Raw genomic sequence first — 56,079 nt, 5'->3', positions numbered from 1 at the left:
AGATTGCCGAGGCCATCCACCGCTACGGCCCGGACTATGGCTTCGATACCACCGTGGAGCGTTTCGATTGGGAGCGCCTGCTGGCCAACCGCAGCGCCTACATCGAACGCATCCACGCCTCGTACCACGCCAGCCTGGCGCGTAACAAGGTCGACGTCGTCCACGGCTTTGCCCGCCTGGCCGATGCACGCACCGTCGAAGTCAATGGCGAGCGGCTGACCGCCGACCACATCCTCATCGCCACCGGCACCCGGCCCGCCCGCCCGCGCATTCCGGGCGCGGAGTACGGGCTGGATTCCGACCAGTTCTTCACGCTGCCGGCGCTGCCCAGGCGCACCGCCGTCGTGGGCGCAGGCTACATCGCGGTGGAGCTGGCGGGCGTGCTGCATGCCCTGGGCTCGCAGACGCACCTGTTCATCCGCCATGAGACGCCGCTGCGCCACTTCGACCCGATGCTGTGCGAAACCCTGGTGCAGGTGATGGAAGCCGACGGGCCAACGCTGCACCGGCACGCGGCCCCCAGGGCCATCGTCAAGAACGCGGACGGCAGCCTGACCCTGCAACTCGACAATGGCCAGAGCCACGTCATCGACTGCGTGGTCTGGGCCATCGGCCGCAAACCGGACACCTCCGGCCTGGGGCTGGAAGCGGCGGGCGTGGCGCTCAACGGCACCGGCCACATTCAGGTGGACAAGTACCAGAACACCAGCACGCCCGGCATTTACGCCGTGGGGGACATTACGGGTCGCATTGACCTGACGCCGGTGGCCGTCGCCGCCGGCAGGCGCTTGTCCGAACGCCTGTTCAACGGCAAGCCGGACGCGCATCTGGTCTACGAAGATGTCCCGACCGTGGTGTTCAGCCATCCCCCCATCGGCACCGTGGGCCTGAGCGAGCCGCAGGCACGCCTGCAGCACGGCGATGCACAGGTGAAGGTCTATCACACCGCATTCACCGCCATGTACAGCGCCGTCACCCGGCACCGGCAGCCAGCGCGGATGAAGCTGGTCTGCGTCGGCCCCGAGGAGCGCGTGGTCGGGATTCACGGCATCGGCTACGGCATGGACGAAATTCTCCAGGGCTTCGCCGTCGCCCTGAAAATGGGCGCGACCAAAAAGGACCTGGACGACACCATCGCCATCCATCCCACAGCGGCTGAGGAGTTCGTGACGATGCGTTAGGCGCCAGCAGGCGCGATCTACGCACGGCTGCCGGGCAGAAGTCCCCCCTCCCCAGCCCCCTTACCCAAATCCCCGGGTGCTGGCATGATGCGCGGCTGGTTTACGTCAAGGACATTCAGGATGACAGACAACACCCCCTCCATCGCATTGGAGAAAGCCATCACCCAAGGGCTGAGCGAGGTCACGCGCGAACGCACCCTCTCTATCCACGCGCAGCAAATGGGCTCGGGCAATCCGAAAATCATCAACTTCCGGGGCGATATCGCCGAGAACTATCAGTACGACAAGATCAAGCCCCTGCCGGCCAAGGCCCAGGCCATGGGCAACGTGGTCGTCATTCAGGGCGAAAGCCAGAAAACCGGGCAGACCGGCCACTATCAAATTCTGGCCAACCAGTGGGGCCTGCTGGAAGCCCTGGCCCGCCTGGATTGAGCCTTCCCGGCATTACGGCAGCGCGGTGCTCAGTGATGCGCCCGCCGCCCCACTTCCAGCACGTTGAAGTTGAACAGCTGCATGGCCAGCACGGTTTCCCACAAAAAACCGATCAGCGCGGCGATGAACGACACCACCCCGGCCAGAAAGCACACCACGGCCGCGCCCTGGCCGTGTATGCCCCACTCCCGCCCCAGAAACAGCAACACAATCGTCAGGCCGATCAGGAAACCGCACAGCGTCAGCAGGCCGATGGACCCATTGGCCAGCCGTCCGCGCGAGCGCAGGTAGCGCAATTCCAGCAACGCCCGCTCCACCTCGACGCTGTGGGCGGAGGCCTCGATGACCTGTTCCACCACCCGCGCCCGGTCCACGATCCGGGCCAGCCGCCCGGCCACCACGGCAATCATCCCGGCCACGGCCGTGAGGAAGAACACCGGCGCCAGGGCCAGTTGCACGCTTTCGGAAACGGTGGTGATGTCCATCATGGTCAAGCCTTTGCAAGGCGTATTCGGAAGAGGCCGGGCGCGATCATCTAGGGTTAGTACTGACTATTGATTTTCATCAAATAAAAAGCCACTGGGAACAGGGATATTTGGAACACTATCAACTTTAACCAACCGAGGGCTGTTATGCAGATGCTGATTGATTTGTTCTCTACCGACTATGGCCTGATGAGCTTGGCAGTGATCGTGATCCTGATCGCCATGTGGATCTGGTTCACGATCCTCTTCCTCGGAAAAATCCGCCTGGGCGAAGACCCTGAGCAAGCCAAGCAGGCACTCCCCAAATCCTGACGAGAAGCCTTCCGGGGCACTATTTTAATAAAAAGATAGCTGCCTGCGCTTATTCAAACCTGCTTTCATAAATGAATAATATTGAAAGCGTTGTTGAATAATCGCAAGCAGCTATCTTTTTTTATTTCCCTTTCTTCCGGCTGCCTTCCGTAGTCTTCCCACCCTTGGCTGCCGTTACCGCCTTGCTCTTTTTCACCGCCTTGACCACCTCTGCCTCCCCTTCTTGCGGCTGCAGCAATGCCGCAGTACGCCGTGCCGCGCGACTGCGCCCGGAACCCCGCTGGGGCAAGGGGGCCGCTTCATCCTCGTCGCGCACCAGGCAGAAATCGATGCGCCGGGCATCCAGATCGACGCGGCTGACCTGCACCTGCATCCGCGTGCCGATGGCGTAGCGCACCCCGGTGCGCTCGCCACGCAGCTCCTGGCGCATCTCGTCAAAGCGGAAGTAATCGCCGCCCAGCTCGCTGATGTGTACCAGCCCCTCGACATACATGGCGTCCAGCGTGACGAACAGGCCAAAGCTGGTGACGGCAGACACCGTGCCCTGGAACTCCTCGCCCAGGTAATCACGCATGTATTTGCATTTCAGCCAGGCCTCCACATCGCGGCTGGCCTCGTCGGCCCGGCGCTCGTTGGCGCTGCAATGCAGGCCCGCCGCTTCCCAGCCCTGCATCTGCGCCTGCTTGACCCGGCTGCGTGTCGTGGCGGTGCTTTTCGGCGCGGTCACGCGCTCGGCCAGCCGCTTGGCCAGTTTGGCCTGGGCCTCGCCCGGCGTCGGCAGCGCCGGCAGGATGTAAGGCTTGTCGGTCAGGATGGCCTTGATGACGCGGTGCAGCAGCAAATCCGGGTAGCGGCGAATCGGGCTGGTGAAGTGGGTATAGGCGTCGTATGCCAGCCCGAAGTGGCCGGTGTTCTCCGGCGTATACATGGCCTGCATCATGGAACGCAGCAGCATGGTGTGTACCTGCAGCGCATCGGGCCGCTCGTGCGTGGCCTTGGCGATGGCCTGAAATTCCGCCGCGCTGGGATGGTCGCTGATGCTGGCCGGAATCGCCAGGGCTTTCAGATAGGTGCGCAGGATTTCGATCTTCTCGACCGAAGGCTTGTCGTGTACGCGGAACAGCGCCATGCGCTGGTTGTGCAACACGAAATCGGCAGCGCTGACGTTGGCCGCCAACATGCACTCCTCGATCAGCCGGTGCGCCTGGTTGCGCTGGCGCGGCACGATTTTTTCAATGCGTCCGGCGTCATCGCTGACGATCTGCGTCTCCACCGTATCGAAGTCCACCGCGCCACGGGCCTCGCGGGCTTTCAGCAAGGCGCTGTAGACACCGTGCAAATCCAGCAGATGCGGCAGCAAAGCGGCCCGCTGGGCGGCCTCCGGGCCACGGGTGTTGCCGAGAATGGCGGCCACTTCGGTATACGTCAGCCGCGCATGGCTGTTCATCACGGCCGGGTAGAACTGGTAGGCGTGCAATTGCCCTTCGGCGGTAATCAGCATGTCGCACACCAGGCACAGGCGATCGACCTCGGGGTTGAGCGAACACAGGCCGTTGCTGAGTTTTTCCGGCAGCATGGGAATCACCCGGCGCGGAAAGTAGACGCTGGTCGCCCGGTCATAGGCATCGACGTCAATGGCATTGCCGTTCTGCACATAGTGGCTGACGTCGGCAATCGCCACCAGCAGGCGCCAGCCCTTGGCACGGCCGATCTTGGCGCTTTCGCAATACACGGCATCGTCAAAGTCGCGGGCATCTTCGCCGTCGATCGTCACCAGCGGCACATCGCGCAGATCGACCCGGTCCTTGCAGTCCTTGGCCAGGACTTTTTCCGGCAGCGCCTCGGCCGCAGCCAGGCAGGCCTCCGAGAACACATGCGGCACGCTGTATTTGCGCACCGCAATTTCGATTTCCATGCCGGGGTCATCCACTTCGCCCAGCACCTCGATCACCTTGCCCACGGGCTGACCATACAGCGCCGGCGCTTCGGTCAGGGCGACGACGACAACCTGCCCCGCCTTTCCCTCCCCCGGCCCTTGCGGCAGCAGCACGTCCTGGCCGAAGCGCTTGTCCTCCGGGGCCAGCAGCCACACGCCGCTTTCCTGCAACAGACGGCCAATCAGCTGGCGCACCGGGCGCTCGACGATTTCCAGCACATGTCCCTCGGGACGACCCTTGCGATCCTGCCCCGTGATGCGCACACGCACCTTGTCCTGGTGCAGCACGGCCCGCATTTCATTGGGGGGTAAAAAGATGTCCGACTGCCCATCGCCGCGCAGCACAAACCCGTGTCCGTCGCGGTGGCCTTGCACCTGGCCTTCAATTTCTTTCAAAAACTCGCGGGAATTACTGCGAGAGGTGTTTTTTTTAATATACAATTTACATCTTTCCTGAAATGCCCAGGTGGCGGAATTGGTAGACGCACTAGTTTCAGGTACTAGCGCTGAGAGGCGTGGAGGTTCGAGTCCTCTCCTGGGCACCAAGTTTAACGACATGCGGTGAAAGTCTTCACCAGATTGCCGAAAGAATTCAGGAATCAAAATTTATTCAACGTGCTTTAGCAACTAGCCCAGGTGGCGGAATTGGTAGACGCACTAGTTTCAGGTACTAGCGCTGCGAGGCGTGGAGGTTCGAGTCCTCTCCTGGGCACCAAAGTCGTTGAATGATTTAAAAATTTGCAGACAACCCGCCGGGTGCTACCACACCCCAAAGAAAAGGCAGGTTGCTCGGCCCAGGTGGCGGAATTGGTAGACGCACTAGTTTCAGGTACTAGCGCTGCGAGGCGTGGAGGTTCGAGTCCTCTCCTGGGCACCATTCAAAGCCGCTGTGTTATCGCACAGCGGCTTTTCTCATTTCCCCTTCCTCTGATGTAGCACGGCAGCCCTTCGCCAAGCTTATAAAATGAGTTTAATTCTCATTAACACCTCTCATCGCCGGTTTTGCACTGGCCGTGGGGCACAGGAAAGCATCGTGGGCACGCCAGAGTTCAAACTTCAGCAACGGGTCGAAACCCTCTACACCGATCACCACGGCTGGCTGCAAACCTGGTTGCGCCGCCGCATGGGCAACGCCTGCGATGCCGCCGACCTGGCACACGACACCTTCGTGCGCCTGATGGTTCGCCCCCACAGCCTGGGGGAAAGCCGCTTCGACAACCGCCAGCAAGCCCGCGCCTACCTGCGCACCATCGCCAACGGCCTGTGCATCGACCTGTGGCGCCACCGCGAAATCGAACGGGCCTGGGCCGACACCATTGCCGCCCAGCCCGAAGCCTGCGTCCCCTCCGCCGAAGACCAGACTGCCGTACTCCAGGCACTGCGCGAAATCGACGCCATGCTGGGCCAGTTGCCGCCCAAGGCGGTCCGCGCCTTCGTCCTGGCCTGCATCTGCGGCATGACGCACCAGGAAGTGGCCCGCGAACTGGGCGTGTCCTCGCGCATGGTCGGCCACTACATCGCCCAGGCCATGCTGCACTGCATGCAGCTCGAAGCACGCCACCTGGCCCAAGGCGGCAGCGCCGCACCATGAACACCCCGCCCACGATGCCATCGCATGAAGCCATGGAGCAGGCCGCCGCCTGGTTCTCGCTGCTGCAATCCGAAGCCGCCACGGACACCGACCGCGCCCGCTGGCAGGACTGGCTGGCCAGCGGCGCAGACCAGCGTGCCGCCTGGGCCTTTGTCGAACGCATCAGCCAACGCTTCCAGCCCCTGCAAACCGGCGCCATACCGCGCCTGGCCGCCGACGCGCTGCAAGCCAGCGCCAGCAACCGGCGCAACCGCCGCAGCGTGCTGACCATCGCCGCCATGACCGGCGCAGGCGGCCTCCTGGGCTGGGCCACCTGGCGCCAGCCCGGCGCCATGGAAGCCCTGCTTGCCTGGGGCGCGGACTACCGCACCGCCACCGGCGAACGGCGCGAAGTGCGCCTGACCGACGGCACCCAGGTCTGGCTGGCCAGCGCCAGCGCCTTCAACCAGGACTACGACGCCCGCCTGCGCCGGTTGCGCCTGCGCAGCGGTGAAATCCTCATCCAGACCGCCGCCGATGCCGATGACCGCCCCTTTGTCGTCGATACCCCCCAGGGCCGGATGCAGGCGCTGGGCACCCGCTTCAACGTGCGTCTGGACGAAAACGGCCACACCCAGCTGGCCGTCTACCAGGGCGCCGTGCAGGTCACGCTGGCAAGCAGCGCCGAAAGCGCCACCATCGGCGCGGGCCAGCAGCTCGGCTTCAACGCCCAGCGCCTGGATATGCCCGCCCCCGCCGACCCCGCCCGCCAAGCCTGGGCACGCGGCATTCTGCTGGCGCAAGACATCCCCCTGGGCCAGGTCATCGCCGAACTGACCCGCTACCAGCGCGGCCACATCGCCGTTGCGCCCGAGGTGGCGGGCCTGACCGTCCTGGGCAGCTTCCCGCTGGACGACGTGGACGGCACCCTCTCCATGCTCCAGAAAACCCTGCCCATCCAGGTGCGCCAGCCCCTGCCCTGGTGGACCACCATCGAGGCCCGCAGGCCGTAAGAGCGTGTTCTCAGAACACCGGGAAGACGACACACTGTTACAACTTTCCCGACATTTTTCGCCCCGGCAGTTTCCACATTTGCCCGGCTGATCCGGTTTACCTGGCGAGGAGAGAACGGACAAATTCCCCGCCCCCTGCACAGCACCGCCCTGCCAGATCGTGTACCTGACAGGGCGGTGTTGTGCTGTCTGACGATGGGAATAAGTCTCGGTTCGCCGACGCAAGAGTCCATCCAAACGTGAAAAGGGTCAGAAAAAATGTTTCATCGTCCAACGCATTCGCGTTCCGCCACCGCCGCCTGCCGGCCGCGCTTCACGCCGCGCCCGCTGGTTCTGGCGGCTCACCTGCTGGCAGCCGCCAGCATCGGCTGGGCCACCACGGCATCGGCCCAGGCCACGCCGCCGACCCAGGCCAGCGCAGCCCAACAACGCAGCTACAACATTCCTGCCGGACCGCTGAACACGGTGCTGACACACTTTCTGGCCGAATCGGGCCTGCTGCTTTCCGGCAGCACGACGCTGGCCCAGGGCAAGACCAGCCCCGGCGTACAAGGCAGCCACACCCCGGCTGCCGCGTTGGCCGCCCTGCTGGCGGGCACCGGACTGACGGCAACACCCGACGCCCAGGGGCGCTATGCCCTGCAACCGGCAGCGCCCGCCCCCACGGCCAATACTAGTGGCGCGGCCACGCTGAAAGAAGTGACGGTAACGGCCGGGGCCGAGCGCAGCGGCACTACCGAGGGGACGGGCAGCTATGCCGCATCGTCCACCAATACAGCCACCAAGCTTCATCTGACGCCGCGCGAGACGCCGCAGACAGTGACGGTGGTGACCAGCCAGCAGATGCAGGACTTTGGGATGACCTCGGTGGATGATGCGTTGCAAGCGGTCAACGGAGCCTTCGTGGCTGCTCAAGGCAACAATGGCGCACAGTACTTCAGCCGGGGGTTTGAGATGCAGTCCCAGTACGATGGCGTCCCCAACCCCGGAGGCATCAGCAACAACAACCGTAACCCGCAAATCGACAACGCCTTCCTTGATCGGGTGGAGACGGTTCAGGGGGCAGCGGGCCTGCTGACGGGCGCAGGACAACCGGGTGGCACCATCAATCTGGTACGCAAGCGGCCTACCGAGGCTTTCCAGGCATTGGCTGAAATGCAACTGGCCTCCTGGGACGGGCGGCGCATCGTGGGTGATATTTCCGCCCCGCTCACCGAATCGGGCCGCATCCGGGGCCGTGTGGTGGCCGTGGCGGACAACAGCAAATCCTTTGTGGACTACGTCTACCGCAACCGCCGCGCCATCTATGCCGTGGCCGAGACTGACCTGACAGCCACCACCACGCTGGAAGCCAGCGTGCAATACCAGCGGGACACCGGGCGTAACCATCTGGGCGCACCGTTTGCCGCCGACGGCAGCGAACCAGGCATCCGCCGTTCCTTCTTCTGGGGTGATGCGGGCCAGCGTACCGTCAAGGACTACACGCTGACCACTCTGGGCCTGACGCAGCGCTTGGCGGGCGATTGGCAGGCCAAGGCCACTTTTTCCCATAACAGAACGGATTCCGACATTTCTCGTTACAGCTATGCACGGGGCGAGTTGGACGTAACAACCGGCGACGGACTGGTGTTGGGACGGCAGCGCAGTCTGACACAGGACTTGAGTGCCAATGCGGCGGATGTCTATGTCTCCGGGCCGTTCCAATGGTTCGGGCGCAAGCACGAAGCGGCATTCGGCCTGAACGGATCGACGATGCGGCATACCTACACGGGTGCAGGCTATATCCCCAGGCTGCCCATCAACGTCAATACCTTCGACCCCTCGGCACTGGACGACATCCCCGGAGCCACTCCCTATTTCGGCGACACGAAGACAACCCAACTGGGAGCCTACGGCGTGGCACGCTGGAGCGTGACCGATGCACTCAAGCTCATCACCGGCGTGCGTGTCAGCAACTACAAAGACGAGAATCTGCTTACAAAACGCACCAGCAGCGAGGAAAACGGTGTCATCAGCCCCTATGCCGGACTGATCTACGACCTGAACGCGCAGGTTTCGGTCTATGCCAGCTATTCCGACATCTTCACCCCGCAAACCCGGAAGACGGCGGCTGGCGGCACCGTCAAGCCCGTGGTGGGTGCCAACTACGAGGCGGGCATCAAGGGCGAGCTGCTGGACAAGCGCCTGAACGTGTCGGCCGCCGTGTTCCGCCTGGAGCAGACCAATCTGGCGCGGCGCGATGAATCCATCGTTCCCGACCCGGCCAACGCCTGCGGCGGCACCTGCTACATCGCCGCCGACAAGGTGGTCAGCCAGGGCATCGACCTGGGCGCCAGCGGCGAGATTGCCACCGGCTGGAACGTGGCGGCGGGCTATACCTATATGGACAGCCAATACGCCAGCGGCGCCAGGAATGGCGAACGCTACGGCCCTCAACTGCCGCGCCACAGCCTGCGCCTGTCCACGGCCTACAAACTGCCCAACACGGGCTGGACGCTGGGCGGCAACGTGTCGGCACGCAGCAAGATCTACCGCAATGACACGAGCTGGGACACGGGCAAGCCCTATACCGTGCGCAGCGGCGGACTGGTGCTGGTGGGGCTGATGGCCAGGTACGAGATCGACCCGAAGGCCGAGCTGATGCTGGCGGTGAGCAACCTGTTCGACCGCACCTACCGCGCGAACCTGGAGAACAAGTACTACTCGCCCTTCGGCGAGCCGCGCAAGCTGACGGCGAATCTGCGGTACCGGTTTTGAGCATTTGATAGCGCTCTTATAAAAATAGCTTCTTCCGCTTGATATACGGTGATTTCAATATCAATCAACCTTGAAACAACCATATAACAGGCGGAAGAAGCTCTTTTTTCTATAACCCCATCGACCGATTCCCATGTCCGTTGCCGTGCCTGCTTCCCCCCGCCTGCACCTCGCCCTGCGCATCGCCGCCGCGCTGCTGGGTGGCTACGCCTTTACCTGGGGCTTGATCGCCCTGGGCATGGTCAGCCTGTTTGCCCTGGGCATGGAGTTTCATGATGCCGAGCAGTTGAGCGGCATCGTCGGCATCCTGTTCTATCTGCTCGTGTTCCTGTGGGCCTTTGCCGCCCGCAGCCTGCGCCGGGTGTGGGCCGTGCTGGCGGGCGGCGGGGCGCTGATGGTCGGGGCGGCCTGGCTGGTGCAAGTGGGGGTTGGTGTGATGGCTTGCCGTTCACAGATGCCGGGCTGCATCCATGCGCTGATGCAAGATGCGCACGATCTGGATGTCGCCGTCGTCCAGGGTTCGGAAAAACAGGATGTGCGCACCCGTGAGCTGCTTGCGGTAGCCGTGGCGGATGTGGCTGGCGTCCTGGCCGCGTTGTTGGCCACAGGCCAACGTCTTGCAAGCGTCGCGGATGTTGCCGATGTAGCGCTCGGCCTGCTCGATGCCCCAATGTTCGGCGGTGTAGTCCCAGATGCCGGAAAGGTCGGCGACCGCCTTGCGGGAGAGCTGGTAGCCGTTCACACAGGGGCTTTCTGCCCGGCTTGGGCGCGTTTGGCCTGGATGAATTGGTCGAAGTCAAAGTCCGTTGCCTGGCCGCTGCGTTCGCCTTCCTCCAGGGCATGGCGCAGGGCGTGCAGGCGTGTTTCCTGTTCTTCGAGCAGGCGCAGTCCGGCACGCACGACCTCGCTGGCCGAGCCGTACCGGCCACGGGCAAGCTGCTGTTCGATGAAGCCGCCAAAGTGTTCGCCCAGGGAGATGGAGGTGTTCTTGCTCATGATGGGTTTCCGGAAGGGATGGATGCCAAATTTACCACCAATTGATATTTATTGGTATTTCTGCCTGCATGGCCGGTGCACTATAACAATTTTTTTGCTGGAGACGCCCTGATGTTCCCCACCTTCCGCCATGCCATGACGTGGCTGCATACCTGGTTTGGCCTGACGCTGGGCTTTGTGCTGATGGCTGCGTTCTTCTTCGGCGCCTTGTCGGTGTTCGACCGGGAGATCGACCGCTGGGCGATTCCCCAATCGCGCTTTGCCGCGCAGCCGATGCCGTCGTTCGACGGTCTGCTGCGCCCGGCGTTCGAGGATATGCAGCCGACCCCGCAGAGCATCGAACGGATGCGCGACAAAGTGCATGGCCCGATGCCCGAGCGCTTTGACACGGTGCGCTCCTGGAGCGCCTACACCACGCACCGCGACCCGGTGCTGGTGCTGTCGGCGGGCTATGTGGTGCCCAATGCCAAGGACCCGGAGCAAGGGGTGTGGGGCAGCCGCACGATCGACCCGCGCACGGGGGCGGCGTTGCCGGATGACCGGTTGAAGATCGGCAGCCGGTTTTTCTACCCGCTGCACTACAGCCTGAACCTGCACTGGGCGAACCTGGGTATCTGGCTGGTCGGGCTGGCGGGTTTGGCGATGCTGGCGGCGCTGGTCAGCGGCGTGGTGATGCACCGCAAGGTGTTTCGGGAGTTTTTCACCTTCCGCCCCGGGAAGGCGGTGCAGCGCAGCACTTTGGATTTGCACAATCTGACGGGCGTGCTGGCGCTGCCGTTTCACTTCTTTTTTGCCTTTACCGGGGTGGTGATTTTTGCGGGCTTTTACTTTCCGGTGTCGCACACGCAGTTGGAGCCGCTGCACGAACTGCATGAGCAGCTGGAGGCGCAGGAAAGCGGCCTGCCGCAGGAGCGCTCGGGCATTGCGGCGCCGCTGGCTTCGGTGGATGCGATGGTGCTGGAGGCGCAACGGCGCTGGGCGGACAAGGGCATGGCAGGCGAAGTGGGGCTTCTGGCAGTACGGCATGTCGGCGATGCCAATGGCTATGTGAGCGTTTACCGTGCTGGCACCGACCGTATTGCATTGACCGGCAACGGCATTCACTTTCAGGCCGGCACGGGCAAGGTGCTGCGCGAAGACCCGCCGCGCACGGCGGTGGCAAGCCTCAATACCTTTTTGACGGGGTTGCACTTGCAGCATTTCCGCCACTGGCTGCTGCGCTGGCTGTATGTGCTGGGCGGGCTGATGGGCTGCGTGTGCATTGCGACGGGCTTTGTCTTTTTCGTGGAAAAGCGCAAGAAGCAACACGCCAAGGCCGGCCGCCAGGGCAGCCGCATGGTCGATGCGCTGGCCGTGACGACGGTCACGGGGATGGTGCTGGCTACGCTGGCCATCCTGGTTGCCAATCGGCTATTGCCTGACACATTGCCCGCCGATTGGCCGCAAGGCTTGCAAGACCGGGGCGCGGTAGAGCAGTTCCTGTTCTGGACCGCCTGGGCGCTGGCAATGGCGCACGCCTTCTGGCGCAGTGCGCCGGTGGCGCTGGGCAAGCCCCATCCGGCCTGGCGTGAACAGTGCGGCGCAATAGCCGTGCTGGCGGTGCTGGCCGTGGGTTTGAACTGGGTGACGACGGGCGACCATTTGCTGCGAACCCTGTTGACCGCGCCCTATTGGCCGGTGGCCGGAGTCGATCTGGCCCTGCTGGCAACGGCAGCGTTGGCGATGCTGGCCGCTCGCAAGCTGGGGCGGCGTGCTGCGGCGACGGCTGCACCGACCCGGAAATCCGTGAAGAACCAAACGAAAGCAGAGGCCGCCCATGCGTGAAGCGGCATTGCTGACGGCGGCCCTGCTGGCCTGCACGGCAGGCATGGGCTGGCTGGCGCTGGCGATGGAGAGGCATTGGGCGCAGGTGCGGACAGACCAGGGTACGGGCATGCCCAGCCGTGCCCAAGTCTTGCGCCTGCGGGTGCTGGGGGCACTGGCCCTGAGCGCCGGACTGGCGCTGTGCCTGTGGGCCGACCATGCCTCGATGGCCGTGCTGGTGTGGGTGATGGCGCTGGCCGCTGCGGCGCTGGCAATCGCCCTGGCCTTGACCTGGCGGCCCCGCTGGCTGCGGGGGCTGGCCTGGGTGGCGGGATAGGCGCCCGCCACAGCCGGCCAAGCGGTTGAAAACGCCAACGCCCGGTGCAATGCACCGGGCGTTGTTGCATGAAGGCGGCCTGCACCGCCCTGCCCTGGCCGGATACGGCTATTTGCGCAGCAGGGCTTTGAGTACGTTTTGCAGACGCCGTGCCGTGGCTTCGCCGTGGGCGGTGGCCAGCACGGCGGCCACGTCCTGCGTCCAGGTTTCCTGCGGCATGGCGGCATTGCGCTGGGTCAGCAGTTGCAGTTGCAACATGCGGCGCTGGCTGTGCTGTTCGGCAGGGGTGGGCACGTCGGCAGCGATTTCCAGACGCAGCAGGGACGGCCCGGCGTCGCCCTTGGGGGCGTCGGCCAGTGCCTGGCCCCAGCTGTTGCGGGCAGCGGCGGGAAGTTTGCCCAGTTCCTGGCCGGATGGCAGGGCAGCGGCATCGCGCTGGGCCCAGGCCTGGAGCAATTGGCCAACGGCTTCGCCGTGGGCCTGTGCGGTGAGTTTGCGCAGGGCGTGCTGGGCGGCATCGACGGCATCGCGCTGGGCGCGGAAGGCAGCGTCGGACAGCCGGGGGCCACGCTCGGCCCGATCTGCACGCGGCGGGCGCTGGTCGGGACGGCGCTCCTTGCCGCTGCCCCGGAGGTCACGCCCAGTTTGAGGGGCGGCCTCTTTTTTGGCGCCCGGACGATCGTCCCCGCGCACGGCGACCACCGGGCGTTCGACTGCGACTGCGGCAGCCGCCGCCGGAGCCGCATCCTGCGCGGCGGCAGGGGTAGTCTGGGCCGACGGGTCTTGCGGGACTTGCTGTCTGGCCGCTTCCAGGGCATTCAAGGCAGCGCGGATTTGCTGTGCATCGCCGCCGGCATTGGCGGCCTGCAGAGCCTGTGCGGCATCCAGCACCGCCCGGTCATAGGCGGACAGCGCCTGCGCAGGCGCACGGCTGCGCTCGGCGGACTTGCGCTGGAACAGGGCATCCACGGGCGCACGGAACGCATCCCAGAGCTTTTGCTCCAGCTTGCGCTCCAGGGGAACCGCCTGGGCCAGCGCCTGCCATTGCTGCTGCAAGGTTTTGATAGCATCTACCGCCAGCCCCGGGGCATCGTGCAGTGCTTTGACCTGGGAAATCAATGCCTCTCGCTGGGCAATGCTCTCTTTTTGTGCAGCACGCAAGGGCGCCTCGGCAGCATGAATCGCCTCTTTCCATGCGGCTTGCAGCTCGGCAAAGGCTTTTTCTCCGACGTGCCCGCCATCACGCCAGCGCTGGCCAAACTGGCGCAGGGCGCGTGCTGCTTCCTTCCAGTCGGACACGGGTGTCTGCGCCCAGGCCTTGACTTCGTCGATCAGCGCCTGGCGGTCTGCCTTGTGCTGGGTCGATTCAGCCCGTACCTTGCCCAGCCATTGCTGTACCTGCTGGTGTACCTGGGTGCAGGCTTCGTCGAACTTTTTCCACAGTCCATGATTGGGCGCGGCGCCCTGGTCGATCTGGCGCCACTGGTCACGCAGGTGGCGCAGGGCATCCTGCAATTTACGCCCGCCCTGCGGGTTTTGCGTCAAGGCAACCGCCTGCTCGATCAGCTGCTGGCGCAGGGTATCGGCCTGCTGCGGCTGCCAGCCCAGGGTATCGCCCGCTGCCAGCAACTGCTCATGCACTTGCCCAGCCAAGGCTGCATCCAGCCAGCGGCCGTGCTGCTTCAACGCACTGCGTACCTGGGCAATGGCGGCTGCCTTGTCTTGCGGGGGCGCATCGGCCAGGCTTTGCAGCAAAGGCTGCAGCGCTGCCTGGGCGGCGTGCTGCTTGGCTGCGGGATCCGGTTTGGCGACGGCTGCTGGCACAGCCAGCTCCGACGGCATTCCCCGGGCCACACGGATTTCATCGGCCCACACCGGAACGGCCGGCAGCGCAGCATTGGCGTCTTCTGCGGCCAGTTTGGTGACGGCCAGCGCATCCAGAAACGCCTGCCAGACCAGCAGGAGCTGGGCCTCAGAAGTTTCCAGCGTGCTGGTAAAACGCTCGGGCACACAGGCCCAGCCCGCGTCGCTGCGCAAACTCAGGGCTTGCTGGCGCCACTGGGTAACGTCTGCCTGCAGGCCGTCCAGAGCGGCCTCGGCATCTTTCCAGGGCTTGGTGGAAAGCACCTCGATGCGCTGTGCCAGCAGCACGGCCACTTCGCGCTGCACCTGAACCTTGTGCTGCAGTTCCTCGATGCCCTTGGCGCGTTCAAGCAGTTGGGCCTTCAGGCTGGCCAAGGGTTCGCGCGACAGCGGCGCCCCGGCCTTGGCGGCATCGCGCTGCCACAAAGCGGCCTGCTCGGCAGAAAAATGCGGCGCCTGCAGCAATGCCTGGGCGCTGGCGGCCCATTCCCCGACGATCAAATCCTGGTCCTGGGCACGGCGCATGTCGTCCAGGCGCTCGCGCAGCAAGCGGGTGGCCCCCTTGTCGCGGTTGCCCAGTTCTTTCATGACTTCCTGCAGTTGCTCGGCAGAAGGATCGCTGGCCAGCCAGGCACGCAGACAGGTGGCCCGCTCCCCCGAGGTTTGCGCCGAGAAGGCCCCTCCAGTCAAGGTATCTAGGGGATGGACGTCGGCACCATTGCCGCTGGTGGAAGTGAGTTCGGTGGCGTCAGACATAGCGCTGAATACTAAAAACGGTCATCAATAAAAAAGGAGGCGCCCAGGACAGATGCCCCATCCTGGGCGTGCTTGAAAAGGGTTCCCAGCAGTGCCGCTGGTCGTGAGCTACCCGGTATTTTCGCCTTGAAACGCAAAGCACCCAAGCTTATTTGGGTAAATGTGTGCAGGCAGCGAAAAGACCCACACCCGAGCATAGGCCAGAGTGTGGGTCTTTAGGCAAAGTCCAAGACCTTGCACACAGTGGCGCCCAGAGAGTCAGGGTCTGCACGCCACGGGGTAATGATTACCCCTTTCGGTCCGCAGCCACACCCAGATGCCAAACAGGGGCTGAAAAGCAGGCAGAACGCCCACCCGGTGGTATGTGCTGGCGAACAAGAGTGCCCAGGGCACTCGCTGCCAATATAGACATCTGCGCCCTGCCTGCCAAGGGGCCGTGCGCAACATGGCGGAAAGATGCGGGGAAACCACTAGGGATACGTCGATTTCCCGGCAGTCCAAATAACCTTTTTATCTTAAAAAGCATTTTTTAACGATTGACGGGTAATTTTGACACCCCCTAGAATGCGCCGCGTGCCCTGGTTTATCCAGGGTTTTTTGTTTGACGCTGCTCCATGGCCTTGTTTCCAGAAGATGCCCGAACCCGGCACCTCCTGCGAAGAAGCAGCTCCCTCCACTCCCGGTTCATGCAGATTGTTTTGCTTCAGGCGTCCGATCGCCCCAAGCAGCAAGGGACTGTGTGCACCGAAAGAAAAGGATCCGCTATGACTCCGTCAAGAAACCTGGGCGCCGCCGTGCGCTCCTTCTTTTCCGATACCACGGAAGGCTTTCTTGAAATTATCCGCAACACCCTGGCCCTGCTAGGCATTGCCGTGGCATGCACGATCATGGTCTTCGTTGTCCGCCCGGATTGGCGCTCGGCCAGCGAAGCGCAATTGCGCACCTGGCTGCAAGAGCGCCAGGACGACGCAGCAGTGGCCACACTGACCCCCGAGCCCGGCGCCATTGAGCGCACGACCGCCACCAACCCCAAGGAACTGCCCCGCGAACAGGCCGCCATTGCCTACTGGTTGAGCAAAAAATACAAGGTGGCTGCCGAGCCGATGGCCGCCCTGGTCACCGAAGCCTACGAACAAGGCGCCCGGCACAAGATCGACCCGACTCTGATTCTGGCCGTCGTGGCCATTGAATCGCGCTTCAACCCGTTTGCCCAAAGCAGCGTCGGTGCCCAGGGGCTGATGCAGGTGATGACGCGCGTGCATACGGACAAGTATGAGAACTTCGGCGGCGATCTGGCTGCATTCGACCCGGTCAGCAATATGCGCGTGGGCGTGACGATCCTGAAGGAATACATCCGCCGCTCCGGTTCCATCGAAGGGGGGCTGAAGTACTACGTCGGCGCAGCCAACCTGCCTTCGGATGGCGGTTATGCCGCCAAGGTACTGGCCGAGTACCAGCGCATCCGCCAGGTTGCCGGCCATGCCGCCCCGCCGCCGCCCGCCCCGGCACCTCAAACCACGGCTGCTGCAGCCAGCCCGACCCTGGCACTGGCCGACACGCAACCGGCCGAGGCGGCCAATCCCGGGAACATGTAGGCGCCCCCACGCCTTTCATATAAGCCCCCGCCTTGCGTTCCACCGCTGGCGGTAAGCTAAAATCGCGGAGTACGCAACTGGCGATAGGCAAGGTCGGGCAGGCATGTCCGGCCGCTGCTGATGTGGAACAGTTTTGTGCCTTGGCGCACACCAACCACCGGGGAGCGTACCGCCTGGAACTTTCAGGCGTTTTCAGCCGTTCGCCTGGGCAGCCCTTGGCTTACCAAGGGACTCACACACAGTAACTGCCACATCCAACATGTTCCAACGTTCCAACACCGTTCAAGTTGTCGACCCCGAAGTTTTTGCCGCCATCCAGGCCGAAAACCAACGCCAGCAAGACCACATCGAGCTGATCGCCAGCGAAAACTACTGCTCCCCTGCCGTCATGGAAGCCCAGGGTTCGCAACTCACCAACAAATACGCCGAAGGCTACCCCGGCAAGCGCTACTACGGCGGCTGCGAGAACGTGGACGTGGTCGAGCAACTGGCCATCGACCGTGTGAAGCAACTGTTCGGCGCCGAGGCGGCCAACGTGCAGCCCAACAGCGGCTCGCAGGCCAACCAGGCCGTGCTGCTGGCCTTTGCCAAGCCCGGCGACACCATCATGGGTATGAGCCTGGCCGAAGGCGGCCACCTGACGCACGGGATGCCGCTGAACATGTCGGGCAAGTGGTTCAACGTCGTCTCCTACGGCCTGAACGCCGAAGAAGCCATCGACTACGACAAGATGGAAGCCCTGGCCCGCGAACACAAGCCGCGCATCATCATCGCCGGTGCCTCGGCCTACGCCCTGGAAATCGACTTTGCCCGCTTTGCCAGGATCGCCAAGGAAATCGGCGCCATCCTGTGGGTGGACATGGCCCACTACGCCGGCCTGATCGCCGCAGGCGCCTATCCCAATCCCGTGCCGCACGCCGACGTGGTGACCACCACCACGCACAAGAGCCTGCGCGGCCCGCGCGGCGGCGTGATCCTGATGAAGGCCGAGCATGAGAAGGCCATCAACAGCGCCATCTTCCCCGGCCTGCAAGGCGGCCCGCTGATGCACGTCATCGCCGGCAAGGCCGTGGCGTTCAAGGAAGCCCTGTCACCCGAATTCAAGACGTACCAGGAACAGGTCGTGAAAAACGCCAAGGTCGTGGCCGAAACGCTGATCGCCCGTGGCCTGCGCATCGTCTCCAGCCGTACCGAAAGCCACGTCATGCTGGTCGATCTGCGTGCCAAGGGCATCACCGGCAAGGCCGCCGAGGCTGCCCTGGGTGCCGCCCACATCACCATCAACAAGAATGCCATTCCGAACGACCCGGAAAAGCCTTTCGTGACCAGCGGCATCCGCGTGGGCACCCCGGCCATGACCACGCGCGGCTTCAAGGAAGAAGAAGCCCGCATCACCGCCAACCTGGTGGCCGACGTGCTGGAAGCGCCCAATGACGAAGCCAACCTGGCCCGCGTGCGTGCCGAAGTGGCCAAGCTCACGGCCCGCTTCCCGGTCTACAGCAACTAAGCGGCTCGCAAGCCCTACCACCGCAGCGCCATGAAATGCCCTTTTTGCAACCACCCGGAAACCCAGGTGATGGAAACCCGCGTGGCCGAAGACGGCAGCTTCACCCGCAGGCGACGCCAGTGCGCCGCCTGCGCCAAGCGCTTTACCACCTATGAGCGCCCGGACGTGAACTTCCCCATGGTGGTGAAGAAAGACGGGCGGCGCACCGAATACAACCGCAACAAGCTCAAGGACTCGCTGACGCTGGCGCTGCGCAAGCGCCCGGTGCCCGCCCCGGCCATCGATGCGGCGATCGAGCATGTGGAGGAGCAGCTCCTCAACGCCGGTTCGCGGGAGGTGCCCTCCAGCCGCATCGGCGAAATGGTGATGCAGGAGCTGCACCAGCTCGACAAGGTGGCCTACATCCGCTTTGCCAGCGTGTACCGCAGCTTCGAGGATGTGGACGACTTCAAAAATCTGGTGGACGCGGTGCGCTGACCCTGCCTGCTTTGGCGCTCTCGACAAAAACCCGCTGCACGAACTACGCGCAGCGGGTTTTCTTTTAAAAAAGGAGCTTGTACCGCTGATAAATAAAGGATTTCAGGGCCATTTACCCTTGAAACCCTTTATTCATCATCGGAAATAGCTCCTTTTATGTTCTAACGGTGGCTGATGCGCCGCACCAGCCAGTCGCCCAGGCTTTGAATGATCTGGACGAAGACGATCAGGATCAACACCACCGCCAGCATCACGTCCGGCAGGAAGCGCTGGTAGCCATAGCGGATGCCCAGGTCGCCCAGGCCGCCGCCGCCGACGGCCCCGGCCATGGCGGAGTAGCCGGTCAGGCTCACCAGGCTGATGGTCAGCGCCGCGACGATGCCGGGCATGGCCTCGGGCAGCAGCACCTTGAAGACGATTTGCCCGGTCGTGGCCCCCATGGACTGGGCTGCCTCGACCAGACCGGCATCGACCTCGCGCAACGCGGTTTCCACCAGACGGGCGATGAAGGGCGCGACCGCCACGGTCAGGGGCACCACGGCGGCCCAGGTGCCGATGGAAGTGCCCGTCACCCAGCGGGTGAACGGGATGATGGCAACCAGCAGAATGATGAACGGCGTGGAACGGGCGGCATTCACCAGCCCGCCGACGATGGCGTTCAGCGGCGTGTTCTCCAGCACGCCGCCGCGATCGGTCAGGCGCAAAAACACGCCCAGGGGGATGCCGAAGGCCGCGCCCAGCACGCCGGAGACACCGACCATGATGACCGTCTCCCACAGGGCTTCGACGAACAGCTCCAGCATCATGGCGGAAAAATTCTCAAACATCGCCGCTTCCTTTCTGCTGCTGGCGCACCTGCACGCCGCTGCGCTGCAAATAAGCAATGGCCGCATCGATTTGCACCGCCGCCCCGCTGGCAAACACCGCCAGCGAACCGAAGGTCTGGCCCTGGATTTCGTCGATCTGGCCGTGCAGGATGGACAAGTCCAGCCCCAGTTCCCGGATCAGGTGCGACAGCACCGGCTGGTAGGCCGAATCGCCCGCGTAGGACAGACGCAGCAACTGCCCGCTCTCGCCGGCCGGCAGGCTCTGGGTAAGTGCTTGCACACGCGCCTGCACGCTGGCGGGCAGTTCCTGCGGAACGATTTCGTCGATCAGGCTTTCGGTGATCGGCTGGGTGGGGTTGGTGAACACGTCCAGCACGGAACCCAGCTCCACCACCTGCCCGGCCTCCATCACGGCGACACGGTCGGCAATCTGCTTGATGACCTGCATCTGGTGGGTGATCAGCACCACGGTCACGCCCAGCTCCCGATTGACCTGGCGCAGCAGGTCGAGGATGGAGCGGGTGGTTTCCGGGTCGAGCGCACTGGTGGCCTCGTCCGACAGCAGCACGCGCGGGTTGCTGGCCAGCGCCCGGGCAATGCCCACCCGCTGCTTCTGCCCGCCGGAGATCTGTGCCGGGTAGCGGTCGGCCAGATGCGCCAGGCCGACCAGCTCCAGCAGCGGCGTGATGCGCCGGGCGATTTCCGTGCGGCCCACACCGGCCAGTTCCAGCGGCAACGCCGCGTTGTCGAACACGGTGCGCGAGGACAGCAGGTTGAAGTGCTGGAACACCATGCCGATTTCCTGGCGAGCCTGACGCAGTTGCGCCTCCGACAGTTGCAGCAGATCGCGGCCATTGACCAGCACCTTGCCGGCAGTGGGGCGGTTAAGCAGGTTCATGCAGCGCACCAGCGAGCTTTTGCCCGCGCCGCTGCGCCCGATGATGCCGAAGACTTCCCCCGCCCGGATCTGCAAGTCGATGTCCCTGAGCGCATGCACCGGCCCCTGCGGGCCGGCGTAGGTCAGGGATAAATCCTGAATATCTATCATGGAGTCTGGAGATACAGACCGCCTTGCGGCCAGCCTGAATAAAACTGCGAAAAACCCGCCATCATGCCGAAAAAATGGAGTTCTATTGCGAGGCTACGCAAAAACTTGGCTGAAAAAACGTCTTTAACGCCAGGAGCTTGAACTCAACGCTCGTACGGCTGGTCGGCAAACAGGCCGCGCAAGCCCAGCTCCTGCTCTTTCTCGGTGCCTTTGTAGATTTGCTGCAACCAGCGTTTCAGGGCATTGGCCGCCTGGCTGGAACGCTCACCGGTCGCAAAGCTTTCCTCCAGCACCTGCCCCCCGGAATGCACGCGCACCAGAACGCCGCGCGAAACGGCCAGGCGCTCGAAGGTTTCGATGGGGGCCTGGAACACCACCTGCTCCTTGTCCGGCTGCTCGGCAGCCAGGGAGCGCACCCGCATCGGGCCAAAGGGACGGGCATCGAACTCCACCATTTCCACCGGCGCATGGCCGCTGCGCGTAAAGCCCATGCTCAGGAGGGCCTGCCTGGGCTTGTCCTTGCTCCAGGTCAGGCCCAGCGTTGGGCAATGCAGGGCATTGCCGCAATCCAGCGGCAGCGGGGTAAACTGCGCCCGGATCGCCTCGCCCTGCGCATTGCGCTGCACCTGCACGCCATCGACCGCATTCCCCGGCGCCGGTGTGCCGGCACACCCGGCCAAAGCCAGCCCCAGGGCCAAAGCGGATAAAACCTTGCTTCGCTTCATCGTGTTCTCCCAAATACGGGCGGTAGTGTCGCACCTATTGATACGCCACAAACCTGAGCAATCACTCTACGTTTTTATAATATGAGAATATGCCGAGATAGATTGATAAGAATTTCATCTTTACCGCCATGCGCCTGACTTCCCTGACCGACTTCTCCCTCCGCCTGCTGATGCACGTGGCCCAACACTCCGATCGCCTGTGTACGATTGCCGAAGTCGCGCAAGCCCAGCAGATTTCGCAAACCCACCTGATGAAAGTCACCCACCAGCTGGCCCTGCAAGGGTGGCTGATCACCGTGCGCGGCAAAGGGGGCGGCATCCGTCTGGCCCACCGGCCGGAAGACATCCACATCGGTGCGGTCGTGCGCAGCATCGAGCCGAGCATGGCCCTGGTCGAATGCTTTCTGGACGACTCCAGCAGCTGCCTGCTGGCAGGCAACTGCCGCCTGACCAATATCCTGGACGGGGCGCTCAAAGCCTTTCTGACGCACCTGGACCAATACACCCTGGCCGACCTGCTGCCCGGCCTGCCCAAGCTGCAAGTGCCCACGCCGCTGGAGCCGACCATCATCCACCGGGCCAAGAAAGAAGAAGTCCAGGACTAAGAACCTGTTCACGATCTCTGCGCGGGTGTGCAGTCGCGGCTTCGGGCGCTCTGCGTCGTTGCAAATCCTCGCCATAGCACCGCTATGGCTTGCGGTTTACGCCTAGCAGATCATCCCGATCCGCTTCCCGCCCCCCTTCGCGCCGAGATCGTGAACAGGTTCTAACGCCGGCCATCAAAAAAGAGAGCTTCTACCGCTTGATATACAAAGATTTCAGATGGTTTTTTATCTGAAATCTTTGTATATCAAGCGGTAGAAGCTCTCTTTTTAGCTAAATAGTTCCGATCTCAATCCAGCAAGGAAAGATCGCGCACCGCGCCCTTGTCGGCGCTGGTGACCAGCTTGGCATAGGCCTTGAGCGCAGCCGAGACTTTGCGCGGGCGCGGCTGGGCGGGCTTCCAGCCCTGGGCATCCTGCGCGGCGCGGCGGCGGGCCAGTTCCTCGTCGCTAACCAGCACGTCGATGCTGCGGTTGGGAATGTCGATGCGGATGCGGTCGCCGTTCTGCACCAGGCCGATGGCGCCGCCCGCCGCCGCCTCGGGCGAGCAGTGGCCGATCGACAGGCCCGAGGTGCCGCCGGAAAAACGGCCATCGGTCAGCAACGCACAGGCTTTGCCCAGCCCTTTGCTCTTGATGTAGCTGGTGGGGTAGAGCATTTCCTGCATCCCGGGGCCACCCTTCGGGCCTTCGTAGCGCACCACCACCACGTCGCCGGCCTTGACCTTGTCGCCCAGGATGTTGGCCACGGCCTCGTCCTGGCTTTCAACCACATGGGCAGAGCCTTCGAACACCAGGATGGAATCGTCCACCCCGGCGGTTTTCACCACGCAGCCATCCAGCGCGATGTTGCCGGTCAGGATGGCCAGCCCGCCTTCCTTGCTGAAAGCGTGGTCGTAGGAGCGGATGCAGCCCAGGGCGCGATCCAGGTCCAGGCTGGGCCAGCGGGCGTTCTGGCTGAAGGCCACCTGGGTCGGAATGCCGCCGGGACCGGCCTTGAAGAAGGTATGCACGGCCTCGTCCTGGGTACGCACCACATCCCATTGCGCCAGGGCATCGCCCAGCGTTTTGGCATGGACGGTGGGCACGTCGGTATGCAGCTTGCCGGCGCGTTCCAGCTCGCCCAGGATGGCGAAGATGCCCCCGGCGCGGTGGACGTCCTCGATGTGGTACTTCTCGGTATTCGGGGCCACCTTGCACAGCTGGGGCACGCTGCGCGAGAGGCGGTCGATGTCCTGCATGGTGAAGGCGATCTCGGCCTCCTGGGCAATCGCCAGCAGGTGCAGGATGGTGTTGGTGGAGCCGCCCATGGCGATGTCCAGCGTCATGGCGTTTTCAAAGGCCTTGAAGCCGACCGAACGCGGCAGGATGCTGGCGTCTTCGCCCTCGTAATACTGGCGGGCCATTTCCACGATGCGCTGGCCTGCGCGTTTGAACAGCATTTCACGGTCGGCATGGGTGGCCAGCACGGTGCCGTTGCCCGGCAGGGACAGGCCCATGGCTTCGGTCAGGCAGTTCATGGAGTTGGCGGTGAACATGCCCGAGCAGGAGCCGCAGGTCGGACAGGCGCTGCGCTCCACCTCGGCCACCACGTCGTCGCTGGCCTGGTCGTCCACGGCCATGACCATGGCATCGACCAGATCGAGCTTGCGGGCATGGAAGGTTTTGGTCTGCGGGTTCAGCAACTGCACCTTGCCCGCTTCCATCGGGCCGCCGGAGACAAAAATCGCCGGGATGTTCAGGCGCATGGCGGCCATCAGCATCCCCGGGGTGATCTTGTCGCAGTTGGAGATGCACACCATGGCATCGGCGCAGTGGGCATTGACCATGTATTCGACCGAGTCGGCAATCACGTCGCGGCTGGGCAGCGAATACAGCATCCCGTCGTGGCCCATGGCGATGCCGTCATCGACGGCAATGGTGTTGAACTCCTTGGCGACGCCGCCGGCGGCCTCGATCTCGCGGGCGACCAGCTGGCCCATGTCCTTCAGATGCACGTGCCCGGGCACGAACTGGGTGAACGAGTTCACCACCGCGATGATGGGCTTCTGGAAGTCGGCATCTTTCATGCCCGTGGCACGCCACAGGGCGCGGGCGCCGGCCATATTGCGGCCAGCGGTGGAAGTTTTGGAGCGGTAAGCAGGCATAGCACGTCTCATGTAAAGCGAAAGGCCCGCCTCCGGCAGGCCCGACGCTTCAATTATGTCCCAGCCCCCCTGCCGGGGACGGCCATCCATCGCTGCCAAGCGACGGCTGCCGCCTGCGTCATTAACGACTGCTGCTGTCGCTATTTGCGCCGCTGCTGACCCGTGCTGCCCAAGGCCTCGCGGGCCTTGCGCTGGCGTTCCTGCCTGCGCTCGTCCATGCGTTCCTGCGCCTTGCGCCGGGTCAGCCCGGATGCGTCGGCATACGCCCACCAGGCCGCCGTTGCCCCGAACAGGCCCAGCACCCACCACCACGATAGCTGCGCCACCCAGCCGATGGTGAAAATCTCCTGGTGTGCCAAGCCTTTGAACACGGCCAAAGCCACGGCGATCCACAATAACCACATACCACTTCCCTTTTTCAAAAAACAACGGCACCGGCCACCGCCAACAGCCGTCCGATGCCCCAGCGAATTGCCTGGTTTGTCAGTTTTTCGCAAGGCAGTTTTGCAAAAAATGCAAAAAAGCATACTTTCAGGAGACAAACCCATGCCCCATTCCACGCCCCATTACGCCGATTTTTACCGCCAATCCATCGCGCCGGAAACGCGCGACGCATTTTGGCTGGAACAGGCCCAGGCCATCGACTGGCACCAGCCCCCCCAGCAGGCCTGCGATTACCACAACCCGCCCTTTGCCCGCTGGTTTGCCGATGGGCAACTGAACCTGTGCCACAACGCCGTCGATCGCCATCTGGCCGCACGGGCCGACCAGCCGGCGCTGATCGCGGTTTCGACCGAAACCAACACCGAGCAGGTCTACACCTTCGCCCAGCTGCACGCCGAAGTGCAGCGCATGGCCGCCGTGCTGCAATCCTTTGGCGTGGGCAAGGGCGACCGGGTGCAGATCTACATGCCCATGATCGCCGAGGCCGCCTTTGCCATGCTGGCCTGCGTGCGCCTGGGGGCCATCCACAGCGTGGTGTTCGGCGGCTTTGCCGCGGTGTCGCTGGCTTCGCGTATCGACGACGCCCAGCCCAAGGTGGTCATCAGCGCCGACGCCGGTTCGCGCGGCGGCAAGGCCATTGCCTACAAACCGCTGCTCGATGAGGCGCTGGCGCTGGCCCGGCACAAACCGGCAGCGGTGCTGCTGGTCGATCGGGGCCTGGCCCCCATGGAGCTGCAGGCCGGGCGCGACCACCTGTGGGGCACGCTGCGCCAGCAGCACCTGGATGCCCAGGTGCCCTGTACCTGGGTACAGGCCACCGACCCCAGCTACATCCTCTATACCAGCGGCACCACCGGCAAGCCCAAGGGCGTGCAGCGCGATACCGGCGGCTATGCGGTGGCGCTGGCCTCCAGCATGCAGCACATCTTCCATGCGCAGGCGGGGCAGACCTTTTTCTCGACCAGCGACATCGGCTGGGTGGTGGGGCACAGCTACATCATCTACGGCCCGCTGATTGCCGGGATGGCCACCATCATGTACGAGGGGCTGCCCGTGCGCCCGGATGCCGGCATCTGGTGGAGCCTGGTGGAAAAGTACCGCGTCACCCACATGTTCTCGGCCCCCACCGCCGTGCGGGTGCTGAAAAAACAAGACCCGGCCTACCTGAAGAAGTACGATCTCTCCAGCCTGCAGGCGCTGTGGCTGGCCGGCGAGCCGCTGGACGAGCCGACCGCCCAATGGATCAGCGAGGCGCTGCAAGTGCCCATCGTGGACAACTACTGGCAGACGGAAACCGGCTGGCCCATCCTCACCGTGTGCAACGGCGTGGAAAAGCAGGCCAACCGTTTCGGCAGCCCGGGCAAGGCGGTGTATGGCTACAACGTCAAGCTCATCGACGAGGCCACGGGCCAGCAGTTGCAGGAGCCGAACCAGAAAGGCGTGCTGGCCATCGAAGGGCCGCTGCCCCCGGGCTGCCTGCAAACCGTGTGGGGCGACGACGAGCGCTTCATCACCACCTACTGGAGCAGCATTCCGGGCCGGCAGATTTACAGCACCTTCGACTGGGGCATTCAGGATGCCGACGGCTACTACTTCATCCTGGGCCGCACCGACGACGTGATCAACGTCGCCGGCCACCGCCTGGGCACCCGGGAAATCGAGGAAAGCATCAGCAGCCACCCCGGCATTGCCGAAGTGGCCGTGGTCGGCGTGGCCGACAAGCTCAAGGGCCAGGTGGCCATGGCCTTTGCCGTGGCCCGCAATGCCGACCAGGTGGCCACTGCCGAAGGGCAAGCGGCCCTGGAGGCCGAGGTCATGAAGCAGGTGGACGGCCAACTGGGCGCCGTGGCCCGCCCGGCACGGGTGCTGTTCGTCAATCTGCTGCCCAAAACCCGCAGCGGCAAGCTGCTGCGCCGCGCCCTGCAGGCCGTGGCCGAGCGGCGCGACCCCGGCGACCTGACGACGATGGAAGATCCCACAGCGCTGCAACAGGTCAAGGAACTGCTGACCACAGCCTAAAAGTCCGCCAGCAGGCAGCGCCACTACAATGCGGCGGGGCAGCAATGCCCCGCTTTTTTTATTGATTCCAGACCCCTTCGGCCCCATGCAGATTTCCCCCTCCATCTTCAAAGCCTATGACGTGCGCGGCATCGTGCCCAGTACCTTGAATGCCGACGTGGCCCGCGCCCTGGGCCGGGCCTTCGGCATGGCCGCCCGCCAGGCGCAACAGACCACCGTCGCCGTCGGGCGCGATGGCCGCCTGTCGGGGCCGGAACTGAGCCAGGCACTCATCGCCGGGCTGATGGACGTGGGGGTGTCGGTGATCGACATCGGCCCCTGCACCACCCCCATGCTGTACTTTGCCGCCAGCACGCTGTGCGCCAGCGGCATTCAGGTGACGGGCAGCCACAATCCCAAGGATTACAACGGCTTCAAGATGGTGCTGGCCGGGCGGGCCATCTACGGCGCCGAAATCCAGGCGCTGTACCAGCGCATCCAGGCGCAGGACTGGCAACTGCAAGGCGGCGCCACCTTGCGCCACGAGGACGTGCTGCCCGCCTACCGCGAGCGCATCCTGGGCGATGTGCAATTGAAGCGCCCGATGAAAATCGTCGTCGATAGCGGCAACGGCATTGCCGGGGCCACCGCGCCGGGGATTTTCCGTGCCCTGGGCTGCGAGGTGATCGAGCTGTTCTCCGAAGTCGATGGCAACTTCCCCAACCACCACCCCGACCCCAGCAAGCCGGAAAACCTGCGTGACCTGATCGACGCCTTGCAAGCCTCGGGTGCCGAACTGGGCCTGGCCTTTGACGGCGACGGCGACCGCCTGGGCATCGTCACCAGGGACGGGCAGAACATCTTCCCCGACCGCCAGCTGGTGCTGTTCGCCCAGGACGTGCTGTCGCGCAACCCCGGCGCACCGATCCTGTTCGACGTGAAGTGCAGCCAGCAACTGGCCCCGGCCATCCGCGCCGCAGGTGGCGTGCCGCATATGTACAAGACCGGCCACTCCCTGGTCAAAGCCCGCATGAAGGAGCTGGCCGCCCCCCTGGGCGGCGAGATGAGCGGCCACATCTTCTTCCAGGAGCGCTGGTTCGGTTTTGACGACGGCACCTATGCCGGCTGCCGGCTGCTGGAAATCCTGAGCGCCCACACCGACCCCAGTGCCATCCTGAACGCCCTGCCCCTGTCCCACAGCACGCCGGAACTGAACGTCGCCTGCGCCGAAGGCGAGCCGCACGCCCTGGCTGCGCAGTTGCAGGCCCTGGCCCCGCAGGCCTTTGCCGCCCCGGCGGAAATCTCCACCATCGACGGCCTGCGCGTTGATTGGCCGGATGGCTTCGGCCTGATCCGCGCCAGCAACACCACCCCGGTACTGGTGCTGCGCTTTGAAGGCCAGACCCCCGAGGCCCTGGCCCGCATCGAAACGCAGATGCTCACCCTGCTGCGCCGCGTCAAACCCGATGCGCACATCGGCAGCGCGGCCCACTGACCCCCCATTTCCCACCCATTTGGCCGCCATGCGCATCGCCCGTACCCTCTACAGCCTGCTGGCCTGGGCGGCCCAGCCGCTGCTCAAGCGCAAACTGCGCCGCCGCGCCCAGGCCGAACCGGGTTATGCCGAGGCGGTGCCCGAGCGCTTTGGCTACTACCACCCCGACAACCTGGGGCGCGACGGCGCCGGGCAATGGGTGTGGGTTCACGCCGTTTCCCTGGGCGAAACCCGCGCAGCGGCCCTGCTGCTGGACACCCTGCGCACCCATCTGCCGCAACTGCGCCTGCTGCTGACGCACAGCACTGCCACGGGCCGCGCCGAAGGGCGCAAGCTGCTGCTGCCGGGGGACGTGCAGGTCTGGCTGCCCTGGGACACCCCGGCCGCGGTGCAGCGCTTTTTGCAGCAGTTTCAGCCCCTGGTCGGCGTGCTGATGGAAACCGAAGTCTGGCCCAACCTGGTGGCCGGCTGCCAGCAGGCGGGGGTGCCCCTGGTGCTGGCCAATGCCCGGCTCAACGCCAAATCGTTTACCGGCGCCCAGCGCTGGGCGGCCCTGTCCCGTGCGGCGTACGCCGGCTTGACCGCCGTGCTGGCCCAGACCACGCAGGATGCCGAGCGGCTGCGCCATCTGGGCGCCCCGCAGCCGTCGGTGCTGGGCAATCTGAAATTCGACGTGCAGCCCGACCCGGCCCTGCTGGCCCTGGGCGCCTCCTGGCGCTCGGCCAGCCGCCGCCCGGTGCTGCTGCTGGCCAGCTCGCGCGAGGGCGAGGAAGCCATGTGGCTGGAGGCCTGGCGCAATACGCCCCTGGCCCGGCAAGTGCAATGGCTGATCGTGCCGCGCCACCCGCAGCGCTTCGATGCCGTGGCGCAACTGCTCACCGAAGCCGGTCTGCGCGTGGCCCGGCGCAGCCAGTGGGGTGAACGCCTGCCGCCGCACGATGTCGATGTCTGGCTGGGCGACAGCCTGGGCGAGATGCCCCTGTACTACGCCAGCGCCCACGCCGCCCTGCTGGGCGCCAGCTTTGCCCCGCTGGGCGGGCAGAACCTGATCGAAGCGGCGGCCTGCGCCTGCCCCATCGTGGTGGGGCCGCATACCTTCAACTTCAATCTGGCCGCCGAGCAAGCCTGCGCCTGCGGCGCCGCCCTACGGGCCGGCGACATGCCCGATGCCGTCAATCTGGCACTGGACTGGCTGCACCGCAGCGCCACCCTGGAAGCGGCCCGACATGCCGCATTGGCCTTTGCCCAGGCGCATCGCGGTGCTGCCCAGGCCCAGGCCCAGGCCATCGTGCGGGTGATGCTGGAGAAGAAATACTCCAGCGAATAACAAAATAAATAGCTGATTGCGCTCGTAAAACAAGGATTTCAGCTACTTTTCATCCTAATGTTCAATACCCACGACCCGCAGGTGCTACCGTTAAAGCATGGCGTCAAGCCCAGTTGCGTGGTGCTGCCCAGCCAGGGCCAGGGTTCGACATTGGATTTTCTCTGCCAGCGCCTGCCCGCCGTCGCTCGTGCCGACTGGTTGCGGCGCATGGCCAGCGGCGAAGTGGTCGATGAGCTGGGCCGCCCGGTCACAGCGGCCACGCCCCTGCTCACCGGCCTGCGCATCTACTACTACCGCGAAGTCGTGCAGGAACCGCCCATGCCGTTTCGCGCCGCAGTGCTGTACCAGGACGCGCACCTGGTCGTGGCCGACAAGCCGCACTTCCTGCCCGTCACGCCCGGCGGGCGCTATATCCAGAACACCCTGCTGGTGCAGTTGAAGAACCAACTGGGCCTGCCCGACCTCTCGCCCATCCACCGCATCGACCGCGACACCGCCGGGCTGGTACTGCTCGCGCCCCGACGCTGCGACCGGGGCGCGTACCAGGCGCTGTTCCGGGAGCGCAGCGTGCATAAGGTCTACGAAGCCATCGCCCCCTACCGGCCCGACATCGCCTTCCCGCGCGAACACGCCAGCCGCATGACGGAGAGCGGCCACTTCATCCGTATGCACGAAGTACCCGGCCCCCCCAACAGCCACACCCGCATCGAACTGCTGGAACACAACGCACGCTGGGCCCGCTACCGCCTGCACCCCGTCAGCGGCAAGCGCCACCAGTTGCGCGTCCACATGGCCGCCCTGGGCCTGGGGCTGCTGGGCGATGGACTCTACCCCGTGGTCGATGACGCGCCGGAAGGCGACTTCTCCCGCCCCCTGCGGCTGCTGGCGCAGGAAATTGCCTTTACCGACCCCATCACCGGGCAGGAACGCAGATTCACCAGCAGGCGCACCCTGGGCGCATTGCCGCAGTAGGCATTGACCGCAGCACGGCCCAGATCGTCCCGCTGACAAGGAGGTAATCCGTGAAAACCAGCCGCCAGAACGCACACCCCAACCTGGATACCACGCAGGGACTCAAAAGCATTCTTCATTCCAAACGGGCCAACCTTTACTACCTGGAGCATTGCCGCGTGCTGGTCAATGGTGGCCGGGTGGAATACGTGACCGACGCGGGCAAGAAAAGCCTGTACTGGAACATCCCCATCGCCAACACCACCAGCATCCTGCTGGGCACCGGCACCTCCATCACCCAGGCCGCCATGCGCGAGCTGGCCAGGGCTGGGGTGCTGGTGGGCTTTTGCGGCGGGGGCGGCACGCCGCTGTTCAGCGCCAATGAAGTCGATATCGAAGTGGCCTGGATGTCGCCGCAAAGCGAGTACCGCCCCACGGAATATCTACAGGCCTGGGTGCAGTTCTGGTTTGACGACGCGCTGCGCCTGCACGCTGCCCAACAGCTCCAGACCCGGCGGCTGCAACGCCTGCTGGCCGCGTGGAACACCCGCGCCCTGCGCGAAGCCGGTTTCACCGTCGATCTGACCCGCCTGCAAGCGCTGGTGCAACAGTTCACGCCCCGCATTGCCAACGCCCCGGACGTAACGGCGCTGCTGACCGACGAGGCGCAGCTCACCAAGGCACTGTTCAAGCTGGCTGTCGATGCCGTGGGCTACGGCGAGTTCACCCGCGCCAAGCGCGGCACGGGCACCGATGCGGCAAACCGCTTCCTTGACCACGGCAACTACCTGGCCTACGGTCTGGGCGCCACCGCCACCTGGGTGCTGGGCCTGCCGCACGGCCTGGCGGTGCTGCACGGCAAGACGCGGCGCGGCGGGCTGGTGTTCGACGCAGCCGATCTGGTGAAGGATGCGGCCATCCTGCCGCAGGCCTTTCTCTCGGCCATGCGCGGCGACGACGAGCAGCAGTTCCGCCGCCAGTGCATCGAGGCGCTGACGCACAGCGAGTCGCTGGACTTCATGATCAACACGCTCAAGGACATTGCCCTGCAAACCGCCCGGCTGGCAAAACAATCGCCGCAGGAGGGCCGCGCATGAACGTGCTGTTCGTTGCCCAATGCACCAAGAACGCCCTGACCGAAACGCGCCGCATCCTCGACCAGTTTGCCGAGCGCCGGGGCGAACGCACCTGGCAAACGCCCATCACCCAGGCCGGGCTGGACACGGTGCGCCGCCTGCTGCGCCAGAGCGCCCGCAAGAACACCGCCGTCGCCTGCCACTGGATTCGCGGGCGCGACCACAGCGAGCTGCTGTGGGTGGTGGGCGACGCCCGCCAGTTCAACGACCAGGGCGCCGTGCCCACCAACACCACCGCCCGCAACGTGCTGCGCACCGAGGACGAAAACGCCTGGCACCACCTGCCGCTGATGACGGCCCTGGCCGCGCTGGCCGCCCTGCTGCACGACCTGGGCAAGGCCACGCAGGCCTTCCAGGACCGGCTGCGCAACCCCGGCCTGCGCGAGCGCAACCACTACCGGCACGAGTGGGTGTCGGTGCGGCTGTTTCAGGCGTTCGTAGGTACGGATAGCGATGCCGACTGGCTGCAACGGCTGGCCGCCTGCGCCGAACCGGATACGGATGCGCAAGCCTTTGAAGCCCTGTGGCTGAACCACCGCCTGCTGCGGGATGGGCTGGATGAACCCCGGGCCGCGCAGCATCTGCCCTTCGCCCAACTGCCGCCGCTGGCCCAGGCGGTGGCCTGGCTGGTCTTTACCCACCACCGCCTGCCGTGCCTGCCCGTCAAGCGGCCGGATGGCAGTTGCGACAAAGACATGGACGCATCCCGCGCACAGTGGCGGCGCTTTGGCGCCCATCCCCGCTTCGTCAACGCCAACGAGCTGAACGGCATCCTGGCCCGTATCAGTGCCGACTGGAACGAACCGCGCGAACGTGCAGACCCCGCCACGGTGCAAGCGCACTGGCACTTCCCCCACGGCCTGCCGGTGGCCACGCCCGCATGGCGCAAGCAAGCCGCCCGCTACGCCCGCAAGCTGCTGGAACTCTCTGCAACGCCCTCCAGCGTGCAGGTGCTGCACGACCCCTTCGCCATGCACGTCTCGCGCCTGTGCCTGATGCTGGCCGACCACCACTATTCCAGCATCACGGACACGGCACGCCGCCAGCCTTTTCTCAATGCAGGCTATCCACTGGCCGCCAACACTATCAAAGACGATAGCTATCAGCGCTTTCCTGGTAAGCGCCAAGGCCCGATTTTCAATCAAACCCTGGACGAACACCTGCTGGGCGTCCAAGCCCACGCCACGCTGGTGGCCCGCTCGCTGCCCAGCCTGGTGCAAAGCCTGCCCGCGCTGAAAAACCACAAGCCGCTCAAAAAGCGCAGCGCCGACGCCCGCTTTGCCTGGCAGGACAAGTCCGCCGACCTGGCCGCCAGCCTGCGCACCCAGGCCACCACGCAGGGCGCTTTCATCGTCAACATGGCCTCCACCGGCTGCGGCAAGACGCTGGCCAACGCCCGCGTGATGAACGCCCTGGCCGACCCGGCCACAGGGATACGCTGCGCCTTTGCCATCGGCCTGCGCACGCTGACGCTGCAAACCGGGCGCAGCTTTCAAAACGACCTGGGACTGGGCGACGAGCAACTGGCCATCCAGGTCGGCGGCAGCGCCAGCCGTGCGCTGTTCGAATATTGGGAACAACAGGCCGAAGCCACCGGCTCCGCCTCGCGCCAGGACTTGCTGGACGAAGCGGGCACCGTGCTGTACGAAGGCAACGACCAGCACCCGCTGCTGCAACGCCTGACCGACGATGCCAAGACTCGCGCCCTGATGGCCGCCCCCTTGCTGGTCTGCACCGTGGATCACCTCACCCCCGCCACCGAAAGCCTGCGCGGCGGCCGCCAGATCGCGCCCATGCTGCGCCTCCTGAGCAGCGATCTGGTGCTGGACGAGCCGGACGATTTCGACATGGCCGACCTGCCCGCCCTCACCCGGCTGGTGCATTGGGCGGGCCTGCTGGGCAGCCGCGTGCTGCTGTCGTCGGCCACCCTGCCGCCCGCGCTGGTGGAAGGGCTGTTTCTGGCCTACCGCACCGGACGGGCGGTATTCCAGCAACACCGCAGCGAGCGGCCCCACGAGGCAGTGAACATCTGCTGCCTGTGGATCGACGAGTTTCACCAGACCGCACAAGACTGCGCCGATGGCCCCGCCTTCCGCACCGCCCACACGCAGTACGTACAAAAGCGCATCGCCCGGCTGGCACAGGCCGAAGTGCGCCGCCTGGCCCGGATTGCCACCTTGCCCGACACCTGGCACAGCATGAAAGAGGCCGAGCGGCACCAGGACTTTGCCCGCGTGGTGCTGGAGCAGGCATGGCAACTGCACCAGCAGCCGCAGAATCACGGCACCGACACCGCCAGCGGCAAGCATGTGAGCCTGGGCCTGATCCGCATGGCCAATATCGCGCCGCTGTTCGATGTGGCGCTGGCCATCTACCGGCAAGGGGCACCTGCGCCCGGCGTGCGCATCCACCTGTGCGTGTACCACTCGCAATTCCCGCTGCTGCTGCGCTCGGCCATCGAGCAGCAGCTCGACACCCTGCTCAACCGCCGCAGCCAGGACGGCCATGACCCGGCACTGCACCGCCCGGCCTTGCGTGCGCTGATCGACGCCCACCCCGAACCCCACCACCTGTTCATCGTGCTGGGCAGCCCGGTCACCGAAGTGGGCCGCGACCACGACTACGACTGGGCGGTGGTCGAGCCGTCGTCCATGCGCTCGCTCATCCAGCTCGCCGGACGCGTGCGGCGGCATCGGCCCGGGGCGGTGGACGGGGTCAATATGGTGGTGTTGGACAGCAATTTGCGGCACTACGAACACCCCGGTAAGGCGGCGTTCTGCAAACCGGGGTTCGAGGAAAAACTTCTCGGCGTAAAACCCAAGCCCTCCGATCCTGGCCCCCATGACTACGGATGGCGTTTTGGCCTGGAAACACATCAGGTCTCCCTCCTTTTCCCAGAGTTGGGGCGTGGCTCAACACCGATAGATGCCCGCCCACGTATCGGATCAAAAGCTCCCCTAAAGCCGGAGCACTATCTACTGGACTTGGAGTTGGCACGCATGCAAGACGCCATGCTGGTGAGAACCAAGCAAGGGACTTTCTCCACCACTGTCAAACGTAATGCAACCCTGCATTGGTATGAGCCGGATTCCGATCACCCTCGAACTCTGTGGCTCACCGGCCTGCTGCCGCAGTACCAGCGCTTTCGGCATGACGATGTGGCACGCGAAGATGTGGCGTTGCTACCCGACGAGGATGAAGAAACGCTGCGCTTGCACCGCGTGGAGGATGGAACACGCCGTGGCGACAAGCTGTATGTGTCCGTACACGAAAGCCTGTGCCACGCAATGCCTGAGGCGGGGCTGAAATCCCCGAGTGTTTCGCCCTGGCCATCCGTGAGCCTGATGGATGAATTACTCACCCTGGCGCAAGCACAGGGGCTATCGCTACAGCAATGCGCCCAGCGCTATGCCATCGCCAGCCTGCCCGCCCACCGCGACGGCTGGCTGTTCCACGAATCGTTGGGCTTTACCGTCAAAAAGTGAGTTTGTCAGGCTGGTTGCAGCGCCATGGGATGCACCGCCATCACCGCCGTCTGTAACACCTCGTCCAACTCCGCCACGCGCAGGTCGTAGGCTGTTTGCAGGTTCAGCCACGACTGCGTATCGCCGCCAAAAAAGCGGCTCAGGCGCAAGGCCGTATCGGCCGTCACGCCGCGCCGCTCCAGCACGATGTCGTTGATGCGCGAGGCCGGCACATGCAGCTGCCGCGCCAGGGCGTTGGCACTCATGCCCATGGGCTTGAGGTAGTCCTCGCGCAGCACCTCGCCGGGGTGGACGGGGCGCATACCGTTTTTAAACATCTGTTTCGCCTTCCTTTGCGCTGCCTATACGGCAGTGAACCAGATTCCACTGATAGCCGATGGCCGCCAGTTTTTCTAAGCTGCCTATACGGCAGTGAACGCGCAAACGATGCAGGCGCTCATCATCGACGATTTCTAAGCTGCCTATACGGCAGTGAACGGATCGCTTCAATTTTGACTGGTTTGGTGATTTTTCCAAGCTGCCTATGCGTTAGCCAACAAAATGTGTACGAACAAGTGACGCACATCATTTTCTGAGCTGTCTACTCGATAAAGCTACGCATGCCATGGCATATTGCAATCAAATATGTAAAGGAGGAACGATGGCATCACCACCTCGAATAGAAATGTCCTGGAAAGACGCAATAGCGACCTTCATCAGCGAACGCTTGAAAACTAAACTCGAAAAACTCAAGGATGATGATCCCAAACGTCCTGAACTTCTCGAGCAGCACAATCTGAACACATGGATTGCCGACGCATCCCGTCGAGTGGTCCAAATCCAGGCCGTCACCCACTCCCTCAAACCCATTCACCCCGACGCGCGAGGCACCAACCTTTACGTGGAACCTGCCAACCTGCCGGCGCTGGCCGAACTCGGCAGCCACGCACTGGGCGAACATTTCGTGGGCGACGTGGTGGGTAACGCCGCCGCGCTGGATGTATACAAATTCCTCAAACTGGAAGTGAACGGGCGCAGCCTGCTCGCTGCCCTGTTGGCGCAGGATGCCGATGCCCTGGCTGCGCTGGACACCGACCCTAGACAAGCCCAGGCGTTGCGTGACGCTTTTGTATCGCTGACCCAGCCACGTGCTGGCGGGCCCAGCAGCCACTCCCTTGCCAAGCAGTTGTACTGGCTGACCGGCGACGACGCTTGCGCAGATGCGGACTACACCCTGCTGGCACCGCTGTACGCCACCTCGCTGGCCCATGCGGTACACACCCAGGTGCAGGAAGACCGCTTTGGCGAAGCCAACAAGGCGGCCCGCCAGGCCCGGCGTGAACGTAAGGCACATGACGGCGTGTTCCACGATTACCCTGGCCTAGCCGTACAGAGCATGGGGGGGACGAAACCCCAAAATATCAGCCAGCTCAATAGCGAGCGTCGGGGTATGAACTATCTGTTCTCGTCGCTACCGCCGCAGTGGCAAGCCAGCACGGTACGTCTGCCGGTGCATGTGGAGTCAGTGTTTGACCGCCTGTTTATCGCCCGCCCGGAAGTGCGCCACACGGTGCAGGTGCTGCGGCGGTTTCTGGAGTCCGACCCCGAGCCAAACCTGGCTACGCGCCAACACCGCGAAGCCCTGCTGGATACGCTGTTGGACGAACTGGTATCGCTGGCTGCTGAGTTGCAGCAGTTGCTGCCTCCAGGATGGAGCCGTGATGACGAACGGTTTGAAAAGCTCGACGACAACCAAAAACTCTGGCTAGACCCATTACGCGCGGAACTGCCGGAAGAAGCTGAATTCGCCAGCAAATGGCTATGGATGGACTGGCCCGCAGAAATCGGAAAAGCCTTCGCTCGCTGGGTCAACGAACAACTGCGCGACAGGCTGCCCGTAGGCGATGCCGAGGCCCGCGAGTGGGAAAAAGTGCTGTTGACCGATGAGGATGGCTTCAAGCAACAGTTGCGCGAACTGCGTGACACTCTGGATGCGCCGCACTACCTCTCCATCCGCAAAACACATGCGGAGTTGGTCGCACTGCGAGAGGAGAACCCATGAGCCAACAACATCCTCAAGCCATCCTTGTGCTGCCTCGCCTGCGCATCCAGAACGCTAATGCCATTGCCAGCCCGCTCACCCACGGTTTCCCATCCATCACCGCCTTTACCGGCCTGATGTGGGCGCTGGAGCGCAAACTGACCCCAGCAGGTGTCCCGCTGCGGCTGCAGGCCATCGGCGTCGTGTGCCACCACCACCAGGAGCAGGTCACGCAAGGTTATGTGCGCAGTTTCAACCTGACGCGCAATCCGGTAGACAAGAACGGCAGCACTGCCGCCATCGTCGAAGAAGGCCGTATGCACCTGGAAATCACCCTGGTACTGGCCGTGTCGGAAAAACGCCTGCCCGATACACCGGCGGCCCTGGTGCAGGGCAACGATGCCCAACTGGCCTGCTGGGCACGGATCGCGGGCGACATGCTGGCCGGTATGCGCATAGCCGGCGGCAGCGTACTGCCCTCGCGCCCCGTGCCGGGCAAGCGGGTGCGGCCGTGGATGGCCATCGTGCCCGACGACGCCGAGGCCGCTGCCGCAGAGTTCCGCCAATGGCGCAGGCAATGGCTGCCCGGCTTTGCGCTGGTGGGACGCGACGACCTGCTGGCCGAGCGTCTGCAACACCTGCGCACCACCCAGCCCGAAGCCACGCTGCTCGATGCCTGGCTGGATGCGTCCCGGTTCAACCACCAGCCCTTGCCCAGCGCAGATGGCTCCCCCACGCCCGACGGCAAAGTCGCATGGGGTGATCCGCTGCGCCCCAAGGGCAGCGGCTGGGTCGTGCCCATTCCTGTGGGTTACGCCGCTTTGACCCCAGAGACGCACCCCGCAGGCACGGTGCGCAACGCCCGCGATGCCACTGTGCCGTTGCGCTTCGTGGAATCGGTTTATTCGCTGGGCGAATGGGTCAGTCCGCATCGGCTGAACAGCCTGGCCGAACTGCTGTGGCAGTCTGAAACCGACGAAGCCCAAGGCCTGTACCGCTGCCGCAATGGCTACCGGCCCAACCCACAGCCAGGCAGTCAGAGTGACGCATCCGAAGGCTGGGATGACGCCGACGCCTATGACTACACCTGACACCTCCTGCCCCTTTCGTACCCCATTTCTCAAGGATTGACACCATGACCGACAAACTCACCACCGCCTCCGTCCTGGCCTTCGAGCGCAAGCTCGATCCCTCTGACGCCGTCTTCCACGCGGGCCGCTGGGAAGACCGCGCCCAGTCGCACGCCTGGCCGCCCGTGACCATTCGGCCCAAGTCCGTGCGCGGCACCATCAGCAACCGGCTCAAGGCCAAAGAGCAAGACCCGGCCAAGCTCGACGCTGCCATCGAGAACCCCAACCTGCAAACCGTGGACGTGGCCGCGCTGCCGCCACAGGCCGACACGCTCAAGGTGCAGTTCACGCTGCGCGTACTCGGCGGCGCGGGCACGCCGTCGGCTTGCAACAGCGCGGCCTATCAGGCCAAGCTGCTGGCCACCGTGCAGGGTTATGTGCAGCAGCACGGCTTTGCCGAACTGGCCCGGCGCTACGCCGTCAACCTGGCCAATGGCCGCTTCCTCTGGCGCAACCGCGTAGGGGCCGAAAGCGTGGAAGTCACCGTGGAGCAGATGCAAGCTGGCAAAGCTGCCAATTCATGGTCTTTTAATGCTCTAGCCCTGAATACACGGGCGGTAGCAGCTATCAATCATGAAACAAAAGAATTGAACGAACTCGGTCAGGCCATTGCTGCAGGACTGGCCGGTACGGCACACGTGCTGCTGCGGGTCACGGCCTTTGTGCGCCAGGGTGCCGGGCAGGAGGTGTTTCCATCGCAAGAGCTGATCCTGGACAAAGGCAGCACGAGGAAAAGCAAGACGCTTTACCACGTGAACGGCGTGGCCGCCATCCACTCGCAAAAGATCGGCAACGCCATCCGCACCATCGACACCTGGTACGACGGCGCAGATGAACTGGGCCCGATTGCCATCGAGCCCTATGGCTCCGTCACCACCCAGGGCAAGGCCTACCGCCAGCCCAAACAGAAGTTGGACTTCTACACCTTGCTAGACAACTGGCTGCTCAAAGATCAAGTACCACCCGTCGAGCAGCAGCATTTCGTGATGGCCGTGCTCATTCGCGGCGGCGTATTCGGCGACGCGAGCTGATCACCATGACCACGCACTACATCGACATCACCCTGCTGCCCGACCCGGAGTTCAGCCACGCACACTTGCTGAGTGCGCTGGTGGCGAAACTGCATCGGGCACTGGTGCAGGGGCAAACCACCGACATTGGCGTGAGCTACCCGCAGCATGTGAATGCGCCACAGGCACGCCGTACCCTGGGCACCGTGCTTCGCCTGCACGGCTCTCCCGAGGCGCTGCACCGCTTGATGGCGCAGGACTGGCTCAAAGGCATGCGCGACCACACCCAGGTGGCTGCGCTGCGTCCGGTGCCCACCGATGCTCTGCATCGCACCGTGCGCCGCCGCCAATTCAAAACCAACGCTGACCGCCTGCGTCGCCGCCGGATGCTGCGCAAAAACGAAACCGCCGAACAGGCCGCAGCCGCGATTCCCGACAGCGTAGAACGTCGCCCGGATCTACCATTTGTGCAACTGCGCAGCAGCAGCACCGGACAGCCGTTTTGCTTGTACGTGGAGCACGGGCCGCTGTTGCCCCAGCCCATCTCCGGAACCTTCAACGCCTACGGTCTGGCGTGCGGGACGACGGTGCCGTGGTTTTGACCCTTTTTTTGGAAGACCTATCGTAGCGTCTTATAAATCAAATACTTACAGAACACCCCCGGAAATTGGGGCGTTCTACGTTTTATGGCACTTTTTCTTTATTAATCAAAGTATTGCAAAAAGGTATGATCAGTTCACTGCCGTATAGGCAGCTTAGAAAAAAAATTGAGGAGTTAAAAAATGGAACTTACCGTTCACTGCCGTATAGGCAGCTTAGAAAAGAAACAAGCCGCTTTGCCGTGGAAGCATGAAGTTCACTGCCGTATAGGCAGCTTAGAAATTCACCTGGTCAAAACGACCAAAGCGCCAGCCGTTCACTGCCGTATAGGCAGCTTAGAAAAGAATCATCGGCAAATGCGGAAGGGCTTGCAAGTTCACTGCCGTATAGGCAGCTTAGAAAGCGAACGCTGTATGGCCGGTCAGCTCGAAGCGGTTCACTGCCGTATAGGCAGCTTAGAAAACCCCTGAAATCCCGAAGGGATTTTGTGAACCGTTCACTGCCGTATAGGCAGCTTAGAAAACGCATCAATCCAGCGGTCGGCCTGTTCCAGTGTTCGCTGCCGTATAGGCAGCTTAGAAAAAGCAGGATGCCCAGGCCTTCGGCGCCGCCGCGTTCACTGCCGTATAGGCAGCTTAGAAATGAAATTTGGACGTTGCTTGCCGTTGGCAAGCGTTCACTGCCGTATAGGCAGCTTAGAAACAGGTGTTCAAACGTGTAGCCGTAATCGACGAGTTCACTGCCGTATAGGCAGCTTAGAAAGCTGTTGCCGGTGCCGGTGGCCGGGACGTGCAGTTCACTGCCGTATAGGCAGCTCGGAAATCATGGAACATTCGATCGGCATGAATAATGGATTCATTGTCGCATAAAATGTCAAAAATAATAGCAAGCATCGCTTGCCAATAATAAATTTCAAATATTTAAGAATATGAAATTCATTATTGGCAAGCGCTAACAGCTATTTTTATAGGTGCAACGCCAAGCAGGCAGTGGCGCCGTTACAGCGAGTAGTACATGTCGTACTCGATCGGATGCACGGCCTGGCGGAAGCGCGTGACCTCGTCCATCTTCAGCGTGATGTAGGCATCCAGCATGTCGTTGGAGAACACGCCGCCCTTGGTCAGGAAGGCGCGGTCCTGGTCGAGGGCCTCCAGCGCCTGATCGAGGCTGTGGCACACGGTGGGCACCAGGCGGTCTTCTTCCGGCGGCAGGTGGTACAGGTCCTTGGTGGCGGCTTCGCCGGGGTGGATCTTGTTTTCCACGCCGTCCAGCCCGGCCATCAGCAGCGCGGCAAAGCCCAGGTAGGGGTTCATCAGCGGATCGGGGAAGCGTGCTTCCACGCGACGGCCCTTGGGGTTGCTGGTGTAGGGGATGCGGATGGAGGCCGAACGGTTTTTGGCCGAGTAGGCCAGTTTGACCGGCGCTTCAAAGCCGGGCACCAGACGCTTGTAGCTGTTCGTGCCGGGATTGGTGATGGCGTTGAGCGCCCGCGCGTGCTTGATCAGGCCGCCGATGTAGTACAGCGCAAAGTCCGACAGGCCCGCGTAGCCGTCGCCGGCGAACAGGTTCTTGCCGTCCTTCCAGATCGACTGGTGGACGTGCATCCCCGAGCCGTTGTCGCCCGCGTAGGGCTTGGGCATGAAGGTGGCGGTCTTGCCGTAATTGTTGGCCACGTTCCAGATCACGTACTTCTGCACCTGCGTCCAGTCGGCGCGTTGCACCAGGGTGGAAAAGCGCGTGCCCAGTTCGTTCTGGCCGGCACCGCCCACCTCGCGGTGCAGCACTTCGACGGGGATGCCCAGGGATTCGAGCAGCAGCGCCATTTCCGCGCGGATGTTCTGCGTGCTGTCGATGGGCGGCACGGGGAAGTAGCCGCCCTTGGTGCGCGGACGGTGCCCCTTGTTGTTGCCGTCGAGCTGGGCGCCGCTGTTCCAGGGGGCTTCGTATTCTTCGATGCTGTAGAAGGTGTTGCCCGGCTGGTTGTCCCAGCGCACGTTGTCGAACAGGAAAAATTCCGGCTCCGGCCCGAAGAAAGCGGTGTCGCCCAGGCCCGAGGCTTTCAGGTACGCCTCGGCCCGCTTGGCGATGGAGCGCGGATCGCGGTCGTAGGCCTTGCCGTCGCCCGGCTCGACCACGTCGCACTGCAAAAACAGCGTGGTTTCTTCAAAGAAGGGGTCGATGTTGGCGGTGCCGGGATCGGGCATGAGCTGCATGTCCGAAGCCTCGATGCCCTTCCAGCCGGGCATGGACGAGCCATCGAATGCGTGGCCTTCGGTGAATTTGTCTTCGTCGAAATGGGAGACGGGAACGGTCACATGTTGTTCTTTACCACGGGTGTCGGTAAAGCGCAGATCCACGAATTTGACTTCGTAGTCTTCCACCATTTGCATCACGTCGGCGATGGTTTTGCTCATCAATTGCTCCAGCTTAGGCCTGGTTGAAAAATCTTCGGGAGGAAATAAAAAGCCAGCGCACCACGGTTAAATGCTGCGCTGTAGTTCTGGGCCAAATTGTGCCCCAAGCAGGTGCAAACCCTCGATCAGCTGCTGCCAAGCCGGGGCGATGGCATCGGTTTTGCCCTTCACGCCCAGTTCGATGTGCATCCCGTATTCCGGGTGATCGACGCTGGGCAGGCTGAACACCTTGATATCGGGGTGGGCGGTTTCCACCGCCTCCATCAGCGGCGTCAGCGCCGACTCCTGCGCCTTGAACAGGATGATCGAGCGTTCGGTGTGCCCGTGTCGCTGGTACAAATCGCGGTGGTGGTGATCCAGTGCCCACTCGACCATCGGCCAGGCCATCACCGGAAAGCCCGGCACGCAATGCAGCCACGCACCCTGTGCGCCCCGGCAACTGAAGCCGGGAATGCGGTTGAACGGGTTGGGAATGATCTGCGCACCCGCAGGCAGCACACCCATTTGCAGGCGCTGCACGTTGTCGGCCCGTTCGGGTTGGAAGACTTCGCCCTTTTCCGTCGCCATCTCCTGCATCCGCTGGGTGATCAGGGCCTGGGCCTGGGCATGGGGTTGCAGCGCCACGTCCAGGGCCGCCGCTGCGCATTGGCGCGTGTGATCGTCCGGCGTGGCGCCAATGCCGCCAAAGCTGAACACTATGTCGCCGCCAGCCGTGGCACGGCGCAGCACATCGGTCAACCGCCCCCGCTCGTCGCCCACGTACTCGGCCCATGCCAAGCTGCATCCCCGGGCAGCCAGTAGTGCGATCAACTGGGGGAGATGCTTGTCCTGGCGTTTGCCAGAGAGGATTTCGTCGCCAATGATGATGGCGCCAAACCGGGCAAGAGGAAGGGTATTGGGCATCGCAAGATACAAAAAAACCCGTAGAGCCGCCAGTGCCTACGGGTTCAAGAAAGCGGTTGGAGCGGGTGAAGGGAATCGAACCCTCGTATGAAGCTTGGGAAGCTGCCGTTCTGCCATTGAACTACACCCGCATCGATCTAAGCCACGCATTCTAGCACGCGAGAATAAGCCGGATTCAGAGCCATCGGGCACCCGTCAGTCACGTAAAGGCTCGTTATTGAGGGGCTGACCAAGATCAGAGGGGATCTATTCCACGATCTGCTGGGCCAGCGGCGCGTAACCATGGTTCAGCGGGCCATGGCCCTGTCCGGTATGCACCCGGGCGCCGGCTGCGATGGCGCCCAGAATGTAGTTGCGCCCCTGTGCCACTGCTTCGGACAGCGGCAGGCCCCGCGCTAAATAAGCGGCAATCGCCGAAGACAGGGTGCAGCCCGTGCCGTGGCCGTTGTGGGTGGTGATCCGTGCGGAGGCCAGCTCCTGCGTCCGGCCCTCGGCGGTGCGCAGCACATCCACCACATCATCCCCAGGCAAATGTCCGCCTTTGACCAATACATTGGCCGCGCCCAGCCCTTGCAATTGCGCTGCGGCAGCGTGCATGGCGGCTTGCGTGCGGATGTCCTGCCCGGTCAGCCAGGCAGCTTCGTCCAGATTGGGGGTGATGATGGTTGCCAGAGGGAACAGCGCTTGCACCAAGGCCTGGGCCGTTTCCTCGGCGATCAGCCGATCGCCGCTGGTGGCCACCATGACCGGGTCGAGTACCACCCGGGTCAGGCCATAGCGGCGGATGGCATCGGCCACCACCTGCACGGACTCGGGAGTGGACAACATGCCGATTTTTACGGCATCTGCACCGATATCCTGCAAAACTGCGTCGATCTGCGCTGCCAGCATGGGGGCGGGAATGCCGTGAATGCCGCGCACGCCCTGGGTGTTCTGCGCGGTGATGGCGGTGATGGCCGTCATGCCGTAGCAGCCCAGGGCGGCAAACGTCTTCAAATCGGCCTGGATACCTGCGCCGCCACCGCTGTCGGAGCCGGCAATGGACAACACCCGCACATAGTGCGGGTGGCGAGTGGGGGCCAGCGCGGCGCTGGCAGGAGGGATGTCAGGGGTCGTCATGCCCGAAATTATGGCCCCGACCTGCCTTGCTGCGGCCCGCAGGCCTGGGCTGGGTGTCAGGCCGGTACGGTTGCTTCGGCTTCCACCAATTGTTCGATGGCCTGGTCAGCCAGGGCCAGGGCCTTGTCCTTGGCTTCCGCCCCCAGCGCCACGCCTTCGGCGCGGACGAACTGGACATCGGTCACACCGAAAAAGCCCAGCACGGTTTGCAGATAGCTTTCCTGATGCTCCATGGCCTGGCCCTGGGCGCTGGTGGAATAAAACCCACCACGCGAGGAAGCGACGATGACCTTCTTGCCGCCAGCCAGCCCCTCGGGGCCATTGGCGGTGTAGCGGAAGGTGCGCCCAGGCTGGGCGATGCGGTCGATCCAGGCCTTGAGCTGGCTGGGAATGCCGAAGTTGTAAAACGGTGCGCCGATGACCACCACGTCGGCCGCCAGGAATTGCTGCACCAGTTTTTCCGATACGGCGTTTTCAGCGATTTGCGCGGGGCTCAGGTTCTCGGTCTGGCCGGTGCGCGGGCACATGGCGTCCATAGTGAAGTGGGCCGGAGCCTGAACCGCCAGGTCGAGATAGTCCACTTCGGCGCCAGGACTGGCCTTTTTCAAGGCGGCGACGATATTGGCGCTCAGGGCACGGGAAACGGAATTCTGGCCGGTGATGGACGAGTCGATATGCAGCAGTTTCAAGATCAATCTCCAAAAGGAAAGTGGAAAATACCTAGGGTTAGTACGATGGTTTGAATTATCCCGGCCCATCATCCCTCTGATAAGCCACCGTTTGCGGATTTCATTGTTGCAATGATAGAAACAATGATGGTACTTGAAGAAAAAATAAAAGAGCTGCTTCCACTGATAAACAAAGGATTTCAGATGCTTTTTACTCTGAAATCCTTTGTTTTCAAGCGGTAGCAGCTCTCTTTTTAGTCCTGCGGCCTGAAGCCAATCAGCAGCTCGGTCGGCACCCGCCCGCCCACATCCGGGGGCAGGGTCTGGGTTTTGTACAGGGCACGCACCACTGCCTCATCCCAGGCCGGGTTGCCACTGGACTGCACCAGCTGCACGCTGGTGATGGCCCCGCTGGGCGCAGCCCGCACGCGCACTTCGGCACGGGGATTGCCGCTGACCAGATCGGGATAGACGATGTTGGGTTTGACCTTGGCCGCCACCTTGGCACCATAGCCTGCCGATGGCCCGGCCGTACCGCCGCCCGTGCCTTTGCCGCCATTGGGGCCGCTGCTTTGTGCAGCGCTGCCGGTGCCGCCAGAACCAGCGCTCGCCTGCATCCTGGCTATTTGTGCTTGGCGCCGTGCTTCGGATTCTTTAGCTTCCTTGGCGGCCTGCTCTTTCTTGCGCTTGTCCTCGGCCGCCTTCTGGGCGGCTTCGGCCTTGGCGGCTTTTTCTTTTTCCGCCTTCTCTTTCTCGGCCTTCTCTTTGGCCGCTTTTTCCTTGGCCGCTTTTTCCTTCGCTGCCTGTTCCTCTTTTTCCTTTTCCGCTTTTTCCCTGGCGGCCTGCTCGGCTTTTTGCTTTTCGCGCTTTTCTTTCTCCAGCGCTTGCTGACGCTCTTGCTCTTTGCGCTCGCGCTCCAACTGCCGGGCTTTTTCCTCGGTCTGGCGTTTTTCTTCCTGCTTTTTCTGCTGTTCCAGGGCCAGCTCGGCATCGCGCTGGGCTTGCAGCTCGGCCGGGCTGGGCTGGGGGGGCTTCGGTGGCGGCACCGGTTCCGGCTTCGGCTCGGGCGGCGGGGGCGCTACCTTGGGCAGGGCCGGGGCGACAAAGGCCGGGGCGGCCTGCTCGAACTGGTCGGCCCACAGCTCGGCCTCGACGGCCTCTTCGCTGGCCGCTGGCGGCGGGGTGATTTTCCAGACGAAGGCGCCCACCAGCAGCGCATGGGCCAGCAACGCCAGAATCCAGCTCAGCCACTGCGGCCGCGAGCGGGGAGGCGCAAAGGGGTCATGTTCCAAATGGGCAGACATGCGAGGGGCTTTTCCTCTGTTTTCTCTATTTCGCGGCAGATTTCACGCCCAGGGCAATGCGCTTGACCCCGGCGCGTTGCAATTCGCCCATGGCGGCAACCACGTGTTCGTAGGCCAGGGTCTTGTCGGCCTGGATCAGTACGGCGCTTTCCTCGCTTTCCTCGGCCTGCCAGCTGGCGGTGGCAATGCCCAGTTCCTGCAGGCTCAGGGTCTGCTCGTTCTTGCCTGCTTTCAGGCGGATGCTGCCGTCTTCGGCCAGCAACACGTGCGCAACGTGCTTGGTCGGTGGCTTGGTGGACTTGCCCGCGCTGGGCACGTTGATGGCACCGGGGGTAAGCATGGGCGCCGTCACCATGAAGATGATGAGCAGCACCAGCATCACGTCGATGAACGGCACCATGTTGATTTCATTGACGGTGCGCCGGCGCCGGGGGCTGCGGAAGCTGTCGGTACTCATGGGGATTGCGCCTTAGTGGCCCGAGGCGCTGGCCTGTGCCGGGCTGCTGATGTTGCGCTGCAGGATGTTGGAAAACTCTTCGACGAAGGTTTCCTGCGCGTTGGCAATGCGGTCGATATGGTTGGCGTAGCGGTTGTAGGCCGTCACTGCCGGAATGGCGGCAAACAGCCCCATGGCCGTGGCCACCAGGGCCTCGGCAATGCCGGGGGCGACGGTGGCCAGGGTGAGCTGCTCCATCGAGGCAAAGCCGGTAAAAGCGTGCATCACCCCCCAAACCGTGCCGAACAGCCCGATATAGGGCGAAACGGAGCCGACCGTGCCCAGAAACGACAGGCCCATCTCGACCTGATCCATCTCGCGTTGGAAGCTGGCCCGCATGGCGCGGCGGGTGCCGTCCATCAGCGTGGTGGCGCTTTGCACCTGGCGCTCGCGCAGCTTGCGGTATTCGCGCATCCCGCTGGCAAAGATACGTTCCATCGGGCCGCCGCTCTTGGCGTTTTGCGTGGCACGGGTATACAGGTCGTTCAGGCTGTTGCCGGACCAGAAGTCCTCTTCAAACTCCTCATTGAGCCGGCGCACGCGCTTGATGGCCATCGCTTTGCGAAAAATCGTGGCCCAGCTGGCCACCGAGCCAGCGACCAGAATCAGCATGACGAGTTGCACCACCCAGCTTGCTTGCAGCACCAGGGACAGGATGGACATGTCTTGAGAAGGGTTCATGACAGTTGTTCAAGAAGTGAAGAAGGAATCCGGGCCGGTCGCATGCTGGCGGCATCCACCCAGCCGACGCGCACCACGCCCTGGCATAACAGTTGGGGGGTGCCGTCGGCTGACACGGGCTGCAAAAAAACCTGCTGGGCAATGGTCAGCGAGGCGCGGCCTGCCGTTTGCAGCACGGCGGTAACGTGCAGCACGTCGTCCAGCCGCGCCGGGCGCAGGTATTCCGCCTGCGCGTGCGTGACAACGAACATGCCGCCCACGGTATCGCGCAGGTGCTGCTGGTTCAGCCCCAGGCTGCGCAGCCATTCGGTACGGGCGCGTTCAAAGAATTTCAGGTAGTTGGCGTAAAAGACGATGCCGCCGGCATCGGTGTCTTCCCAATACACCCGCACGGGAATGTGAAAGGCTGGCTGGTTCACGGCAAGCATCCGTCAGGCCAGCAGGCGGCGCAGCCGCGCCACTGCCTCGTGCAACTGAGTCATGGAATTGGCCGTGGAAAAGCGCACGTAGCGGGCGGTGTCGCTGCTGCCGAAGTCCCGCCCCGGAGTGATCGCCAGATGCGCCTTGTCCATCAGCGCGTAGGCAAAGTCCCAACTGTTGTCCACCCCCAGCTTGGGAAACAGGGCGCTGCCATCGGCCCAGGCGTAAAACGCGCCATCGGGCATCACCGGTACGCCAAAGCCCAGTTCGCGCAGGGCGGGAATGAAAAAGTCGCGCCGCGCCTTGAACTCGGCCCGGCGCTGCTCGTACAGCGCCAGGCTTTCCGGCGCAAAGCAGGCCAAAGCCGCGTGCTGGGCAATGGTGGAAGGGCAGATGAACAGGTTCTGCGCCAGGCGCTCGACCACCGGCACCATCGCCGGAGGCAGCACCATCCAGCCCAGGCGCCAGCCGGTCATGTTGAAGTATTTGCTGAAGCTGTTGATGCTGACGATGTCCTCGCCCAGCGCCAAGGCGCTGCGGCCAAAGGCCTCGTCGTAGGACAGGCCCAGGTAAATCTCGTCGACGATGGTGAAACCGCCCTTGCTCCGCACCACATCATGAATACGCGCCAGCTCGTCCGGTGCAATCGAGGTGCCGGTCGGGTTGGAGGGCGAGGCCAGCAACACCCCGCGCGTTTGCGCCCCCCAGTGGGCAAGCACCTGCTCGCTGCTGAGTTGGTAGCGTTGCGCGGCCGTGGTGGGAATCAGGCGGGCCACGCCATCGGCACTGCTGACGAAGTGGCGGTTGCACGGGTAGCTGGGATCGGGCATCAGCACTTCGTCGCCCGGATTGACCAGCGCCTGGCAAGCCAGTTGCAGGGCCGCGCTGGCCCCGGCAGTGACGACGATACGCTCTGCCGCCACCTGCACGCCAAAGCGGCTGGCATACCACTGGCTGATGGCCGTGCGCAGCGCGGGCAGTCCCAGGGCGTTGGTGTACTGGGTCTGGCCCTGTGCAATGGCCGCGCTGGCGGCTTGCTGCACGGCCGGGGCCGCCGTGAAGTCCGGCTCACCAATGTTCAGAAAAATCATGGGGCTGGCGCTATCGGCCACCCGGGCCGCCAGTATTTGCGCGGCCTTGGCCACTTCCATGACGTAAAACGGTTCGATTTTTTCTGTACGTGCAGCAAATTGCATTCATTCACCCCATCCATGAAGCAGGCCGGTATCAGCCCGCCTTGTTTTTTGCCGCCAGGTCGGCCTGCACTTCCGCCGCACGCAGCACCGGCGCCAGGGCATCCAGCACGCCGTTGACGTATTTATGCCCGTCGGTGCCGCCAAACTCCTTGGTCAGCTCGATGGCCTCGTTCATCACCACGCGCCAGGGCACATCCAGGGCGTGCAGCAGCTCATACGCGCCAATCCACATACAGATGTGTTCAATGGGCGACAGTTCCCCCAGCGGGCGGTCGAGCTTGGGGGCGATCAGGGCGTTCAGGTCGGCTTCCTGCTCGATGCAGCCATGCACCAGGGCGTCGTAATGGGCAGCGTCGCACTTGTGAAAGCCGATCAGCTCGCGCGTGAACTGGTCGATGCTGGCAGCATCGTTGCCTGCGACAACGTGCTGGTACAGCGCCTGCAGGGCAAATTCGCGTGAACGGCTGCGGGCCGACTTGGACGCCGCTTTGCGCACGCCGGTGCTGGTCAGGCCCGTGCGCTTCTGGCGCGGCGGGCGTTTGGAGGGGGTTGTGTCTTCTTGCATACAGTTACTGCTTATTCGCTCGGGGCCAGATCGGTGAGCAGTTGCGCCATCTCCACGGCGACGTAGGCGGCATCGCGCCCTTTTTCGGTCTGGCGGGCAACGGCCTGTTCCAGGTCTTCGGTGGTCAGGATGGCATTGGCGATCGGAATGCCATAGTCCAGCCCGACACGGGTGACACCGGCGCCCGACTCGTTGGCAACCAGCTCGAAGTGGTAGGTTTCCCCCCGGATGATGCAGCCCAGGGCGACCAGGGCGTCGAACTCGTCGCGCTCGGCCAGGGCCATCAGGCCCAGGGGCACTTCCAGGGCGCCGGGCACCTGCACCAGGGTGATGTGTTCAGGCGCTACCCCCAGGTCGATCAGGGCGTCCTGGCACGCCTGGGCCAGGGCATCGGTAATGTCGGTATTGAAACGCGCCTGTACGATGCCGATGTGCAGGCCCACGCCGCTCAATTCCCGGGGTTGGCCTTTGTCTGCGTTTTGCATGGTGGTTGTCCTCTTTTATTCCTTGGTGATGTAACCGGTGATTTCCAGGCCGTACCCGGCCATGCTGGGCATCCGCCGGGGCTGGCCCAGCAGCTGCATTTTGTGTACGCCCATTTCGCGCAAGATTTGAGCGCCGATGCCGTAGGAGCGCAAATCCATGCGTCCGCGTTCCGGTGCGTGGGCCGAGCGGGCCTTGCCCTCGAACTGGTCGAGCAGTTGCTGGGCGCTTTCGCCGCAGTTGAGCAGCACCGCCACGCCACAGCCGGTCTTGTCCAGGTAGGCCAGACTTTCGTCCAGGCTCCATGAGTGCATTGGGCGCTGCACTTCCAGCGCGTCGAGTACCGACAGCGGCTCGTGTACCCGCACGGCCACGTCCTGCCCCGGCTCCCACTGGCCGCGCACCAGAGCCAGGTGGACGGATTGGCTGGGCTTGTCCATGAACGCATGGGCGACAAACGCGCCATGGTGGGTTTGCAGGGTGCGGGTGCCGACACGTTCCAGCAGCGATTCGGTACGACTGCGGTACTGGATCAGATCGGCGATGGTGCCGATCTTCAACCCATGCTCGGCAGCGAACAGCTGCAAGTCGGGCAGCCGCGCCATCGTGCCATCGTCTTTCATGATTTCGCAGATCACCGCTGCCGGGCTGCACCCGGCCAGGGCGGCCAGATCGCAGCCGGCCTCGGTATGCCCGGCCCGCATCAGCACCCCGCCATCGACGGCCTGCAACGGAAAGATGTGCCCGGGCTGCACCAGATCGCTGGCCTGGGCATCGGGTGCGACTGCCGCCTGCACGGTGCGGGCGCGGTCGGCAGCGCTGATGCCGGTGGTCACGCCCTGGGCCGCTTCGATCGAAACGGTGAACGCCGTGCTGTAGACCGTGCCGTTGCGTACCGCCATGGGGGGCAGGCGCAAATGCTCGCAACGCTCACGCGTCAACGTCAGGCAGATCAGACCCCGGCCAAACTTGGCCATGAAGTTGATGGTTTCGGCACTGACATGGTCGGCCGCCAGGATCAGATCGCCTTCGTTTTCCCGGTCTTCCTCATCGACCAGGATGACCATGCGGCCAGCACGCATGTCGGCAACGATGTCCTCCACCGGGGATATGGCTACGGGGGTGCGGGGGGTATTCATGAATGTTCCTTAGAACTTGCAGCGCTGCCACCGGATCGGCATTTGCCCAAACCACCAGGCCTGCTGCAAAAAAATGCGGGCCGCAAGCGGCCCAGGGGTGAAACGCAAAATTGTCGGCTCGCGCTCTTGAAACCGCCGATTTTAAAGGCTGGCTCCAGCCTCTGCAGCGCCATGCCGGCACCGGGGCGTCAGTTTTCAGGGTCTTGCAGCACCACATCGCTTTGCGGATAAGCCACGCAGGGCAGCACGCAGCCGGCCGCCATCTCCTCCGTGGTCAGGCCGGGCCATTCGATCTCGTAGCGCACGCTGCCGCTTTTGAGCTGGCCCAGGCAGGTACGACAGGTGCCGTTGCGGCACGAACTGGGCCACGGGATGCTGCCCGCCTCCAGCGAGAACAGCAGCGGCTGGTTCGTCCAGGCATCGCATTGCTGGCTGCTGGGTTCGAGCTTGGCGGTGAAAAATTCAGGGGTCAAAGCTGCATCCATGCCAAAGAGGAAAAAGCAAAACAACCGCGCATTGTGCCCGTTTTGCCGCTACTGCGCCTTGCCCATTTTTTCAGCGTCCCAGGGCTGTCCCCAACAAAACCAATGCTGATGCGGCCTTGGGAACTTGCGCCTGCAGTTTTCCACAGCTTTATCCAACCCGGACGGGGATAAATCGGCATGACGCCGCCCCATGCCGGGCAACGACCAGAATGGCAAGCGCCATGGCAAAAAAACCGTACAAACTGCCAAAAATTTCAGCAACAATAATTTTTTTCTTTTATTTCATCAAGTTAATCCAACACTTCAGCGGCTTGCCAAGACTTATCCACAAGCTTGTGCGGTCTTCTGCCGAAGAAGTTTTCCTCACCTCCCAAGAATTGCCTATTTTTTAATCATTTTTTCTTTTCACTGGCAAAACAATACCTTGTCCAAGTTGTCGGCGGCTTGTTCAGGCTTTTCCACAAGCTTGTGCCGCCAGATCGGGGATAAACCCTGACGCCCCCACCGGCAGCACCATCGCACTTTTTCTAGTCCCTGCGCAAGATAAGCCCGGGCCGGGCATGGTAACTTCGCCCCTCTTCGCCAACTTCCCTTCTTGTTTCGCATGACCGTGCAGCCCCCCTCTTTCGCTATTCCGGCACCCGAGCGCCTGGCCGGCATCCGCCGTGGTATTGAAAAAGAAGGCCTGCGCGTGCTGCCCAACGGCGCCCTGGCCCTCACGCCCCACCCACAGGCGCTCGGCTCGGCCCTGACCCATCCGCTGATCACCACCGACTACAGCGAATCGCAGCTGGAGCTGATTACCGGCGCCCACCAGGGCGTGCAGGACTGCCTGGACGAGCTGCAGGCCATTCACCAGTACGTCTACCGCTGCATGGCTGACGAAGGCGCGGAAATGATGTGGGCCGCCAGCATGCCCTGCACCCTGCCGACGGATGAAACCATCCCCCTGGGGCGCTACGGCCACTCGCACATTGGCCGCTCCAAAAGCATTTACCGCATGGGCCTGGGCCACCGCTACGGGCGGCGTATGCAGACCATCTCCGGCATTCACTACAACTGGTCGCTGCCGGGCGTCAGCAGCGCCGAATACCTGGGACTGATTCGCAACTTCCGCCGCCAGGCATTTTTGCTGCTGTACCTGTTCGGCGCCTCGCCCACGCTGTGCCCCTGCTTTGTCGAAGGCCGCCAGCACCAGCTGCAACCGCTGGGCGAGGAAGGCCAGGCGCTGTACCTGCCCTACGCCACGTCGCTGCGCATGGGCCGCCTGGGCTACCAGAGCGAGGCGCAGGCCAGCATCAATGCCAGCTTCAACGATCTGGACGAGTACGCCAACTCCCTGCAAGACGCGCTCACCCGCCCCTATCCGGCCTACGAGCAGCTGGGCGTGCGCAACCCCGGCGGCGACTACAACCAGCTGGGCACCAGCCTGCTGCAAATCGAAAACGAGCTGTACAGCACCATCCGCGCCAAACGCACCGTGCGCCGGGGCGAGCGCCCCCTGCATGCCCTGCGCGAACGCGGTGTGGAATATGTGGAAGTGCGGCTGATGGACATCAACCCCTTCGAGCCGCTGGGTATTAACGCCAGCACCATGCGCATGCTGGACGTGTTCCTGCTGCACTGCCTGCTCTGCGACAGCCCGCCCGACACCCCGCAGGAAATCGCCGCCGTCAAGGAAAACCAGCACCGCACCGCCGAGCGTGGCCGCCAGCCGGGCCTGCGCCTGCTGCGTGGCGAGCAGGAAGTGCTGCTGACCGACTGGGCCGAAGAAATCCTGCACGCTTGCCAGCCCCTGGCCCAGGCGCTGGACGCCACCCACGGCGGCGACGATTACCAGCAGGCCCTGCTGGCCGCCCAGGATCTGGTGCAGTTCCCCACCATGACCCCCTCGGCCCGCGTGCTGCACGGCACCCAGGCCCACGGCAACAGCTTCAAAGCCTTCGGCCTGGCGCAAACCCAGGCCAGCCACGACCACCTGCTGGGCCTGCCACGCAACGCAGCCCTGCAGAAAACCTTTGCCCAACTCAGCCGCGCCTCCATCCAGGCGCAGCGCGAAATCGAAAAGGCCGATACCGGCAGCTTCGAGGAATGGCGCCTGCGCTACATGGACGTCGGCAACCTGCGGTAACGCAAGGCAATATCAATAAAGTGAGCTGTTTCCGCTGATCAATAAACGATTTCAGGATTTAATTGCCTTGAAATCGTTTATTGATCAGCGGAAGAAGCTATCTAAATAATCAAACATTCAAGCATCCGCCATGTCTGCCATCCAGTGGTTCCCCGGCCACATGCACCTGACGCGCCAGCTCATCGAGGAGCGCGTCAAGGACATCGACGTCGTCATCGAAGTGCTGGACGCCCGTATCCCCGGCTCCAGCTTCAACCCCCTGCTGCAAACCCTGACCGGCCACAAGCCGCGCCTGAAGCTGCTCAACAAGCAGGACGTGGCCGACCCCGTGCAGACCGAAGCCTGGCTGCAGTGGTACAACGCCCAAAGCGACACCCGCGCCATCGCCATGGACGCCGGCGACCCGGCCCCTGCCCGCCGCCTGATCCAGACCTGCCGTGAACTGGCCCCGCAGCGCGGCGGGATGTCCCGCCCCATGCGCGTGCTGATCTGCGGCGTGCCCAACGTCGGCAAATCCACCCTCATCAACACCATGACAGGGAAAAAACAGGCCAAGGCCGCCGACGAAGCCGGCGTGACCAAGGACGAGCAGCGCATCGTGCTGGACGACGACTTCTACCTCTGGGACACCCCCGGAATGCTCTGGCCACGGATTTCCATCGGCCAGAGCGGGTTCAACCTCGCCGCCAGCGGCTCGATCGGCCGCAACGCCTACGACGAGGAACTGGTCGCGCTCGAACTGCTGCTCTACCTGCAGAAACACTACGCCAAAGAGCTGCAAACCCGCTACAAGCTCGACCTGAGCGAGCAGGAAATTGCCGCGCTGCACGACGATGAACTACTCGAATACATCGCCCGCAAACGCGGCGCCGTCATGACCGGCGGCCGCGTGAACATGCAAAAAGCCGCCGAGTTGGTGATCACCGACTACCGCACCCACGCCCTGGGCCGCATCACCCTGGAAACCCCGGAAGAATTTGCTCAATGGGCCGCCATCGCCGCCGTGGCCGATGCCGAGCGCCTGGCCCGCAAAGAAGCCTTGGCCAAAGCCAAAAAGAAAAAGCGCAAACCGCGTTAAAGCGACTTGCGCACAGCAATTCAAAACCAACAACTGGCACTCACTGGTCAGCGGCCCGACAGCGCTTCCCTGCTCGATTACGCAGCGTGGAACCCCAACGCCTGCAAATCCTCCTGCGTCAGCCAACGCCATTGGCCCGGCGGCAAATCCTGGGGCAGTGCCAAATCGCCAATTTTCCAACGGTGCAGCGCTTCCACCCGGTTGCCCACTGCGGCCAGCATACGCTTGACCTGGTGGTACTTGCCCTCGGTCAGCGTCAAATCCAGCACGCATTCCGACACCAACGTGCAAGCCGCTGCCCGCACCGGCCTGGGGTCATCGTCCAGCACCACCCCGGCGCACAAGCGATCGACCATCTGCGTCGTCACCGGATGCTTCGCCGTCACCCGGTACACCTTGGGCACATGCTTCTTGGGCGAACTCATGCGGTGGATGAACTGGCCATCGTCACTCAGCAAAAGCAACCCGGTCGTATCCTGGTCCAGCCGCCCCACCGCCTGCACCCCCTGAATGGCGGCCTTGCAGGGCCGCTGACGTAAAGGCGCAGGCAGCAAGGTATAAATGCTCGGCCACGCCGAAGGCTTTTGCGAACACTCCGTTCCTGCGGGCTTGTGCAGCATGATGTAGCCCTTGGCCTGGAACAGCCACTCGACACCTTGCACGCGAAAACGCAACCCCTCCGGCTCTAGCTCCGCCATGGAATCACGCTCCGGCACAAACACCTGCTGCGCAGCATCCCAAATCTCGACCCAGCCCTGCTGCACCAGGCCCGAACACACCCGGCGAATACCAAACCCCTGCGAATACAAAATATCCTGTAGCTGCATCGTCATTTCAAAAAATTATCAAAAAAATAACCAGTGCAAAAAACAAAACCCCCAGTCTTTATGGGACTGGGGGTTTGTCTTGCTATAAGAGCCTGACGATGACCTACTTTCACACGGGAACCCGCACTATCATCGGCGCAGACCTGTTTCACTGTCCTGTTCGGGATGGGAAGGAGTGGTTCCAGGTCGCTATGGTCATCAGGCA

51 protein-coding genes, 4 tRNA genes, 1 rRNA gene, 1 pseudogene, 1 CRISPR repeat array and 1 riboswitch (1 of these 59 only partly in view) are annotated in these 56,079 nt (G+C 63.5%); of the genes and pseudogenes, 29 read left to right on the top strand and 28 right to left on the bottom strand.

The genetic code is table 11. The features are described from left to right. Together gorA and ACFO3A_RS14275 are read left to right on the top strand one after the other, a co-directional pair. Window positions 1-1,181 carry the 3' portion of a glutathione-disulfide reductase gene (gene gorA, locus ACFO3A_RS14280; RefSeq protein ID WP_377727683.1) on the top strand. 175 nt of this gene lie to the left of the window's left edge, so 1,181 of the gene's 1,356 nt are visible here — the last part of the coding sequence; its start codon lies beyond the left edge, outside the window; it ends in the stop codon at window positions 1,179-1,181. A gap of 120 nt (window positions 1,182-1,301) precedes the next feature. Beyond that, window positions 1,302-1,613 carry a hypothetical protein gene (locus ACFO3A_RS14275; protein WP_377727680.1) on the top strand — a complete coding sequence of 104 codons (312 nt, stop codon included), beginning with the start codon at window positions 1,302-1,304 and terminating at the stop codon, window positions 1,611-1,613. A gap of 29 nt (window positions 1,614-1,642) precedes the next feature. Here the strand turns inward: ACFO3A_RS14275 and ACFO3A_RS14270 are convergent, their stop codons facing one another. After that, a complete protein-coding gene (locus tag ACFO3A_RS14270; RefSeq protein WP_377727678.1) occupies window positions 1,643-2,101 on the bottom strand; it encodes a DUF2721 domain-containing protein in 459 nt (152 codons plus the stop codon). Window positions 2,102-2,245: 144 nt separating this feature from the next. Between ACFO3A_RS14270 and ACFO3A_RS14265 the strand changes: the two genes are divergently transcribed. Next, window positions 2,246-2,410, top strand: coding sequence for a DUF3149 domain-containing protein (locus ACFO3A_RS14265; protein WP_377727675.1), 165 nt, complete (start codon window positions 2,246-2,248; stop codon window positions 2,408-2,410). 121 nt (window positions 2,411-2,531) lie between these two features. Here the strand turns inward: ACFO3A_RS14265 and rnr are convergent, their stop codons facing one another. After that, window positions 2,532-4,787 (bottom strand): ribonuclease R, encoded by a 2,256-nt coding sequence (gene rnr, locus ACFO3A_RS14260; RefSeq protein ID WP_377727673.1) that lies wholly within the window; start codon window positions 4,785-4,787, stop codon window positions 2,532-2,534. A gap of 19 nt (window positions 4,788-4,806) precedes the next feature. Between rnr and ACFO3A_RS14255 the strand changes: the two genes are divergently transcribed. The 7 genes and pseudogenes from ACFO3A_RS14255 to ACFO3A_RS14225 all read left to right on the top strand — a co-directional run. Then, window positions 4,807-4,891: transfer RNA gene (locus tag ACFO3A_RS14255), tRNA-Leu, on the top strand. 85 nt (window positions 4,892-4,976) lie between these two features. Further along, window positions 4,977-5,061, top strand: a tRNA-Leu gene (locus tag ACFO3A_RS14250). A 77-nt stretch (window positions 5,062-5,138) separates the two neighbouring features. Further along, window positions 5,139-5,223: transfer RNA gene (locus ACFO3A_RS14245), tRNA-Leu, on the top strand. 156 nt (window positions 5,224-5,379) lie between these two features. Further along, entirely contained in the window at window positions 5,380-5,937 is a 558-nt protein-coding gene (locus ACFO3A_RS14240; RefSeq protein ID WP_377727670.1) for a sigma-70 family RNA polymerase sigma factor, read from the top strand. Next, window positions 5,934-6,929, top strand: coding sequence for a FecR domain-containing protein (locus tag ACFO3A_RS14235; RefSeq protein WP_377727667.1), 996 nt, complete (start codon window positions 5,934-5,936; stop codon window positions 6,927-6,929). Before ACFO3A_RS14240 ends, ACFO3A_RS14235 begins: the two co-directional genes overlap by 4 nt. A gap of 258 nt (window positions 6,930-7,187) precedes the next feature. Beyond that, window positions 7,188-9,686 carry a TonB-dependent siderophore receptor gene (locus ACFO3A_RS14230; RefSeq protein WP_377727665.1) on the top strand — a complete coding sequence of 833 codons (2,499 nt, stop codon included), beginning with the start codon at window positions 7,188-7,190 and terminating at the stop codon, window positions 9,684-9,686. Window positions 9,687-9,819: 133 nt separating this feature from the next. Next, window positions 9,820-10,107, top strand: a pseudogene (locus tag ACFO3A_RS14225) (iron uptake protein); the annotation flags it as partial. Between the two features lie 27 nt (window positions 10,108-10,134). Here ACFO3A_RS14225 and ACFO3A_RS14220 read toward each other — a convergent pair. Beyond that, complete coding sequence (locus tag ACFO3A_RS14220; RefSeq protein WP_377727662.1) at window positions 10,135-10,428, bottom strand: type II toxin-antitoxin system RelE/ParE family toxin; 294 nt, start codon at window positions 10,426-10,428, stop codon at window positions 10,135-10,137. After that, window positions 10,425-10,682: a type II toxin-antitoxin system ParD family antitoxin gene (locus ACFO3A_RS14215; protein ID WP_377727659.1), complete on the bottom strand. Its 258-nt coding sequence runs from the start codon at window positions 10,680-10,682 to the stop codon at window positions 10,425-10,427. Before ACFO3A_RS14215 ends, ACFO3A_RS14220 begins: the two co-directional genes overlap by 4 nt. Before the next feature lie 111 nt (window positions 10,683-10,793). Between ACFO3A_RS14215 and ACFO3A_RS14210 the strand changes: the two genes are divergently transcribed. After that, on the top strand, window positions 10,794-12,506 hold the full coding sequence (locus ACFO3A_RS14210) for a PepSY-associated TM helix domain-containing protein (protein ID WP_377727658.1): 1,713 nt from the start codon (window positions 10,794-10,796) through the stop codon (window positions 12,504-12,506). Next, a complete protein-coding gene (locus tag ACFO3A_RS14205) occupies window positions 12,499-12,822 on the top strand; it encodes a DUF3325 domain-containing protein (protein ID WP_377727656.1) in 324 nt (107 codons plus the stop codon). Before ACFO3A_RS14210 ends, ACFO3A_RS14205 begins: the two co-directional genes overlap by 8 nt. A gap of 108 nt (window positions 12,823-12,930) precedes the next feature. Here ACFO3A_RS14205 and ACFO3A_RS14200 read toward each other — a convergent pair whose 3' ends face one another. Next, window positions 12,931-15,441, bottom strand: coding sequence for a DUF349 domain-containing protein (locus ACFO3A_RS14200; RefSeq protein ID WP_377727654.1), 2,511 nt, complete (start codon window positions 15,439-15,441; stop codon window positions 12,931-12,933). Between the two features lie 764 nt (window positions 15,442-16,205). On the opposite strand from ACFO3A_RS14200, the gene ACFO3A_RS14195 reads away from it, so the two are divergent. The 3 genes from ACFO3A_RS14195 to nrdR all read left to right on the top strand — a co-directional run bounded on the left by ACFO3A_RS14195 (window position 16,206) and on the right by nrdR (window position 19,020). Next, window positions 16,206-17,036 carry a lytic transglycosylase domain-containing protein gene (locus ACFO3A_RS14195; protein WP_377727651.1) on the top strand — a complete coding sequence of 277 codons (831 nt, stop codon included), beginning with the start codon at window positions 16,206-16,208 and terminating at the stop codon, window positions 17,034-17,036. Window positions 17,037-17,099: 63 nt separating this feature from the next. Next, a riboswitch (ZMP/ZTP riboswitch) is annotated at window positions 17,100-17,253 on the top strand. A gap of 42 nt (window positions 17,254-17,295) precedes the next feature. Further along, the gene (glyA, locus tag ACFO3A_RS14190) at window positions 17,296-18,543 is read left to right on the top strand and encodes a serine hydroxymethyltransferase (RefSeq protein ID WP_377727649.1); all 1,248 of its coding nucleotides are present in this window, start codon (window positions 17,296-17,298) and stop codon (window positions 18,541-18,543) included. 30 nt (window positions 18,544-18,573) lie between these two features. After that, window positions 18,574-19,020 carry a transcriptional regulator NrdR gene (gene nrdR, locus ACFO3A_RS14185; protein WP_377727647.1) on the top strand — a complete coding sequence of 149 codons (447 nt, stop codon included), beginning with the start codon at window positions 18,574-18,576 and terminating at the stop codon, window positions 19,018-19,020. Between the two features lie 161 nt (window positions 19,021-19,181). Here nrdR and ACFO3A_RS14180 read toward each other — a convergent pair whose 3' ends face one another. From ACFO3A_RS14180 to ACFO3A_RS14170, 3 genes are all read right to left on the bottom strand, one after another. Then, window positions 19,182-19,847: a methionine ABC transporter permease gene (locus ACFO3A_RS14180; RefSeq protein WP_377727644.1), complete on the bottom strand. Its 666-nt coding sequence runs from the start codon at window positions 19,845-19,847 to the stop codon at window positions 19,182-19,184. Beyond that, window positions 19,840-20,895, bottom strand: a complete 1,056-nt coding sequence (locus tag ACFO3A_RS14175; RefSeq protein WP_377727642.1) for a methionine ABC transporter ATP-binding protein — start codon at window positions 20,893-20,895, stop codon at window positions 19,840-19,842. The genes ACFO3A_RS14180 and ACFO3A_RS14175 overlap by 8 nt, the downstream gene beginning before the upstream one ends. Window positions 20,896-21,038: 143 nt before the next feature. Further along, the gene (locus tag ACFO3A_RS14170) at window positions 21,039-21,620 is read right to left on the bottom strand and encodes a hypothetical protein (protein ID WP_377727640.1); all 582 of its coding nucleotides are present in this window, start codon (window positions 21,618-21,620) and stop codon (window positions 21,039-21,041) included. 128 nt (window positions 21,621-21,748) lie between these two features. On the opposite strand from ACFO3A_RS14170, the gene ACFO3A_RS14165 reads away from it, so the two are divergent. Further along, a complete protein-coding gene (locus tag ACFO3A_RS14165) occupies window positions 21,749-22,225 on the top strand; it encodes an RrF2 family transcriptional regulator (protein WP_377727638.1) in 477 nt (158 codons plus the stop codon). 287 nt (window positions 22,226-22,512) lie between these two features. On the opposite strand, the gene ilvD is transcribed toward ACFO3A_RS14165, so the two are convergent. Beyond that, the gene (ilvD, locus tag ACFO3A_RS14160) at window positions 22,513-24,369 is read right to left on the bottom strand and encodes a dihydroxy-acid dehydratase (protein ID WP_377727636.1); all 1,857 of its coding nucleotides are present in this window, start codon (window positions 24,367-24,369) and stop codon (window positions 22,513-22,515) included. A 140-nt stretch (window positions 24,370-24,509) separates the two neighbouring features. Next, window positions 24,510-24,773 carry a TIGR04438 family Trp-rich protein gene (locus ACFO3A_RS14155; RefSeq protein ID WP_377727633.1) on the bottom strand — a complete coding sequence of 88 codons (264 nt, stop codon included), beginning with the start codon at window positions 24,771-24,773 and terminating at the stop codon, window positions 24,510-24,512. A gap of 142 nt (window positions 24,774-24,915) precedes the next feature. Here ACFO3A_RS14155 and ACFO3A_RS14150 point away from each other — a divergent pair, with 142 nt between their 5' ends. The 6 genes from ACFO3A_RS14150 (at window position 24,916) to cas3f (ending at window position 35,205) form a co-directional block, all read left to right on the top strand. Then, window positions 24,916-26,832, top strand: coding sequence for a propionate--CoA ligase (locus tag ACFO3A_RS14150; protein WP_377727631.1), 1,917 nt, complete (start codon window positions 24,916-24,918; stop codon window positions 26,830-26,832). A gap of 85 nt (window positions 26,833-26,917) precedes the next feature. Next, window positions 26,918-28,306, top strand: coding sequence for a phosphomannomutase/phosphoglucomutase (locus tag ACFO3A_RS14145; RefSeq protein ID WP_377727629.1), 1,389 nt, complete (start codon window positions 26,918-26,920; stop codon window positions 28,304-28,306). A gap of 28 nt (window positions 28,307-28,334) precedes the next feature. Then, window positions 28,335-29,633, top strand: coding sequence for a 3-deoxy-D-manno-octulosonic acid transferase (locus ACFO3A_RS14140; RefSeq protein ID WP_377727627.1), 1,299 nt, complete (start codon window positions 28,335-28,337; stop codon window positions 29,631-29,633). Window positions 29,634-29,690: 57 nt separating this feature from the next. After that, entirely contained in the window at window positions 29,691-30,605 is a 915-nt protein-coding gene (locus ACFO3A_RS14135; RefSeq protein WP_377727624.1) for a pseudouridine synthase, read from the top strand. A 50-nt stretch (window positions 30,606-30,655) separates the two neighbouring features. Beyond that, complete coding sequence (gene cas1f, locus ACFO3A_RS14130; RefSeq protein WP_377727622.1) at window positions 30,656-31,681, top strand: type I-F CRISPR-associated endonuclease Cas1f; 1,026 nt, start codon at window positions 30,656-30,658, stop codon at window positions 31,679-31,681. Then, window positions 31,678-35,205 (top strand): type I-F CRISPR-associated helicase Cas3f, encoded by a 3,528-nt coding sequence (cas3f, locus tag ACFO3A_RS14125; protein WP_377727619.1) that lies wholly within the window; start codon window positions 31,678-31,680, stop codon window positions 35,203-35,205. Before cas1f ends, cas3f begins: the two co-directional genes overlap by 4 nt. A 5-nt stretch (window positions 35,206-35,210) precedes the next feature. Here the strand turns inward: cas3f and ACFO3A_RS14120 are convergent, their stop codons facing one another. Then, window positions 35,211-35,522 (bottom strand): HigA family addiction module antitoxin, encoded by a 312-nt coding sequence (locus ACFO3A_RS14120; protein WP_377727617.1) that lies wholly within the window; start codon window positions 35,520-35,522, stop codon window positions 35,211-35,213. Between the two features lie 347 nt (window positions 35,523-35,869). On the opposite strand from ACFO3A_RS14120, the gene csy1 reads away from it, so the two are divergent. From csy1 to cas6f, 4 genes are read left to right on the top strand one after another with little or no spacing between them, the layout of a single operon-like run. Beyond that, window positions 35,870-37,246 (top strand): type I-F CRISPR-associated protein Csy1, encoded by a 1,377-nt coding sequence (csy1, locus tag ACFO3A_RS14115; protein WP_377727615.1) that lies wholly within the window; start codon window positions 35,870-35,872, stop codon window positions 37,244-37,246. Then, complete coding sequence (gene csy2 / locus ACFO3A_RS14110; protein ID WP_377727613.1) at window positions 37,243-38,316, top strand: type I-F CRISPR-associated protein Csy2; 1,074 nt, start codon at window positions 37,243-37,245, stop codon at window positions 38,314-38,316. The genes csy1 and csy2 overlap by 4 nt, the downstream gene beginning before the upstream one ends. Window positions 38,317-38,360: 44 nt before the next feature. Then, window positions 38,361-39,386 carry a type I-F CRISPR-associated protein Csy3 gene (csy3, locus tag ACFO3A_RS14105; RefSeq protein ID WP_377727610.1) on the top strand — a complete coding sequence of 342 codons (1,026 nt, stop codon included), beginning with the start codon at window positions 38,361-38,363 and terminating at the stop codon, window positions 39,384-39,386. Between the two features lie 5 nt (window positions 39,387-39,391). Next, on the top strand, window positions 39,392-39,967 hold the full coding sequence (gene cas6f, locus ACFO3A_RS14100; protein WP_377727608.1) for a type I-F CRISPR-associated endoribonuclease Cas6/Csy4: 576 nt from the start codon (window positions 39,392-39,394) through the stop codon (window positions 39,965-39,967). Between the two features lie 132 nt (window positions 39,968-40,099). Next, window positions 40,100-40,787: a CRISPR direct-repeat array (repeat unit 28 nt; unit sequence GTTCACTGCCGTATAGGCAGCTTAGAAA). Between the two features lie 176 nt (window positions 40,788-40,963). Here cas6f and glnA read toward each other — a convergent pair. From glnA to ACFO3A_RS14025, 15 genes are all read right to left on the bottom strand, one after another. Continuing rightward, window positions 40,964-42,379 carry a type I glutamate--ammonia ligase gene (gene glnA, locus ACFO3A_RS14095; RefSeq protein ID WP_377727606.1) on the bottom strand — a complete coding sequence of 472 codons (1,416 nt, stop codon included), beginning with the start codon at window positions 42,377-42,379 and terminating at the stop codon, window positions 40,964-40,966. A 66-nt stretch (window positions 42,380-42,445) separates the two neighbouring features. Beyond that, a complete protein-coding gene (locus tag ACFO3A_RS14090) occupies window positions 42,446-43,282 on the bottom strand; it encodes a competence/damage-inducible protein A (protein WP_377727604.1) in 837 nt (278 codons plus the stop codon). 57 nt (window positions 43,283-43,339) lie between these two features. Continuing rightward, a tRNA-Gly gene (locus ACFO3A_RS14085) sits at window positions 43,340-43,413 on the bottom strand. 115 nt (window positions 43,414-43,528) lie between these two features. After that, window positions 43,529-44,401 (bottom strand): bifunctional hydroxymethylpyrimidine kinase/phosphomethylpyrimidine kinase, encoded by an 873-nt coding sequence (gene thiD, locus ACFO3A_RS14080; protein WP_377727601.1) that lies wholly within the window; start codon window positions 44,399-44,401, stop codon window positions 43,529-43,531. A gap of 56 nt (window positions 44,402-44,457) precedes the next feature. Continuing rightward, window positions 44,458-45,090, bottom strand: a complete 633-nt coding sequence (locus ACFO3A_RS14075; protein ID WP_377727599.1) for an FMN-dependent NADH-azoreductase — start codon at window positions 45,088-45,090, stop codon at window positions 44,458-44,460. 233 nt (window positions 45,091-45,323) lie between these two features. Then, entirely contained in the window at window positions 45,324-46,373 is a 1,050-nt protein-coding gene (gene tolA, locus ACFO3A_RS14070; RefSeq protein ID WP_377727595.1) for a cell envelope integrity protein TolA, read from the bottom strand. Between the two features lie 25 nt (window positions 46,374-46,398). Next, window positions 46,399-46,830 (bottom strand): ExbD/TolR family protein, encoded by a 432-nt coding sequence (locus ACFO3A_RS14065; RefSeq protein WP_377727591.1) that lies wholly within the window; start codon window positions 46,828-46,830, stop codon window positions 46,399-46,401. A 12-nt stretch (window positions 46,831-46,842) separates the two neighbouring features. Then, a complete protein-coding gene (gene tolQ, locus ACFO3A_RS14060; protein WP_377727588.1) occupies window positions 46,843-47,550 on the bottom strand; it encodes a protein TolQ in 708 nt (235 codons plus the stop codon). After that, on the bottom strand, window positions 47,547-47,969 hold the full coding sequence (gene ybgC / locus ACFO3A_RS14055; RefSeq protein ID WP_377727585.1) for a tol-pal system-associated acyl-CoA thioesterase: 423 nt from the start codon (window positions 47,967-47,969) through the stop codon (window positions 47,547-47,549). Before ybgC ends, tolQ begins: the two co-directional genes overlap by 4 nt. A gap of 12 nt (window positions 47,970-47,981) precedes the next feature. Further along, window positions 47,982-49,166 carry a pyridoxal phosphate-dependent aminotransferase gene (locus ACFO3A_RS14050; protein ID WP_377727583.1) on the bottom strand — a complete coding sequence of 395 codons (1,185 nt, stop codon included), beginning with the start codon at window positions 49,164-49,166 and terminating at the stop codon, window positions 47,982-47,984. A 31-nt stretch (window positions 49,167-49,197) separates the two neighbouring features. Beyond that, window positions 49,198-49,731: a transcription antitermination factor NusB gene (nusB, locus tag ACFO3A_RS14045; protein ID WP_377727580.1), complete on the bottom strand. Its 534-nt coding sequence runs from the start codon at window positions 49,729-49,731 to the stop codon at window positions 49,198-49,200. Window positions 49,732-49,742: 11 nt separating this feature from the next. Then, window positions 49,743-50,216: a 6,7-dimethyl-8-ribityllumazine synthase gene (ribH, locus tag ACFO3A_RS14040; RefSeq protein WP_377727577.1), complete on the bottom strand. Its 474-nt coding sequence runs from the start codon at window positions 50,214-50,216 to the stop codon at window positions 49,743-49,745. A 15-nt stretch (window positions 50,217-50,231) separates the two neighbouring features. Beyond that, window positions 50,232-51,353 (bottom strand): bifunctional 3,4-dihydroxy-2-butanone-4-phosphate synthase/GTP cyclohydrolase II, encoded by a 1,122-nt coding sequence (gene ribBA, locus ACFO3A_RS14035; RefSeq protein WP_377727574.1) that lies wholly within the window; start codon window positions 51,351-51,353, stop codon window positions 50,232-50,234. 188 nt (window positions 51,354-51,541) lie between these two features. Continuing rightward, complete coding sequence (locus ACFO3A_RS14030) at window positions 51,542-51,838, bottom strand: 2Fe-2S iron-sulfur cluster-binding protein (protein WP_377727571.1); 297 nt, start codon at window positions 51,836-51,838, stop codon at window positions 51,542-51,544. Then, window positions 51,823-52,017, bottom strand: coding sequence for a hypothetical protein (locus ACFO3A_RS14025; RefSeq protein ID WP_377727569.1), 195 nt, complete (start codon window positions 52,015-52,017; stop codon window positions 51,823-51,825). The genes ACFO3A_RS14030 and ACFO3A_RS14025 overlap by 16 nt, the downstream gene beginning before the upstream one ends. Window positions 52,018-52,028: 11 nt before the next feature. On the opposite strand from ACFO3A_RS14025, the gene ACFO3A_RS14020 reads away from it, so the two are divergent. The 3 genes from ACFO3A_RS14020 (at window position 52,029) to ylqF (ending at window position 55,047) form a co-directional block, all read left to right on the top strand. After that, complete coding sequence (locus ACFO3A_RS14020) at window positions 52,029-52,334, top strand: hypothetical protein (protein WP_377727567.1); 306 nt, start codon at window positions 52,029-52,031, stop codon at window positions 52,332-52,334. Between the two features lie 108 nt (window positions 52,335-52,442). Further along, on the top strand, window positions 52,443-53,969 hold the full coding sequence (gene gshA, locus ACFO3A_RS14015; protein WP_377727564.1) for a glutamate--cysteine ligase: 1,527 nt from the start codon (window positions 52,443-52,445) through the stop codon (window positions 53,967-53,969). A 130-nt stretch (window positions 53,970-54,099) separates the two neighbouring features. Beyond that, window positions 54,100-55,047, top strand: a complete 948-nt coding sequence (gene ylqF, locus ACFO3A_RS14010; protein ID WP_377727561.1) for a ribosome biogenesis GTPase YlqF — start codon at window positions 54,100-54,102, stop codon at window positions 55,045-55,047. A 77-nt stretch (window positions 55,048-55,124) separates the two neighbouring features. On the opposite strand, the gene ACFO3A_RS14005 is transcribed toward ylqF, so the two are convergent. Both ACFO3A_RS14005 and rrf read right to left on the bottom strand, forming a co-directional pair. After that, the gene (locus ACFO3A_RS14005; protein WP_377727696.1) at window positions 55,125-55,874 is read right to left on the bottom strand and encodes a 16S rRNA pseudouridine(516) synthase; all 750 of its coding nucleotides are present in this window, start codon (window positions 55,872-55,874) and stop codon (window positions 55,125-55,127) included. Window positions 55,875-55,964: 90 nt separating this feature from the next. After that, window positions 55,965-56,077 (bottom strand): 5S ribosomal RNA (gene rrf / locus ACFO3A_RS14000). Between the last annotated feature and the right edge of the window lie 2 nt (window positions 56,078-56,079).

The sequence above is a fragment of the Comamonas nitrativorans genome (assembly GCF_042654765.1).
Taxonomy (GTDB): Bacteria; Pseudomonadota; Gammaproteobacteria; order Burkholderiales; family Burkholderiaceae_C; genus Comamonas; species Comamonas nitrativorans.
This window is presented reverse-complemented; position numbering and strand designations above follow the sequence as displayed.

Coding starts and splice junctions, on each gene's coding strand:
- ACFO3A_RS14275 (WP_377727680.1), top strand. CDS start 1,302: ATGACAGACAACACCCCCTCCATCGCATTGGAGAAAGCCATCACCCAA.
- ACFO3A_RS14270 (WP_377727678.1), bottom strand. CDS start 2,101: ATGATGGACATCACCACCGTTTCCGAAAGCGTGCAACTGGCCCTGGCG.
- ACFO3A_RS14265 (WP_377727675.1), top strand. CDS start 2,246: ATGCAGATGCTGATTGATTTGTTCTCTACCGACTATGGCCTGATGAGC.
- ACFO3A_RS14235 (WP_377727667.1), top strand. CDS start 5,934: ATGAACACCCCGCCCACGATGCCATCGCATGAAGCCATGGAGCAGGCC.
- ACFO3A_RS14230 (WP_377727665.1), top strand. CDS start 7,188: ATGTTTCATCGTCCAACGCATTCGCGTTCCGCCACCGCCGCCTGCCGG.
- ACFO3A_RS14215 (WP_377727659.1), bottom strand. CDS start 10,682: ATGAGCAAGAACACCTCCATCTCCCTGGGCGAACACTTTGGCGGCTTC.
- ACFO3A_RS14210 (WP_377727658.1), top strand. CDS start 10,794: ATGTTCCCCACCTTCCGCCATGCCATGACGTGGCTGCATACCTGGTTT.
- ACFO3A_RS14205 (WP_377727656.1), top strand. CDS start 12,499: ATGCGTGAAGCGGCATTGCTGACGGCGGCCCTGCTGGCCTGCACGGCA.
- ACFO3A_RS14200 (WP_377727654.1), bottom strand. CDS start 15,441: ATGTCTGACGCCACCGAACTCACTTCCACCAGCGGCAATGGTGCCGAC.
- ACFO3A_RS14195 (WP_377727651.1), top strand. CDS start 16,206: ATGACTCCGTCAAGAAACCTGGGCGCCGCCGTGCGCTCCTTCTTTTCC.
- glyA (WP_377727649.1), top strand. CDS start 17,296: ATGTTCCAACGTTCCAACACCGTTCAAGTTGTCGACCCCGAAGTTTTT.
- nrdR (WP_377727647.1), top strand. CDS start 18,574: ATGAAATGCCCTTTTTGCAACCACCCGGAAACCCAGGTGATGGAAACC.
- ACFO3A_RS14180 (WP_377727644.1), bottom strand. CDS start 19,847: ATGTTTGAGAATTTTTCCGCCATGATGCTGGAGCTGTTCGTCGAAGCC.
- ACFO3A_RS14175 (WP_377727642.1), bottom strand. CDS start 20,895: ATGATAGATATTCAGGATTTATCCCTGACCTACGCCGGCCCGCAGGGG.
- ACFO3A_RS14170 (WP_377727640.1), bottom strand. CDS start 21,620: ATGAAGCGAAGCAAGGTTTTATCCGCTTTGGCCCTGGGGCTGGCTTTG.
- ACFO3A_RS14165 (WP_377727638.1), top strand. CDS start 21,749: ATGCGCCTGACTTCCCTGACCGACTTCTCCCTCCGCCTGCTGATGCAC.
- ilvD (WP_377727636.1), bottom strand. CDS start 24,369: ATGCCTGCTTACCGCTCCAAAACTTCCACCGCTGGCCGCAATATGGCC.
- ACFO3A_RS14155 (WP_377727633.1), bottom strand. CDS start 24,773: ATGTGGTTATTGTGGATCGCCGTGGCTTTGGCCGTGTTCAAAGGCTTG.
- ACFO3A_RS14150 (WP_377727631.1), top strand. CDS start 24,916: ATGCCCCATTCCACGCCCCATTACGCCGATTTTTACCGCCAATCCATC.
- ACFO3A_RS14145 (WP_377727629.1), top strand. CDS start 26,918: ATGCAGATTTCCCCCTCCATCTTCAAAGCCTATGACGTGCGCGGCATC.
- ACFO3A_RS14140 (WP_377727627.1), top strand. CDS start 28,335: ATGCGCATCGCCCGTACCCTCTACAGCCTGCTGGCCTGGGCGGCCCAG.
- ACFO3A_RS14135 (WP_377727624.1), top strand. CDS start 29,691: ATGTTCAATACCCACGACCCGCAGGTGCTACCGTTAAAGCATGGCGTC.
- cas3f (WP_377727619.1), top strand. CDS start 31,678: ATGAACGTGCTGTTCGTTGCCCAATGCACCAAGAACGCCCTGACCGAA.
- ACFO3A_RS14120 (WP_377727617.1), bottom strand. CDS start 35,522: ATGTTTAAAAACGGTATGCGCCCCGTCCACCCCGGCGAGGTGCTGCGC.
- csy1 (WP_377727615.1), top strand. CDS start 35,870: ATGTCCTGGAAAGACGCAATAGCGACCTTCATCAGCGAACGCTTGAAA.
- csy2 (WP_377727613.1), top strand. CDS start 37,243: ATGAGCCAACAACATCCTCAAGCCATCCTTGTGCTGCCTCGCCTGCGC.
- csy3 (WP_377727610.1), top strand. CDS start 38,361: ATGACCGACAAACTCACCACCGCCTCCGTCCTGGCCTTCGAGCGCAAG.
- cas6f (WP_377727608.1), top strand. CDS start 39,392: ATGACCACGCACTACATCGACATCACCCTGCTGCCCGACCCGGAGTTC.
- glnA (WP_377727606.1), bottom strand. CDS start 42,379: ATGAGCAAAACCATCGCCGACGTGATGCAAATGGTGGAAGACTACGAA.
- ACFO3A_RS14090 (WP_377727604.1), bottom strand. CDS start 43,282: ATGCCCAATACCCTTCCTCTTGCCCGGTTTGGCGCCATCATCATTGGC.
- thiD (WP_377727601.1), bottom strand. CDS start 44,401: ATGACGACCCCTGACATCCCTCCTGCCAGCGCCGCGCTGGCCCCCACT.
- tolA (WP_377727595.1), bottom strand. CDS start 46,373: ATGTCTGCCCATTTGGAACATGACCCCTTTGCGCCTCCCCGCTCGCGG.
- ACFO3A_RS14065 (WP_377727591.1), bottom strand. CDS start 46,830: ATGAGTACCGACAGCTTCCGCAGCCCCCGGCGCCGGCGCACCGTCAAT.
- tolQ (WP_377727588.1), bottom strand. CDS start 47,550: ATGAACCCTTCTCAAGACATGTCCATCCTGTCCCTGGTGCTGCAAGCA.
- ACFO3A_RS14050 (WP_377727583.1), bottom strand. CDS start 49,166: ATGCAATTTGCTGCACGTACAGAAAAAATCGAACCGTTTTACGTCATG.
- nusB (WP_377727580.1), bottom strand. CDS start 49,731: ATGCAAGAAGACACAACCCCCTCCAAACGCCCGCCGCGCCAGAAGCGC.
- ribH (WP_377727577.1), bottom strand. CDS start 50,216: ATGCAAAACGCAGACAAAGGCCAACCCCGGGAATTGAGCGGCGTGGGC.
- ribBA (WP_377727574.1), bottom strand. CDS start 51,353: ATGAATACCCCCCGCACCCCCGTAGCCATATCCCCGGTGGAGGACATC.
- ACFO3A_RS14030 (WP_377727571.1), bottom strand. CDS start 51,838: ATGGATGCAGCTTTGACCCCTGAATTTTTCACCGCCAAGCTCGAACCC.
- ACFO3A_RS14025 (WP_377727569.1), bottom strand. CDS start 52,017: ATGCCGATTTATCCCCGTCCGGGTTGGATAAAGCTGTGGAAAACTGCA.
- ACFO3A_RS14020 (WP_377727567.1), top strand. CDS start 52,029: ATGCCGGGCAACGACCAGAATGGCAAGCGCCATGGCAAAAAAACCGTA.
- gshA (WP_377727564.1), top strand. CDS start 52,443: ATGACCGTGCAGCCCCCCTCTTTCGCTATTCCGGCACCCGAGCGCCTG.
- ylqF (WP_377727561.1), top strand. CDS start 54,100: ATGTCTGCCATCCAGTGGTTCCCCGGCCACATGCACCTGACGCGCCAG.
- ACFO3A_RS14005 (WP_377727696.1), bottom strand. CDS start 55,874: ATGCAGCTACAGGATATTTTGTATTCGCAGGGGTTTGGTATTCGCCGG.